Source organism: Amycolatopsis sp. NPDC003676 (assembly GCF_053587275.1).
Map to the genome: position 1 here is coordinate 167,484 of NZ_JBSFNS010000003.1, position 46,524 is coordinate 214,007.

Genomic DNA, 46,524 nt, shown 5'->3' on the forward strand with positions numbered 1-46,524 from the left:
GCGGGCAGACCTGGATCTCGCGGGATCTCCCCCGCCGGAGAACAGCAGCGAACCCCGGCCTCCCGTGCTGGAACTGCCCGAACTGAGCCTGGAGGTGACGGGGAGGACCGCGGAGTGAGCGCACGGGATCCGGCGCGAGAGGACGGGCGGCGCCGGGTTCGCCAGGCGCCGCCCGTCCTCTCGCGCGACGAATCGCTACCTGCCGGTCCTCTCCGGCACCTGGTCCTCGAGCAGGCTGTCGCGCAGTCGGCGCAACCGCAGGGACGGTTCGAGGCCGAGCTCGGTGCGCAGAACCTCTTGCAGCGAGCGAAAAGCGTCGAGTGCCTCGCTGCGTCTGCCGCTGTCGTGCAGTGCCGTGATGAGCTCGCCGTGGAAGGTTTCGTTGAGCGGATAGATCGTGACGAGCCGCCGCAGCTCCGGAAGCAGGTCCAGTGTCCGGCCGAGCTTGCGGTCGGCTTCGATGCGCAGGCTGAGCGCTCTGATGCGCAGTTCTTCGAGACCGCTGACGCCCGCTTCGAGGCGGCGGCCGCCGACCACGTCCGCGAGCGCCGGGCCCCGCCACAGGCTGAGCGCGCTGCGGATTTTGGCCGACGATTCCTCGAGACGTCCCGAACCGAGGAGTTCCTGCCCCTGCCGCACGAGGGATTCGAACACGCTGGCGTCGAGCAGCTCTTCGTTCATCCGCAACCGGTAGCCGTTGGCTCCGGTGACGATGTAGTGCTCGCCGGCCCCCGGCCCGGCGAGGCTGTCGAAATTCTTGCGCAGTTGGTAGACGTAGGTCTGCAGGGTGGTGAGCGCGGTCTTCGGCGGGTTGTCGCCCCACAGCTCGTCGAAGAACGCCCCGGTGTCGATTACTTGATTGGGTCGTATGACGAACAACGCCAGCGTCGACCTTACTTTTGCCGCGGTCGGCGTCCAGCAGTAGCCGTTGTATATCACCTCGAGCGACCCCAGGATATTGAATCTCATAGGTTCCCCAACCCGACGAATTCAGCGAGCGCAGCCACTAGGCGTTCGATCATGTCTCAGCGATCACGGGTTGTAAAGAAAACAGGCGGACATGCCGATATGGCCGTAGGGAAGCGGCATCCGGCGGAGACGCATTCGTCCGATCCGCTGAACGACCGACGGCGAGGCTGAAACCGGGATCGACACTTCAGCGTTTCTGCTGGATTAGATAGCATTTCCTAATGAGATTTCCGGCCGGGAGCCGGAAATCGGATTCGCCCGACCGGCCGGGGTGTCCGGGCCGGTGAACCCGCTGTCGCCTCGACGTTCCGGCCGAACGGGAGCTATCGTCGGGCATATCTGTGCCCGACGGCGAATAAACCAGAATCAGGCCCGGCGGTCCACGATTGGTCGAGGCGATCCCTTCCCGGCATTGCGCGAATATCGCCTCTATCACGGCTTGAAGACGCGATGCGAGGATGCGCTCCGTTCAGGCCGCTGACCGGATGGGGACCGGGATGGCAATGCGAGGCAGACGCACTGCGGTGACCGGCATCGGCGTCGTGGCGCCTGGCGGGATCGGAACAAAGCCGTTCTGGGAACTGCTGATGGCCGGGCGCACCGCGACCAGGCCGATCTCGCAGTTCGACGCGGCGCAATTTCGTTCCCGGGTCGCCGCCGAAGCCGACTTCGACCCGATCGTCGCCGGGCTGACCCGACGGCAGATCCGGAGATGGGACCGGACCACGCAATTCGCCGTCGTCGCGGCCCGCGAAGCGATCGCGGACAGCGGCGTCGACCCGCTCGGCCCGGATTTCGATCCGCTGCGCTGTGGCGTGATGGTCGGCACCGCGTGCGGCATGACGCAGAGCCTCGACCGCGAGTACGCGGTGGCCAGCGACGAAGGAGCCAGCTGGCACGTCGACGACGCGCACGGCTCGCCGTATCTCTACGACTATTTCCTGCCGTCGTCGATGGCGGCGGAACTGGCCTGGCTGGCCGGCGCGGAAGGCCCGGCGGGAATCGTCTCGACCGGGTGCACATCCGGCGTCGACGTGGTCACGCACGCCAGCGACATCATCCGCCACGGGCAGGCGGACATCATGCTCGCCGGGGCCTCCGACGCCGCGATCTCACCCATCACCGCCGCGTGTTTCGACGCGATCAAAGCGACCACTCCCCGCAACGACGAACCGGAATCGGCGTCGCGCCCGTTCGACGCGACCCGCAACGGATTCGCGCTCGGGGAAGGCGCGGCTCTGTTCGTGCTGGAGGAGCTGGACCACGCGCGACGGCGCGGCGCGCACGTCTACGCGGAGATCCTCGGCACCGCTTCGCGGTGCAACGCCTTCAGCATGACCGGGCTGCGTTCCGACGGTGAGGAATTGGCGGCCGCGATCACCGCGGCGCTGGACAGGGCCAGGATCAGTCCGTCCGAACTGGACTACGTCAACGCGCACGGTTCGGCGACCAAGCAGAACGACCGGCACGAAACCGCCGCGTACAAGGCGAGTCTCGGCGCGCACGCCTACCGGGTGCCGATCAGTTCGATCAAGTCGATGATCGGGCATTCGCTCGGCGCGGTCTGCGCGCTGGAGGTCGCGGCGTGCGTGCTCGCGATCGAGCATTCGGCGGTCCCGCCGACCGCCAACCTGCGCACGCCGGATCCGGAATGCGATCTCGACTACGTGCCGCTGGTCGCCAGGGAGCAGCGGACGGACACGGCGCTCACCGTGGCGAGCGGGTTCGGCGGCTTCCAGACCGCGATCGTGCTCGGCGCGCCGGACCGGAGGCGGCGGTGAGCACGGCGGTCGCTCCCGCTGTGACGGGGCTGGGCGTCGTGGCCCCGAACGGGGTGGGCGTCGAGGAGTACTGGGCGGCGACGCTCGCCGGCCGCAGCGCGATCGGCCGGATCACCCGGTTCGATCCGGCCGGCTACGGCGCCGAGCTCGCCGGCGAGGTCAACCTCGACGCCAAGAAGCTCCTGCCGGGCCGGTTGCTTCCGCAGACCGATCACATGACGAGGCTCGCGCTGATCGCGGCCGCCGAGGCGTTCGCGGACGCGGGAGTCGACCCGGCGGCGCTGCCGCCCTATGCGGCGGGCGTGGTCACGGCGGCTTCCGGCGGCGGATTCGAGTTCGGGCAACGCGAGCTGGAGGCGTTGTGGAGCAAGGGCAGCAGCCACGTCAGCGCGTATCAGTCCTTTGCCTGGTTCTATCCGGTGAACTCGGGCCAGATCTCGATCCGGCACGGCCTGCGCGGGCCGAGCGGCGCGTTGGTGAGCGAGCAGGCAGGAGGTCTGGACGCGGTCGCCAAGGCCCGGCAGAGCGTGCGGGACGGCACGGCGGTGATGCTCGCGGGCGGCGTGGACGGTTCGCTGTGCCCGTGGGGCTGGTTGTGCCAGACCAGGTCGGGCCGGCTGAGCCCGTCCGCCGACCGGCGCCGCGGGTACGCGCCGTTCCAGGCGGACGCTTCGGGATACGTGCCGGGAGAAGGCGGTGCGCTGCTGGTGCTCGAGGAGCCCGCCGGCGCGCGGGACCGGGCCGCGCCACAGGTCTACGGCGAGATCGCCGGCTACGGCGCCACCTTCGACCCGCGGCCTGGTTCCGGCCGCCCGCCCGGGCTGCGCAGGGCCGTCGAACTCGCGCTGGCCGAAGCCGGCCTTGTCCCGGCGGACGTGGACGTGGTTTTCGCCGACGCCAGCGGGGTGCCCGGACTGGACGAGATCGAGGCCGGGGTGCTGGCGTCGCTGTTCGGTCCGCGCGGAGTGCCGGTGACCGCGCCGAAGACCATGACCGGGCGGCTGCTGGGCGGCGGCGCCGCGCTCGACCTCGCCGCCGCGCTGCTCGCCATCCGGGACCAGGTGATTCCGCCGACCGTCCACGTCGAGCGCCCCCGGTACACCGACGTCCTCGACCTGGTCGCGACCTCGCCGCGGCCCGCGGGGATCGCCACCGCACTGGTGGTGGCGAGGGGATACGGCGGATTCAACTCAGCGATGGTGGTGCGCGAGGAAACCACCTGGCGGAGAGGGGATGACAGGCATGGCCCGGTTCACCATCGATGATCTCACCCGGCTGCTGCGCGAATGCGCGGGCGAGGACGAGGAGGCCGTCCTCGACGGCGACATCATGGACGCCGCCTTCGACGAACTCGGCTACGACTCGCTGGCCCTGTTCAACACCGTGGGCCGGATCGAACGCGAGTACGGAGCAGTCCTTCCCGACGACGTGGTCAGCGACGCGAAGACTCCGCGAGAGCTGCTGCGGGCGATCAACGGCGGCATGGGCCAGACCGCGTGAAAGGCGGGACTGATGTGCGGCATCACCGGATGGGTTGACTTCGGCCGCGATCTCTCCGGCGCGTCGGCCGCTGTGTCCGCGATGACGGAAACCCTCGCCTGCCGCGGCCCCGACGACGCCGGCCTGTGGACCAGCCGGCACGCGGTGCTGGGGCACCGCCGGCTGTCGGTGATCGATGTCGAGGGCGGACGCCAGCCGATGACCGCTGCCGTCGACGGCGCCGCTCCGGCCGTTCTCTCGTTCTGCGGCGAGATCTACAACTTCCGCGAGCTCCGTGCGGAGCTGACGGGACACGGCCATCGATTCCGCACCAGGAGCGACACCGAGGTCGTGGTGCGCGCGTTCCTGCAGTGGGGCAACGGGTTCGCCGAGCGCCTCAACGGCATGTACGCGCTGGCTCTGTGGAACGAGCAGGCGCGCGAACTCCTGCTGGTGCGCGACCGGATGGGCGTCAAACCGCTCTACTACTACCCGCTTCCCGACGGAGTCCTGTTCGGTTCCGAGCCCAAGGCGATCCTGGCGAATCCGCTGGTGCCGCGCAGAGTCGACCTGGACGGCATGGCGGAACTGCTCGACATGGTCAAGACCCCGGAGGCCGCGGTCTACGCCGGGATGTCCGAGGTGGCTCCCGGCCAGCTGGTCCGGGTCAGCGGGGCCGGGCTGGCCAAACGCACCTACTGGCGGCTGGAAGCGCTCGAACACGAGGACGACCTCGAGACCACCGTCGACACCGTCCGCGGCCTGCTCTCGGACACGGTCAGCAGGCAGCTCTTCGCGGACGTGCCGGTGTGCACGTTGCTCTCCGGCGGGTTGGATTCGTCCGCTGTCACCGCGTTGGCCGCCGCGGCGCTCGCCGCGGACGGACGCGGGCCCGTGCGGTCGTTCTCGGTGGACTTGGCGGCCTCGGACGAGCGTTTCGAACCCGACGCCGTGCGAGGATCTCAGGATCGGCCGTTCGCCCGCGCCCTTGCCGCGCACGTGGGGGCCGAGCACACCGAGATCCTGTTGGACAGCAACGAACTCAGCGACGAGAGCGTCCGCGCCGAGGTGCTGCGGGCCGTCGACTTCCCGCCCGCGTACTGGGGCGACATGTGGACCTCGCTGCTCTTGCTGCTCAGGGCCGTCCGCCGCGAAGCCACAGTCGCCCTGTCCGGCGAGGCCGCGGACGAACTGTTCGGCGGCTACCGCTGGTTCCGCAACCCGAGTGCGGTGCACTCCGCCACCTTCCCGTGGCTGACCTCCGGCTCGGCGCGCTACTTCGGCGGCCTGTCCCTGCTCGACCGGGATCTCGTCCGGCGACTGGATCTGCCGGGGCGGCGCGCGGCCCAGTATCGCGACGTTGTCGCGGGCATCGATGTCCTGCCCGGCGAGTCCGAGCTCGACCAGCAGATGCGCAGGATGACTTACCTGAACCTGACCCGCTTCGTCCGGACGCTCCTGGACCGCAAGGACCGGATGAGCATGGCGGTCGGGCTGGAGGTGCGCGTGCCGTTCTGCGACCACAGGCTGGTCGGATACGTCTACAACGTGCCGTGGCGGCTGAAGTCGGCGGACGGCAGGGAGAAAAGCCTGCTGCGGGCCGCCGTCGCCGATCTGCTGCCGCGTTCGGTCGCGGAGCGGGTCAAGACGCCTTACCCCGCCACCCAGGACCCGAACTACGAGAAGGCGCTGCGCGAGGAACTCGCCCAGCTCGCGGCCGACGGCACCGCACCGGTCCTGCCGCTGCTCGACCCCGCCCGGGTCCGCAAGGCAGTCGACCGGCCGATCGGCTCGGTCAGCAAGTCCTACGACCGGGGCGGGCTGGAAATGGCCTTGTGGCTCAACAAATGGCTCGAGACCTACCGGGTCACGATCGACGTCTGAGCGTCGGCGCGGCCAGGATTTTTCGCGACCAGGCTCCCCACGTCCAGCCAAGGAGGATTCCGGTGCCGACACAGCCCGATCTTGCCGAAGAGCCGCCGTTGTCCGAGGAAGAGGTGTACGCCGGCATCGGCGACTACACGCCGGGCTTCCTGGCTAGCGCCGACTTCCTGATCCTCGGCATCTTCTTCCCCGTCGTCTGGCGTTGCCCCGAGCGGATTTTCGTGCGGTTGTACGACCGCAACATCGGCGCGCGCCACCTCGACATCGGCCCGGGCACCGGATATCCGCTGAACCGCTGCTGGCGGGTCGAACCGCCGGCCCGGCTGGCGTTGGTCGACTACAGCGAGAACGTGCTGCGCCGGTGCGCGAAAAAGCTCGCCCGTTACGAACCGACGCTGCACCTGCAGAACGCCATGGAGCCGTTGGAGATCGAGCCGGAAACGTTCGACTCGGCGGCGGTCAACCTGGTGCTGCACTGCATGCCGGGAAGCGTTCGCCGCAAGGCGCGGGTCTTCGACCACGTGCTGCCGTATCTGGCTCCGGGCGGCAGGCTGTTCGGGGCCACCGTGCTCGGGCACGGACCAGGGGTCAAGCACAGCTGGCTGGCGCGGAAAGCGTTGACCGCGCTGAACGAAGACCATTCGATGCACAACCTCGACGACACCCTGCCTCGATGGGAACAGGAACTGGCGGCGCGCTTCGGCGCCTACCGGATCGCGGTGCACGGGTCGGTCGCCCTGTTCGAAGCCGTCGCTCCCGACCGGAAGCCCGGCGACCATGGAGCCTGACGTGGTCGTGGTCGGCGGCGGCCCGGCGGGACTGATGCTGGCAAGCGAACTGCGGCTGGCGGGCGTCGGGACCGCCGTGCTGGAGCACCTTCCCGAACCGGCGGGCCCTGGTGGCGCGGGCGGACTCCACCCCCGGTCGATCGAGCTCTTCGACCAGCGGGGCATGCTGCAACCGTTGCTGGCCGCCGCCACCGCCAAGCTGCCCGGCAGTCATTTCGCCGCGCTCGCTTCGCTTGACTACGGCGTCCTGGCCACCCGGCATGCCTACTTCCTGACGATTCCACCGGCTCAGGTCGTGCGGATACTGGAAAACCGGGCAGTCGAGTCGGGCGCGGAGGTGCGACACGGGCACCGCCTCGTCGGCCTCGCACAGGACGCCGACGGCGTCAGCCTCGACGTCGCCGGTCCGGCGGGCCGATACGTGCAGCGCGCGGCCTACGTGGTCGGTTGCGACCGCAGCGGCAGCGCGGTGCGCGAGCTGGCCGGCGCCGAGTTTCCCGGCGCTGAGCCCACGGCAGGCCTGTTGATGGGCGAGGTCGAGCTCGGCTGCCCGCCCGAGACGGTCGCATCCGGGCTTCCGACGCCGATCCCGGCGGGCGAGGACCGGACGGTCGGCGTGCGCGCGCTGCCGTGGCTGGAGCACGGCGTCTACCGGGTGACGATCGCGGATTTCAGCCGCCCGTTCGCCGACCGTACGGCTCCGGTCGACCTCGAAGAGTTCCGGGCGGCGTTGGCGGCCGCGGCCGGTCAGGACTACGGCGTCCGCTCGGCGCGCTGGCTGGCCCGCTTCGACAACGCGCGCCGCCAGGCTTCCGAGTACCGCCTGGGCCGGGTCTTTCTGGCAGGCGACGCCGCGCACGTGCACTGGCCCGCCGGAGAGCAGGCGCTCGGACTCGGACTCGGCGACGCGGTCAATCTCGGCTGGAAACTGGCCGCCCAGGTCAACGGCTGGGCGCCGAGCCGCCTGCTGGACAGCTACCACGACGAGCGGCATCCCGTCGGTGCGCAAGTGCTCGCCGATGCCGAAGCCCAGGCCGCGCTGATGCATCCGCGGCGGAGCCACGCGCCGCTGCGAGCGCTCGTCGCCAGGCTGGCGGCGCTGCCCGACGCGAACGCCAGCCTCGCCGAAACTGCGTCCGGACTCGGCATTCGCTACGAGGTCGGCGGTCCCGCCCATCCGTGGACCGGGCTGCGCGCACCCGACTTCGAACTGGCCTCCACCGGCAGCGGGGCGACGATCGGAGAACTGCTGCGGACCGGCCGCGGACTTCTGCTGGACTTCACCGGCCGGCAGGCGGCGGCCGAGGTGGGCGATCGATGGCGCGCGCGGATCGAAGTGGTCTCGGCGCCGCCGAGCCCCCGGCGCCCGGTCGTCGCCGTCGCCGTCCGGCCGGACGGGCACGTGGTCTGGGCGGCCGACGGTTCCGTGGGCGAGCCTGCCGCCGGGCTCGCCCACGCGCTGACGACCTGGTTCGGCACGACTGGAGACTGACGAGGACAGCATGACAACTCAGCTTGCCTTCGACCTTTCCCGGCTGCACCCCGGTGTCGGCGACGCCGAGATCGGGGCCATGCGCACCGTCGTGGAGATCGCGCGGCGGCATCCGGACGCAATCTCCTTCGCCTCCGGCAATCCCGGCGAAGATCGGTTCGCCGTCGCGGATCTGCACCGTTACCTCGACCTCTACCTGGACCACCTGCGGGCGCGCGGAGTTCCGGAAAACCGGATCACGCGCATGCTGTTCCAGTACGGTCCGATCCACGGGCTGATCAGGGGCGACATCGCCCGCATGCTCGCGGTGGACGAGAACATCGCGGTCGACGAGAACGCGATCCTGGTCACCAACGGCGGGCAGGAAGCGCTCGCGGTCGTGCTGCGCGGGCTGTTCCGCGACGCACAGGACACCTTGCTGACCCCGGTTCCGGGTTATCTCGGCGCGGGCGGAGCCGCGACGGTGCTCGGCATCGCGTCCCGTCCCGTTCCGGTAGGCGATGCCGGGCTGACCGGCGAAGACCTGATCGCTGCCGCGCATGAAGTCCGGGCATCCGGAGGGCGGCCGGTCGCTTGCTTCCTGACGCCCGATTTCGCGAACCCTTCCGGCTCCTCGATGTCCGTGGGCACTCGGCGCGAACTGCTCGCCGTCGCCGTGCGGGAGGACTTGGTGCTGCTGGAGGACAACACCTACGGCGTTTTCCGTGCGGCAGGCGCGGAACTGCCGACGCTGAAATCGCTGGACACCGGACGCAGGGTGATCTACCTCAGTTCGTTCGCCAAGTCCGTGTTCCCCGGTGCGCGCGTGGGGTTCCTGGTGGCCGACCAGGACGTGGTGGGCCACGAGGGCCGGAGGCGCTCGTTCGCGGAGGAACTGGCGAAACTCAAGAGCATGTTCACCGTCAACACCGGCGCGGTAGCCCAGGCGCTGGTCGGCGGGGCGCTCATCGCGTCAGGGCACAGCCTGCGCGCGGCCAACCGCGAAGCTGCCCAGGTCTACCGCGAAAAACTCGACACGATCACGGCCTCTCTCGCCGAGCACTTCCCCCCGGATCGGATCCGCGACCACGGCGTGCGCTGGACCAGGCCGGACGGCGGGTTCTTCGTCCTGCTGCGGGTGCCTTTCCCGACCGACCTCGCCGCCGCGGAGCGATCCGCTCGCGACTACGGCGTGTGCTGGGCGCCGGTGAACCCCCGGCACACCCGCACCGCCGACGGCGGCCTGATCAAACTGGGTTTCGCGTCGCTCGCGGTCGAGAACATCCGCGAAGGCATCGGCAGGCTGAGCCGATTCGCCCGCGAAACCCCGCCGCAGCGGGAAGAACCTGTCGATCGCGATTACGCCGCCTCCTGAGATCGGCGGCGGATGCGGCCGGGCAGCCGACGTAAGCCCGAATCGATTTACGCACAGCGGGGCAGGACGTCGCGGAGACTCACCCGCGAGTCCACGGCTTTGCAGACCGTGCCACGACCGTCGTGAAGCGGGCCGGAGTCGCGCGCCGTGGCACCGATCCACGTTGGCAGGCTCCGCTGGTTGCCGAACCGTGCCCGGGGCTCTGTCCGATGAGGACGGACATCAGCGGGCGATGAGTGCCGCGACGGCGTCACCTGCGGATACGGTCCGTCCGGTCGTGTGCTGGTAGCGCCGCACGATGTCGCGATGGCGGACCCGTTGCCCGAGCCGTCGTTCGGCCCGCAGCACCGGATTGCGCCGCGGGATCGGAAACGCCGCTGCGAGACCGGCGAGCAGCGCCCGCTGATCGATGCCTGCGATGTCGAAGACCCACGACGTGCCGGGATCGAGCGCGACCAGCGCGAAGGCGAGATGTCCGGCCCGGTGTTCCCGCTCCCGGCGAGCGAGGGCGAGCCGCAGGGACGCCTCGTACGCCGCCTGCGCGTCCAGCCCGAGCGGCGGTTCTTGCCGGGCGCATCGTCGCCGCGCTTCCGCAATTCCGAGCGGCAGCAACGGTTCTCGTGCGGGCGGGCGGTCCAGTGCTGTCCCGGCCAGACGCTGGAACTCAATCCCGAGCGGCGCCAGCGCCGCTCGGTCCGCCGCTGCGCCAGCACCTGCGGGAGCAGCTAGCAGGACGGCTTGGCGAATCGCTTCTTCGGTTGCACCGTGGCCGGCCAGTACTGCGGCGACAGAACTGTCGGCGGCGAGCGCCAGCAGGAGATGTTCGCTGCCCGTGCGCGGATGTTCGAGCCCGCGCGCCAGCGTGATCGACTGGCCTATGACCTGGCTCAACTCAGGGTGATCTCCTCTGAACATCAGGCCCCCTCGACGCGGTGGTACTTGCGGTGCACGGTCTGTTTGGCGACGCCTAGCCGGAGAGCGATGTCCCGCCAGGACCATCCGTTCTTCCGCGCCGTCGCCACCTGCTCGGCCTCCAGTTGCTCGACCAGCGTGCGAAGCCGGGCCACCGCCCGCAATCCCGCGTCGGGGTCGGTGCCGCGAACGGCCTGGTCGAGATCGGCAATCATCGACATGGCCGTCAGCATATGCTGACGGCCGCTCGCGTGGCAATCGTGCCCCGGCAGGAGTCGAACCCGCGTTCCCGGCTTCGGACGCCGGAGTGTGCCGTGAGGGCGGTTTGGTCCCTACCGCCATGTCGGGACCGGGGACCACAGTCAGCACCGCGAGAATCCCAGCCGCCGCGAGAAACCGGAAGAACACGAGTCCCGCTCTCGCATTATCGAACGGCGGTGCCTGCCTTGTTCGCGCCAAATCCGGTCGCGGCCTGAGCACCTCGTCAGGCATCCTGCTCCGCGTGCCTCCAGCGCATATCCCCGGTGCGGAACTGTCGGGCCGCCTCTATCACGAGGCGGTGCATCCCCTGCTGTCCCGCCGCTTTCCTGGCCTGACCCACACCGCGGCGTTGATCGGTCCCGGCTCCGAAGTGCTCGGATTCGACACCGTCCGCTCCACCGACCACGACTGGGGACCGCGCCTGCAGCTCTTCCTGCGCCCCGGCGATCTCGCCGAATACGGCACCGGGATTTCCGAAATGTTCGCCCAGCGACTGCCCGCCACGATCGCCGGTTACTCGACCAACTTGGTCCCGGCCGGAGACCACGGGACGCGGCACATGCGGCCCGCGGTCGGACGCATCCAGCATGGGATCGTGGTTGCCGAACTCGGCGCCTGGCTGACGGGCTGCCTCGGCTTCGATCCCCGATCCGGGATCACCACGCTCGACTGGCTGGCCACTCCCACCCAAATTCTGGCCGGGGCCACCGCCGGCGCCGTTTTCCACGACGGCCTGGCCCAGCTTCACCCCGTCCGGCGCCAGCTGGCCTGGTATCCCGACGACGTGTGGCGCTACCTGCTGGCCTGCCAATGGCAACGCCTCAGCCAGGAAGAACCCTTCGTCGGACGCTGCGGCGACGTCGGCGACGAACTCGGATCGGCGATCATCGCAGCGCGCCTCGCCCGCGACCTGATCCGCCTGTGCCTGCTCCTCAACCGGGTCTACCCGCCCTACAGCAAGTGGCTCGGCAGCGCATTCGCCCGCTTGCCCTGCGCGACGCGGCTCGGACCGATACTCACTGCTGCCGTGGCAGCGACCAATTGGCACGAGCGTGAGCACCACTTGGCCGCGGCCTACGAAGCCGTCGCCGCCCTGCACAACGAGGCCGGGCTCACCGAACCGGTCGACCCTCGTACGCGCTCGTTCCACGACCGGCCCTACCGGGTGCTGCACGCCGAGCGCTTCACCGCGGCCCTGATCGCGACCATCCGCGACCCCGCGCTGCGCGACTTGCCGCCGACCGGTGCCATCGACCAATTCGTCGACAGCACCGATGCCCTCGGATCCCGCACGCTCACTCGGCGCCTTGCCCAAGCAGTCTTTTCCGACGGAACCGAAGCGCTTTGATATCCCGCTCCAGGTCAATCAATCGGCGTGCCCGCGGTTTTCGACAACGTCTCCGCCATTCGTTCGGCGAGGCGCAGCGCCCGCCGATCGTCGAACCGTCCTCCTTGGACGGTCAGCCCAACCGGAAGACCGGCCCCGGGAACTGCCAGCGGAAACGTGACCATGGGCGCCCCGAGCATCGCGCCCGGCGTCGTGTTCTGGGTGTAGACCTTGAAAGCGTCGGCGCGGCTTCCCAGATGCTCCACAGTCCCGTCGCAGTCGGCTGGCGGAGCCGGTGCGGGCGTGGTGGGAAACGCGAGCGCGTCGAGTGCGTGCTTGCGCAGCAGTTCCGCGTAGCACGCCCTTGCTTGCTCGGTTTGCTGCTGGGCGATCGCGTACGCGTCGGGCGACACCGGGGATACTAGCTCGGCTTCCAGGATCTGCCGGACGTCAGGACTGCGCACGTCAGCGGCCAGCCGGGCGAATGCTTGCTCGGGATTCATGCCCAGGACACGGGCAGCGACGTCGCCGAGCAGACGGCGGGCTTCCCAGCAGACGATCGGCATCGCCGCCGCACGGGTCAGCTCCCAGATGTCCACGAGCTTCACCGGCACCAGCTCGACGGTGTCCGCGAGCGCGGCCAAGGCCGGTTCGACCGCCGCTCGCGTACTGGGGTGCAGCTCGCGGAACAGCTCGTCGGGCACTCCGATCCGCGGGCGCGAAAGGTCCTGGCAGCTTGCTCCGCCGAGCATCGCCAGGTCGATCTCGGCGAGGCGCCGCACCGAGCGCGCGAAGATCCCGGGGGCGTCCCGCGTCCACGACAAGCCGACGATTCCCGCGGTCGGCCAGCGTCCGGTGCTGGGGCGGAATCCCGCGACCCCGCACAGGCTGGCCGGGATCGAGATCGAGCCCCCGGTGTCCGTGCCCAGCGCGACCTCGGCATGGCCGCGCGCGACGACCGCGGCGCTGCCGCCCGACGATCCCCCGGCCAGATAGCCCGGGCGGCCGGGCAAACGCACCGCGCCGTAGGAGGCGTTTTGCGACGTGATCCCGAAGGCGAGTTCGTGCATGTTCGCCATGCCGACGACCACCGCGCCGGTGCGGCGCAGCAGCGCGACGACCGGGGCGTCGGCCTCCTCCGGCGCGACGTCCAGAAGCTCGCATCCCGCGGATCGGCGCAGCCCGCGCACCGCGATGTTGGCTTTCACCGCGAGCGGATACGGCTTCGCGCCCGCCGACGGCACTTGAGCCGCAATCTCGTCAGCAGTGCAGGTTTGCGTCCAGTCTCCTGGTTCCGGTCGTTCGACCGCAGCCAGCGGGATAAGCGGCATCCGGGGCTCCTTTGCAGCGAATGAGGCTTATCCGGGAGTCTCGGCCTGCCGCGCGGTCCCCGCTATCGTCATTTCTGACGATGGCGCAGATGGTGCGCCGCCAGGGCCGCGCGGTTCGCGGCACCGGTCTTGGCGAACGCGTTGCTCAGGTGGGTCCGCAAGGTCGGCGGCGCGATGCCGAGGGCCGTGGCGATCTGCTTGTCGCTGTAGCCGTCCGCGACCAGTTCAGCCACCTGGGCTTCGCGCCGCGACAGCGCCTTGCCGCCGACCGGGGTCTCCCGCGGCCAGGTCCGGGCGACCAGATCCCCGAAAGACCGGAAAACCCGCGCGTCGGCCTCGGTGAACGCACGGCCGCCGCGCCCCCGCCACAGCCGCAGGTCCACGGAACCGGGACCGGCATTGGCCGGGAAGTAGTTCATGCCGTGGTACATGCCGCCGCGGTGCAGGAAGTCCTCGACGAACTCGGCGGAAACGCCGACAGCCGGAGTGACCCGCGAAGCGCTCCCCCGCGCGAAAAGTTTCGGAGTCAGGTCGTCAACGTGCCGGAAATACCGGTGGTAGGCGCGAAGCGCGTCGTCGCCGAGATCAAGCTGAACCGGATCAGCGTAGGGCCCGGACGGATCGCAGACGAAGGAAGCGAAGACGTCCGCCCCGAGGATGCGACGCAGGACATCTCCCAGCAGAAGGCGCTTCTCCTTCGGCGGCGAATCCGAGAGGACGATGTCGATCGCTTCGCACGTCAGTGCGTACTCCTGGCCCATGCTGCCTCGCTTCGGTGCGAAGTAGGGAGCGCGACGCTGGCTCAGTTCCGTCGGCTCACTGCTCGCGCGAAAGTGTAAGGGGCCATTCCGCGTGGCTCCGATGTCCGGTCAGGCGGGCGGGGTTTCCAGACGTTCGGCGGTGTCGACGAGCAGGCGGACGATCCAGCGCCAGTCGTCCGGGTCAGTGGTGACAAACGGTTTCCGGGCGAAGAGGTAAAGGCGGTTCTGGACGATTTCGATGTGGACCGGGCGGGCGGTGTACCAGTCCAGGAGGTCCGGGGAGAAGAGGGTGCGGTCCAGGATGGCCTGAATCTCGCGGGCGCGGCCGAACGGACCGGAGACGGAGAAGACAGTCGTGCCGGGGCCGGTGAGGTCGGGGTGACCGAGTGCGTCGTTCGTGCCGCTGGTCAGCACGCCGGTGCGTTTCGCCCGCGAGTTCAGGAGAAGATGGGGCAGCTTGGCGTCGAGCGGAGTGGTCGCGTAGTGCCAGCGTTCGGCCGCCACCTCGCGGGTCCCGGTGACATGCTGGTACCACCCGAACTCCATCGGACGCGGCTGGTCGAACGCGACGACGTCGCCCGCCGCCCGGCGGGTGCCGACGGCGAAGATCCCGGCCGCCTGCTCCGGATTTTCGACAGCCCAGTGATAACTCAGCCCGTTGCGCGCCGCGAACTGCATGATGCGGTAGCGGCTGATCCGCCCCTGAGCGCCGTCCTTGCGCATCAGCCGGACCACCGGAACGACCAGCACCAGCCCGACGAGCAACGGCGACAGCCCGAGGATCCGGATGCCGAACCCCGCCGTCCGGATGAGCGTGAGCGAGGTACATGCTCAGCGGCACGCTGATCAACCCGAAGAAGACAACCGCGAGGAAAACCAGCCAGAGAGCACAGCAGGCGACGTCACGACCCGGGCGGTCGCCGTTCCGCTCCGCATGGGCCAGCGCCGCGGCCGGATCGACCGGGGCGGAAAAGGGGGAAAAGTCCAGATCCTCGGGCACGGCGTAGGTTATCTCGACGAGCAGGCAGGTGTTGGCGGACGGGGCGGGTTCGTCGGCCGGACGACAGCAGCAGACCGGATGTGCCGAATCGCGGTGTCTGTCACCGGTAACGGGTCTAGGCCCCGCGGAAGTCGTCGGTGCGTCGTATACCCGCCAGATCACTGAGGACGTTCATGCGTATTTTGTTCTTCTCGATGCCAGCAGTCGGCCACTTCTTCCCGCTGGTGCCGTTGGCTCGCGCAGCGCGGGCCGCTGGGAACGAAGTGCTGATGGGGTCGTGCGGAGAAGCGGAACTGCTGGCCGAGGCGGCCCTGCCGATCGCCGACATCGCACCCGGGGCCACGTTGAAAAGCCTCTTCGCCGACTTCCACCGGCGGTACCCGGAAGTCAACGAGCGCATCATGGCCGGTGTCATGTCCGAAGACCTGGAGGGCGTGCACTTCGGAACCTTCTCCGACTGGCTGGCAGACGGGGCGGTCGCCACCGCGCAGAGGTGGCGACCTGATCTTGTGGTCTACGAGCGGATGGCACCGTTCGGATTGCTGGCCGCGAAGGTGCAGGGTGTGCCGGCGGTTCGGCACGAACTCGGGATTTCGCAGGGAGAACGAGCGGGGCAGTTGCGGCACATGGCCGCAGCGCTGCGGCGCCATGGGACGCAGGGACTGGTTGACGACGGCCCGTGGCTCGACATCGCGCCGCCGAGCATGACCGGCGCTCGGCGCGGTGGCTGGCTGATGCGCCCGATGCCGCACAATGGAAACGGAGAGCTTCCGAGCTGGCTACGCCGGAAGCCGCGGCGAGCGCTCATCGCGGTGACTCTGGGAACGATCGTGCCGCGGATGCAGGGCGTTGGCGTGGTGCAGCGGATCCTAGCGCTCGCACCGGAGGTAGACGCGGACTTCGTGCTCGCGCTGGAGCCGCGCGACCGTCAGAAGCTCGGCGCATTGCCAGCCAATGTGCGCGACGGTGGCTGGTTGCCGATGGGAGCGCTGCTCGCTGCCTGCACAGCCGTGGTGCACCACGGAGGCTCGGGAACGATGTACGCGGCGCTGGATTCCGGTGTGCCGCAATTGATGGTTCCGGACGGAGCGAGCGACCGAGGAGTCAACGCCGACGCCGTCGTCGCGCGCGGCGCAGGCATGGCGTGCGCGCCGGACAAGCTGGATGCGGGCTTGCTGCGGAGACTCGTCACAGACGAAGGGCTGCGTATCGCCGCGCAGGAGGTTCGCGCAGAACTGGCCGACATGCCCGAGCCTTCTCAAGTGGTAAAACGCTTCGGGGAGCTGGCCGTCTGAAATGACCGGCGAACACACCGACTTGATGCTTCCGTTCAGGATCGGGCGCTCAGCATGCACTCAGACGACGTCCTCGTGGTCGTGGCACTCGACTGGTCGCGGCGGTTTTGCAGGTTCATCTGAGCCCCGTTCGGACTCGAACCAAGAACCCTCCGGTTAACAGCTATAAACACTTTCCATTCTCTGTCATTCGATTGTCGCGGCGTCCCTCTACGACCGCTCGAGGGCCTGAAGTGCTTGTCGTCGCCCGTCGAACCCAGCATCGCCGGCACGCGATGGTGCACTGAGAGCGGTCTGCGAGGGCCGCGGTTCGAAATCGCTGTTGCGTGCGCGGACGGGTTGTGTCATTTCCGCCGGGTGAAGCCGCGTTCGCCAAGGTATTCGTCTGGTGGTTTGTCCGGCTGGAACATGGTGCCGGGTGCGGCGATGTCCGGGCCGTTGACGATGACGATGAGGCCGGTTTTCCGATCGATCACGGCCTCTGCTTCTTGCCCCGGCGCCAGCCGGTCGTACCAGTCTTTTGAACCGGCCCTCGCCATGATCTCCCCGATCAGCTGGGTGGCTTCGCGCACGGAGCGGACCCCGGCGCGGGTGAGATCCTCGCGGTGTCCGGAGTGTTCCCACGAGTGCTTGGCGATCTTGCGGTAGAGGCGCTCTTGCGCGTCGATGTCGCTGGTGTCGGCCGGGGCGGGCTCAGCGCGCGGACCGTGCTGGTAGTCCTCGATTTCCAGCCGTCCGAGTTCGTCCGCCGCGGCCCGGCTCACGGCCGGGTCGGCGTCGCGCAGCCGCTGCTCCAACCCGTCCCAGTCTTGGGAGAGTCCCGTGTTGCGGCCTTTCAGTGCGCGCATCCGCTGGACCAGCGCCTCGTTCTCCCGGCTGGTGTGCCCGGCGAGCCGAACCGGGCGTGGCGTCCGCGGGGGCGGGGCGACGGCGGGCGGATGGCGGACCGGATCAACGACCGGTCCACGGCCTGCTTTTCCGGGTGCCGCCGCCGGGGTGACTGGTCCCGGGTCGGTCACCGGGGCACCGTTGTCCTGCCCGGGCGCCTCCGCCGGGGGCGCTGATTCCTCGGGCGCGGTATTGACCACGAGATACACAGTGCCGGCCACGATCAGGACGGCGCCGATCAGAACCAGTGCGGGCAGCGCGAGCGCGGCCAGCCCCGCCCCGCCCACCGCCGCGGTGCCGCCGATGACGGCCGTCTCACCCGCCGCCGCGGCGACGACGGTGCCCCCGGTAACCACCGTGCCTTCGGCCACCACGGCACCGCCGACGACGACCGCTCCGTCCGCGACGATCGCACCGCCCTCGACCACAACGGCCGAGGTGCTCGCTCCGGCCAGCAGCGAGCCCTCGCCCAGTGCCGTGCCGCCGGCCGACACAACCCCTTCCGCCAGCGGGGCGGCCGTGCTTCTGGCGGCGGCCGCGCCGAGGCTGGAGAACGTGAGCGGCGTTTCGCCCACGATGGGGGTCCAGGTGATCGGCGCGGCGGGAGTGAACGGCGGCGGTCCGGGCGGCAGCGGCAATCCGCTTACCTGACGCTGCACCACAGGTCCGGTCGTGGTCAGGGCACCCGGGGCGGCGGTGCCGTCGGCCACCGCGTCCGCCTCGCGTTCGCAGCCATGGCCCGCGGCGCCAACGCCCAACTCCGCCCCCGGGGCAGCTCCGCGCTGCTGCACGACGTGGGCCAGTTCATGCAGAAGGAGCCTGTTGCCGTCCGCGGTGCCGGGCCGGTAGTTCTCCGCAGGGCACACCACGTGGTCGCCGACGGTGTAAGCCCGGGCGCCGAGCTGCCGCGCGGATTCCGCCGCGCGCGCGTCGCTGTGCACCCGCACGCGGCTGAAGTCCCAACCAAGAAGGTCTTGTGCATATGCACGCACCCCGGAATCCAGCGGATGCCCCGCCGAACTCACCGCCTCGTGCACCAGTTGCGGTGCTCGCCGCCGCTCGGGGCCGGATTCGGGCACGGCGTTCGTCTGCCGGGCGAATGCTCGCATCCCCCTTGTCTAGCGACCGGCCGTCACCGCCACGTCACGTCATTCCCCATGGACAGCGATACGGGCCGCCGACGATGCGACCAACCGCTGTCCGGTGGCCCTCGCGGCGGAACCGGTCACGAGCCCGACGGAGGCCGGAGTGAACGCACATGTTGATCACATGTCTGGATCAAATTCCGACGAGATCAGCCATACACGTCGGCCAGGGAAGCCCCTCTTTCAAAGAGTTGCGGCGCAACGCTTTGAAAGCTGCCGCACCATCGGCACCCGACACGGCAATCGTCTTCCTTGGCTGAGGTTGGCGTCGACGAGGTCGTGGGCGTGTCCGCCACGCCCGTCGAAGATGCCGCGGCGCAGGTGCATGAGCAGCTTGCGGGTGAGGCGGAAGTCGAGCGCCGAATGTTGTCGGCGGGGCTCAGCATCGGCCGAGAATGCGCCAGAGTTGTCTCGGCAAGCTCCTCGCCAGGTTTCGCTGGTGAGGGCGCTGTGTCCGGTGGATGCTCGCGTCTGCTCAGGGCTTGGCTTCGCCGCGGGGAGGACTCTGGTCACAAGGATGGGCTGGCGGTGACCGCTTCTGGAGCGTCCTCGGTCAGTGGGGTCGTGGTGATCGTCCGCATGCGGTCGCGGTATGGGGCGACGAGGTCGTGCCGCACACCGGAGGGGTCCGGCAGGAGCGCTCTGCACCGCGATCTGGGCGCGGGTCCAGTTCAGTACCCAGGCGCCGAGGGGATGCCGCTCGGCGGTGTAGGTGTCCAGCAGCCCGTCCGGCGCCGTCCCCCGCACCGTGGCGGCGAGCTTCCAGCCGAGGTTCGTCGCGTCGCCCACACTCAGGTTGAGCCAAGCAGCGACGCTCATGCTGGCCGCCGGAGTGGACACGAAGGTGATCCAGCACCTCCTTCGCCACTCGTTGATCAAGGTCACCATGGACCTCTATACCAACGTTGCCCAGGAAGTCGCCGCCGACGCCGCCCGGAAACTCGCGTCGGTGATCCCCCTGGCAGGCCGCATTGCACCGTGCCCGCGCCCTCGGGCTCGCAGGAGACCACAATGGACGGTCGGCCACCGGACAACCCTCGCGCGAACAGCACAAAACCCCAGGTCACCAGCACCAGTGACCTGGGGCCGAAAAGTGGGCCGCCAGGGATTCGAACCCTGAACCCGCCGGGTAAAAGCCGGCTGCTCTGCGCGATTGAGCTAACGGCCCGCGGCGAAGGCGGGAAAAGGAGCTGCCCGTCGAGGGTTCGAACCTCGGTTTCCGCGTCCAGAGCGCGGCGTCCTGCCAGTTGGACGAACGGGCACGGGCTCCCGGTCCAGGATTCGAACCTGGGCCCGCGGATCCAAAATCCGCGATGCTGCCGGTTACACCAACCGGGAACGAGTCGGATGCCCGCGGGTCGAACGCGGTGTCTCCTGGTCCCGAACCAGGCGGGGTCGCCGATGCCCCTCGCATCCGGGAATGTGCGCAGGCGCCGGCGCCCCCTCGGCGCCGGGCCCGTACCCCTGCCAGGACTCGAACCTGGTGCCTCCGCATTCGTAGTGCGGCGCTCTTTCCCGATGAGCTACAAGGGTGTGTCCGGCAGGAACCGGACGACGAACGGCCGGAGGGCATCGAACCCTCTTCTTCGGTTTGGAAGACCGACGTGTCCGCCGAGTTCACCACGACCGCAGGACGCGCCCTGGCCTGGGCGCAGTGGTGAAGGAGGGAGTCGAACCCTCACTGCCCGCACAGGGGCGCCCGGGTTACAGCCGGGTGGGGCCGCCACCGCCCCGTCTTCACCGTGCGGGTCCGGCGGCGCGTGGCTGCCGGACCCGGCGCTCGTCCTGGCCGCGGGTGAGGCGACGGGGACGAGTCTCGGAAATGTCTTGCTCCGCTGTGCAGTTGTCAAAGGACCGGAAAATGGACAGCAGGGAAATGCCGTCGCGAAAATAGCAGGCGCAATTAATCGCGTTTGGAGGCCATGACGAAAGAAGCCGCCCGGGTCGGTTTCCCAACGGGGCGGCTCCCTGTGTGCGACGACTGTCGCGTCAGGTCAGGGAGCGGATACCGCCGAAGAGGCCGCCTTTTTGGCAGGTGCGGCGCTGATAGACAGAACGCTGGGCAGCGTGGACCGCGGCCGGATATTGGCCTCGCGTCTCCCGCTTCCGCGTGTTCGTCATGTCCGCTCCTTCATCCGCTGTGGTGCATTCATCTTCACCTACGCCGAAGCGGTGCGTCAATCTTATTTTCCGGAGAAGCATTTCCCTGGGGAGGCGGATCGTGTTGTAATGGTCGAGTGCACTTCAATCCTTACGGCGGCGCGGGCGCGCAAGTAGCCGCCGACCTGGCCACCCTTGCCCAGCGCGACGGCGTCACGGCCGCTGAGGTGCGGGCCGCGGGGCAGGCGCGCGACATGGTGCTGCCGCGCATCACCGCGGACGAAGCCGAGCGGATCCTCGCGTGGGGACGGCGGCTGCACGAGGTGTTCGTCGCGGAGACAACGGCCGAGCGGATCGATCTCCTGAACGAGCTGCTCGCCGTCGCCGCGTGTCGGCCGAACATCGCCAGTCACGACGGGAAAGCGCCGCATCTGCACTACTCCAGCGAAGGCGCGGGCGTGGTCGAGCGGTTCTACGCCTACACCGCGGGCGGGCTCGCGCATCTCGTGTGCGAGGAGCCGCACCGCCTCGGCGTCTGTGCGCGCGAGGGGTGCGGCATCGCGTTCGTGGACACGTCGCGTAACGGGTGCCGGCGGTTCTGTTCCACTCGCTGCGGCACGCGGGTCAACGTCGCCGACCATCGTGCGCGGCAGCTGGCGGGCTGAGCAGCAGGTCAGTCGGCCGCTTCGAACGACTGCAGTTCCGGGTATTTCGGGGCGATCGTGTCGCCGGAGGACTCGCCGCGCAGGCGGCGGCCGATCCACGGCAGCGCGTGTTCCCGGCCCCAGCGGAGGTTCGCCGCGCGCTGTTCCCGCGTCGACAGGCGCGGCCGCGGACCCAGCGCGGCGTGCGTGAGGCTGTGCTGCACGCCCAGCGCGTCGAGGACGGCGATGGCGATTTCGGTGTGCCCGGCCGCGTTGAGGTGCAGGCGATCCGGGGACCACATGCGACGGTCGCGCAGCTGGCGCATGGACCACATGTCCACCAGCAGCGTCTCGTGCCGGGCCGCGATGCCGCGTACGTGCTCGTTGTAGATCGCGACCCGTCCGCGGATCTGGCGGAACAGCGCGTCTTCCACGCCGTCGACGCCGGTGAACAGCAGCACCTGCGCGCCGGCCGCGCGGAATCGGGCCACCGCGCGCTCGTACGAGTCGGCGAGGCTGTCGACGTCGACCCGCGGCCGCATCAGGTCGTTGCCGCCCGCGTAGGCGGTGACGAGGTCCGGCTTCATCGCCAGCGCCGGTTCGACCTGCTCGTTCAGCACCTGCGGCAGGAGCTTCCCGCGCACCGCCAGATTCGCGTACCGGAACCCGGGCTCCCCGGCGGCCAGCACCTCGGCGACCCGGTCGGCCCAGCCGCGCACCCCGTTGCGCGCGGACGGATCGTCGTCCCCGACGCCTTCGGTGAACGAGTCGCCAATACAGACTAAGCGGTTGGTCATCAGCTCAGTTTAGGCCCGGCTCCCCCACCCCTCGCGACGGCGCCCGCGGACACCAGAGTAGCTCCGGCGAGGCCGCCCCAGAGCGCGCCGGGGCCGAGCGGCGCGAGCGCGGTGAGCACCGCCGGGGAGACCGCCAGCCCGACGCCGGTCGACAGTTCGAAGCGGGCCACCGCCCGGCCGAGCAGGCGTGCGGGTGCCAGGGCCATGACGAACGCCGTGGCGCTGCCCGCGTAGATGATCTCGCCGATGGTGCAGACCACCGAGACCGCGGCGATCGCGGGCGCCGCCCAGCCGGTTCCGAGCAGGGTCGCCGCGAGAAAGCCGAGGTACGACAACGTGAGCACGACTCCGCCGCCTGCCAGCGCGGTCCGCCGGGAAACTCGCGCGAGCAGGACTGTGACCGGCACTTGCAGGGCGACGACGAGCACGGTGTTGGCCACGAAGATCGCCGCCGACCACACCGGGGACGCGTGCAGATACGCGGTCAGCACCAACGGCAACGCGATCTCCGGGACGTTCAGGCAGAACGCGTAGATGACGTTCGCGGCCAGCAGCGAACCCATCCGCGGCGCGCTCTCCACAGAGGGTTCCGCCACAGCGGCCGGAGCTCGCAAGTGGACTGACCACGCCAGGACTGCGGCGAGCAGGTACGCGATCCCGGTGCCGATTGCCATGGCGCGCAACGCGTTCGAGCCACCGGCGAGGCACGCGGTCGCCAGCAGAGCGCCGATGCCGAGCGCTGCGTTGCGGAGCGAACGACCGGCCGCGAGGGCGGCATCGCGTTGCCTGCCTTCGGCGAGCGTCGCGACGAGTGCCGCGTGCGCTGCTGGCCACGCTTGGTTTCCCGCCGAGAGAAGAACAGCGGCACCGACGAACAGCCACAGCTCCCCCGGCGGCGCGGCGAGCAGCAGCACGACACCGACCGCACGCACCAGCATCGAAGCGGCCACCACCGTGGTGCGCGCGCCTCGCTCGAGCCACCGTCCCACGAACGGCATGCAGCCGAGCCCGGCCACGACGCCCGCGGTCATGGCGGCACCGGTCGCGGGCGCGGACAGGCCGAGCACGGTCACACCGTAGATCAGGAGAAACGGGCGCAACAGCCCGGTGCCGAGGGCGTCGACGGCCATGGCGGCGGCGTAGCGCGGGCCGCCGGAGACGCGGATCAGCGCGCTCGGCCGGATCTTGGTGGTCATGGCGCTCGACACTGCTGCGCAGGCCTGGGCCGGAGCACGCCGATTCGCAGTTTTCGTCAACCGGCGAACGTCCGGGCCGGTCGATCGGCGATGCTGGTGCGGTGCCGTTGAGGATCGACATCGCCGGGCTGCCGGCCGAGCAGGTGCGGTTCGCCGCGTCGCCGCTCGCGGAGCTGACCGCGATGCTGCACGTGCTCGCCGAGCCGGGCCATCATCCGCGGTTCGCCGCGTGGGCGGGCGAAGTCTGGGCCGGGATGCGCCCCGAACTGGCCGAACGCGTGCGAGAGGCCGATTCCCTATGGCGGTCTTCGCAAGCCGACTTCCTGCTGCCCGGACGTCCGCGCCCGACTCTCGCCGAGGAACTGGCCGACGTCGATGCGATCGACCACGGAACGTACGCGACCGCGGCGCTCGTCTCGACCTGCGGCAGCACCCGGATCGCGACCCGTTCCCCGCTCGCCGACCCGGACTCGCGCGAACGCGCCCTCGACCTCGCCCAGGCACGCGGCCCCCGTCAGGAAGCATTCGCCGAATCCCTGCTGACGGACCCCGCAGCCACGCGAGCCCGTGTCCGCGACACCCTCGAACAGTGCGCCGAAGCGTTCTTCGACAGCGCTTGGACCGGGCTTGAACCCCAGCTCGCCGCGGACCTGCGACACAAACAAGACCTGTTGCGGCACAAGGGAATCCGTACAGCGCTGGACGCGGTTTCCAGCGCGGTCACGCTATCCGAGGACGGCTCTCGGATCGTGGTGGACAAGCTGCAGGACAAGGCGACGTCCGCACAGAACGGCGTCACATTCATCCCCAGCGTCTTCGGCAGCCCGCACTTGGTCGTGGTGCACGCGTCAGGCTGGCCGCCAGTGGTGCAATACCCCGTCGCCGACGCAACCGCGCCCGTGCCACTGGAAACCGTCGAACTCCGGCTTGACGCGCTGGCTCATCCGGTACGGCTGCGCCTGGTCCGCACGCTGGCGCGGAGCCCGCACACCACCAGCGAACTCGCGCACAACTGGGACTTGTCGGCGCCGGAGGTGTCCCGGCATCTCGCGGTCCTGCGCCGGGCGGGTCTGCTCACCACCAAGCGGCAAGGCCGGTACGTCCGCTACTCACTCGCCTTGCCGCAGCTGTCCTCGCTGGGCACCGACCTGCTGGCTGCTGTCCTGCGCTGACTCAGGTGCGGAGGCCGTCGAAGAGGATCGCGATGGTGCGGTCGCGCAGTTCGCGGTCGGCCCCGACGTGCTCGGCCGCCTTCGCGGTGCCGATGATCACCGGGATCAGCTCGGTTGTCGTTACGTCGCGTCGCACCGCGCCGCTCTCCTGAGCGCGTCGCAGCAGCACGCCGAGCGATTCGCGCAGCCGCTCCCCGATCACCGAACCCGTGCTAGGGACGCACACGCCGGCCGAGGTGAGCGCTTCGAAGTAGGCGTTTTTGGCGCTGGACATCTCGATCCAGCTGGTGAGGAAGGTGAAGAACGCGGCCCCGGCGTCCTCGGCGTTCTGCGCGACGACCGCGTCCGCCTCGTCGACGAACCGGTGCAGCCGCGCGTAGAGCACGGCTTCCAGGAGCGCTTCTTTCGTGGGGAAGTGCCGGAACACCGTGCCGATGCCGACGCCGGCCTCGCGCGCGACCTCCTCGGTCGGCGCACCGGTGCCCTTCGCCGCGAACACGGTCTCGGCGGCTTCGAGCACCTTGGCGCGGTTTCGCCGCGCGTCGGCGCGCAGCGGTTTGTCCTCCGTCACGGCTGTGATGGTAGTCGCGCGTCCTGTCCGCGCGGCGCCCGATCCAGGTGGGTTCGGCGTGCCGGAGGGTCGGAAACAACCCGTCCGGAGCAGACGTCAGGAATCGTCAAACCTCTGCCGGTCGTTCACACTGTAGTGTGACGACCGTCACGAGAGGTGCACGACCATGACTCTAGGCGACAACGAGGTCACCCAGTCAGTCCAAGCTTCCTCCGGCGACCGCCGGGTGCAGGTACGCCGGGCGGCCCTGGCCGGTTCGATCGGCACCACCATCGAGTGGTACGACTTCTTCCTCTACAACACCGCCGCCGCGTTGGTCTTTCCCCATCTGTTCTTCCCCGCGTCGTCCTCGTACGCGGGGGTCATGCAGTCGTTCGCCACCTACGCGGTCGGGTTCGCGGCCCGCCCGATCGGCGCGGCGATCTTCGGCCATTGGGGCGATCGGCTGGGCCGCAAGGCGACGCTCATCGTGACGCTCCTGCTGATGGGCCTGTCCTCGGCGGTGGTCGGCCTCTTGCCCGGTGCCGCGACCATCGGCATCGCGGCCCCGCTGATCCTGGTCCTGCTGCGTCTCGTGCAAGGCATCGCGATCGGCGGCGAGTGGAGCGGATCGGTATTGCTGGCGATGGAATGGGGCGACCAGCGCCGGCGTGGACTGCTGGCAAGTTTCGCTCAGGTCGGCGTCCCGGTCGGACTTGTACTGGGGACCGGCGGAATGACCTTGCTGTCCGCGACGCTGTCTCCGGACGCCTTCTCCTCGTGGGGCTGGCGGATCCCGTTCCTGCTGAGCCTGGTGCTGGTGGCGATCGGCCTGGTCATCCGGCTGCGCATTCTCGAAACGCCGATGTTCGCTGCCGCGGTCGCAGCCAAACGCACCTCGAAAGCGCCAGTGAAGGACGTTGTCCGCCACCACTGGCGCGAGATCCTGCTGTCAGCCGGTTTGCGGTTCAGCGAGCAGATGCCGTTCTACCTGTTCACCAGCTACGTCCTGGTCTACGTGGTGCAGCGGCCGGAGTTCAGCAAAACGTTCGTGCTCAATGCGGTCCTAGTCGGCGCGGCGGCGGAATTGCTGCTGATCCCGCTGTTCTCGCAGCTCTCCGACCGGATCGGCCGCAAACAGGTCTACCTGACCGGCGCGGTGCTGACCGGAGTGATCGCGTTCCCGTACTTCACCGTGCTGACCCACAGCGGCCACGCGATGATCTTCCTGGCGATCATCGTGTCCCTGGTGGCGCACTCGATGCAGTACGGCCCGCAGGCGGCCTTGATCGGCGAGAGCTTCCCGACGCATCTGCGCTACGGCGGCGCGGGGCTGGGATATCAGCTGGCGTCGGTGTTCGCGGGCGGCCCCGCTCCTCTGCTGGCGGTTTGGCTGCTGCACACCACCGGCACGCCGTATTCGATTTCGATCTACATCGTCGCTTCTGTTGTGGTGACTGTGTTGTGCGTGATCGCGCTGCCTGACCGTTCGAAGGCCGACATCGACGACGTCGGCGTCTACGCCCGCTGAGCGCACGAAAAGGGGGCTGCCACCCCGAATTCCGGAGTGGCAGCCCCCTTTGCACGACGAGATCAGCGCTGCGGCGGCGGCCCGCCCTGCGGTCCGCCGAACGGGCCCTGTTGCGGGAACGGCCCGCTGCCCGGTCCGGGTCCCTGCGGTCCGCCGAACTGCTGCGGCGGAGGTCCCTGGTACGGCCCGCCCTGCGGTCCCGGTCCTGCCGGAGGCTGCGGCTGCGGCAACGACTGCTGCTGCTGGGCAGGCGGCGGAGTGCTGGGCTGCCGCGGCCGCTCCGGCGGCGCGGGCGGCACCTCTTCCTGGACCGGTGCGGGAGCTTCGGGCTTGGCGGCCGGAGCCCCGCCGATCGCCCGGCGTTCCGTCGCCGCGCCCAGCGGCCCGTCGACCTCCTTGCGCGCCACCGCTTCCGCGGCGGCGACGGCCTCGGCGACCTTCGGGTCGCTGCTGGTGTCGAACCATCCGGCGACCTCGTCGTCGTCGAGGTCCGGGCGGGCCGGGGTGTCGTCCTTCGGCGGCTCGTAGCGGAACACGCCGTCGTCGCCGGGAGCGCCGAGGGCGCGGGCGAAGCCTTCGAGGGCCTTGCCGTAGTCGCTCGGGATCATCCAGACCTTGTTCGCGTCGCCCTGCGCCATCTGCGGGAGCGTCTGCAGGTACTGGTAGGCGAGGACTTCCGGCGTCGGGCGGCCGGCCTTGATCGCCGCGAACACCTTTTCGATCGCCTTCGCCTGGCCCTGTGCCTGCAGGTAGCGGGCGGCTCGTTCACCCTGTGCGCGCAGGATCCGCGACTGCCGTTCCGCCTCCGCGGCGAGGATCGCGGCCTGCTTCTGGCCTTCCGCGGCGAGGATCTGGCTCTGCTTCTGGCCTTCGGCCGTCTTGATCGACGATTCCCGCTGGCCTTCGGCGGTGAGGATCATCGCGCGCTTCTCCCGGTCGGCGCGCATCTGCTTCTCCATCGAGTCCTGGATGGAGGCGGGCGGCTCGATCGCCTTCAGCTCGACGCGGGCGACGCGGATGCCCCAGCGGCCGGTGGCCTCGTCGAGCACGCCGCGCAGCTGGGTGTTGATCGAGTCGCGGGAGGTCAGCGTCTCTTCCAGGCTCATGCCGCCGACCACGTTGCGGAGCGTGGTGGTGGTGAGCTGCTCGACGCCGATGATGTAGTTCGAGATCTCGTAGACCGCGGCGCGCGAGTCGGTGACCTGGAAGTACACGACGGTGTCGATGTTCACCGTCAGGTTGTCCTCGGTGATCACCGGCTGCGGCGGGAACGAGACGACCTGCTCGCGCAGGTCGATCCGCGCGCGCACCTTGTCCAGGAACGGGACGAGGAAGGTCAGGCCGGGCGAAGCGACCGTGCGGAACCGGCCGAGCCGCTCGATCACCGCCGACTGGGCCTGTGGCACCACCATGATCGCCTTGACCACTGTGATGATGACGAACAGAGCCAGCAGTGCGACCACGACGATCGCTATTGTCGACAAGAGCGTTTCCCCTTACCTAGTACCGTTTTTCCTCGGACGGCGCCTCACGAGACGATGTCCACCACGGCCGTGGCGCCGGAGATCTCGACGACCGTGACGCTGGTGCCCGGCGCGATCGGCGGCTGCGATTCGTGCACGGCGCGCGCCGACCACACCTCGCCGCCGATTTTCACCTGGCCGGCATCGTAGTCCACAGTGGACACTACGACGGCGCGGGCTCCGACCAGCGCGTCGATGCCGGTGGGGATGCCCGACCCGGAGAGAAAGCGGCGCTTGAGCGCCGGGCGGACCAACGCGAGCAGCCCGACCGAGCTGACCGCGAACACGGCGACGTCGATGTAGATGTTGCCCGTGAGCGCTTCCGAGCCGGCTCCGAGCAACGCGCCGATGCCGAGCATGATCAGCACGAAGTCCCCGGAGATCACCTCCGCGATCATCAGGACGATGCCGATGATCAGCCAGATCAGAGCCGCTGCCATGCCCTCATGCTCTCAGATCGCGTCGTTTCGCACCGGGCAAACTACTCGACGTGACCGACGCGTGACCTTGGATTTTTCCGGCATAACGGGCATTACGGTGCGTCGTCGCCCGGTTCGGTCACGAAGTCGATGAGCCGTTCCACCGCGCCGATCAGCGGCGTTTCGAGATCGCGGAAGCTGCGCACCCCGGCGAGCACGCGCTGCCATCCCTCGTACGGTTCGCCCCAGCCGAGCGCGTCGCAGATGCCGGCTTTCCATTCGACGCCGCGCGGGATCTCCGGCCAGGCGCGGATGCCGACCGACGCGGGCTTCACCGCCTGCCAGACGTCGATGTACGGGTGCCCGGTGACGAGCACCTGCTCGTCGCGGATCTGCCCGACCAGCCGGGATTCCTTGCTGCCCGCAACGAGGTGGTCGACGAGGACGCCGAGCCTGCGCCCGGGTCCGGTGCCGAATTCGGCGATGCGGTCCGCGAGGACGTCGACGCCGTCGAGCGGTTCCACGACGACGCCTTCGACGCGCAGGTCGTGTCCCCAGACGCGTTCGACCAGTTCGGCGTCGTGCTTGCCCTCGACCCAGATCCGGGAGTCGCGCGCGACCCGTGCCTGCAGGCCCTGCACGCGGACCGAGCCGGACGCCGACACCTGCCGCGCCGGGGCGGCGGTCTTCTTGACCGGCACGAGCGTGACCGGTTTGCCTTCCAGCAGGAACCCGGCGGGCGCGAGCGGGAACACCCGGTGGCGGCCCTTGGCGTCCTCGAGGACGACGTTCCCGTACTCGATCTTCACCACCGCGCCGCAGTAGCCGCTGGCCGGATCCTCGACCACGAGGCCCGGCTCGGCGGGGACCTCCGGGATCTTCCGCTTGCGGGGCCCGGACAGCACGTCGTGATAGCGCACGGTCGGGCACGTTATCGCCCGCAGCGAGGGCACGTCCCGCCGCCACGCCGGAAGGAGCCGGTCCTCCGGCTTGACGTGGAGCGCGCTCCAGCTCCTAGCGTCGGCGGCGTCCGTCAGTTTTCGCAGTACCGCCCGGTCGGCCGGGCAGGAGGAGTATCCGCGCATGATCACCCGAACCACGCTCGGCTCGCCCGGTCTCGCTGTCAGCGCGATGGGCTTGGGGTGCATGGGGATGAGCGAGAGCTACGGCGCCGCCGACTGGGACGGCGGCATGGCCACCATCGACCGGGCCTTGGAACTGGGCGTCACGTTCCTGGACACCGCCGACGCCTACGGCTCCGGGCACAACGAGGTGCTCGTAGGCCGCGCCGTCCACGGTCGTCGGGACCAGGTGCAGCTGGCCACGAAGTTCGGCCTCGACCGCAGCGGCGGCGACGCGGCCCGCCGCATCCGCGGTGCGCGGGACTACGTGCTGCGCTCCTGCGACGCCTCGCTGCTGCGGCTGGGCGTCGACGTGATCGACCTCTACTACGCCCACCGCCCGCCCCAGGACGTGGAAATCGAAGAGACCGTCGGAGCGATGGCCGAACTCGTCCAGGCTGGCAAGGTCCGCCAGCTGGGCCTGTCCGAGGTCGACGGCGAGCTGCTGCGCCGGGCGCACGCGGTGCACCCGATCGCCGCGGTGCAGAGCGAGTACTCGCTGTGGACCCGGGACGTCGAGGCCGTCACTCCGGTGATGGCCGAGCTGGGGGTCGGGCTGGTGCCGTACTCGCCGCTGGGGCGAGGGTTCCTGACCGGTGCCCTGGACCGCTCCGCGTTGGGCGAAAAGGACTTCCGGCGCACCAATCCCCGGTTCGCCGGGGAGGCGGGCGAGGCCAACGAGAAGATCGCGCAGACCGTGCGCGAGGTGGCCGACCGGCTGGGCGCCAGCCCGGCCCAGGTGGCGCTGGCGTGGGTGTACGCCCAGGCTGACCGGCTCGGCGTTGCGGTGGCGGCCATTCCGGGCACCCGCAGCCCGGCCCGGCTGGAGCAGAACGCGGCCGCGCTGGAGGTCACGCTGGACGCCGAGGCGCTGGCCGCGCTGGATCCGCTGAGCGACCAGGTGACGGGCGAGCGCTACGTCCCCGCGCACACCGCTGAGATCGCTCGGGGTTAGGCACGCTACGACCCCGTTCCCCCGGTGCTGACCCGCTCAGCTGGCCATCCGCAGCACGGCGTCGGTGAACGGCGTCGGCCCGCCTCGGCGGAGCGGGCCCATCGCCACGAGCGGGGCGAGCGCGACGCACCACGCGTGCACCCGGTCGCCGTCGAGGTGCGGGAGTTTGGCGATCCCGTCTTCGACCGCGGCGCCGTCGGCCATCGGCAGCACTGCCCAGTCGACCGCGTCGAAGGCCGGGTCTCCGACGCACGGGCGCGGGTCGATCGCGACCGCGCCGCGCGCTGGTCCGGCGTCCAGGACGTTGCCGGGATGCAGGTCGCCGTGCACGAGCGCGATCGGGCCGCTGGCGGCGAGTTTCTCGGAGCGGGCCAGGCCGGTGCGGAGCGATGCCAGCGGGAGGTGCGCTTCGGCCGGAGACCCGGCCAGGCGCTGCTCGGCGAGGCCGAACATGAACCGGACGCGTTCGAGCTGGGTCGGGAACGGCCCGGCGACCGGGACGCCGTGGACGTCGGCGAGCAATTCGCCGATCTGGTCCCACGGGACGTCCGCGCCGCGTTCGGTGAACGTGTCGCCCGGTTCGAGCCCTTCGAGCAGCACGGCGCCGTGGTCGAGGTCGGCGTCGAGGATCTGCACGACCCGCGACAGCCCGGCCCACGAGCCCAGCGCCGTGGCCTCCGCGGTCGCGATCGCGCGGTCCGGGCAGAGTTTGAGCACCTTCAGCGCGTCCTCGCCGTCGCGGCAGAGCAGCGTGCGGCCGGTGTTGCCGGGCCGGGCTTCGGACACGGTGAGGCCCCACTGGCGGCAGAGGCGTTCGACCAGTGCGGGCAGCGCGTCGCACCACGCTTCGGCGGCCGGGCCGAAGCGGTTGACCAGGCGGGCGCGGGCGGCAGAGTCCATCAGAGCGGTGTCCATCGGTTCCGCCATTAGAACAGCGGCCAAGGGATCGCGCGCCAGTCGTCGCCGGGCTCGGGGAACACCGCCTCGGCGAGCAGATAGTCGGTGCGCTGCGAAAGCGCCCGGATCTCGAAGGCGGTGAGGTGTTCGCCGAGGTCCGCGCCGAGGCGGCCGTCGAGGTCCGCGCGGAGCTTCCGCAGTTTCTCGACCGCGTCCTCGGGCAGGTCCTCGCCGATCCAGCCCCACAGCACGGTGCGCAGCTTCGGGTCGGTGTGCAGGCAGATGCCGTGGTCCACGCCGTAGACGTGGCCGTCGGTCGCGGCGAGCAGGTGGCCGCCCTTGCGATCGGTGTTGTTGACGACGATGTCGAGGACCGCGAGTTCGCGCAGATCCGGATGGTCGGCGTGGACGAGGACCGCCGGTTCGCCGAGCCGGTCGTGCGCGTGCAGCACGGTGCGCCAGCCTTCGGGGACTTCTTCCGGCGCGCGGACGTCGACGACCTCGGCGTCCTCGTCGGTTTCGACCCACAGCTGCACCATGCCGGGCCCGAACGGGCCGTCGCGCAGCACGGTCGGCGGGATCGCGCCGAGGCCGCAGGCGTCGGAGATCATCGCGGTCGCGACCTCGCGGCCGGCGAGGGTGCCGTCCGGGAAGTCCCACAGCGGGCGCTCCCCCGACACCGGCTTGTACACGACGCGGCCGGTGACGCCGTCGAGTTCGATCGCGCAGAACAGCGTGACGTTGGAGGCGTCGACCAGCCTGCCCTCGACGTCGATGCGGCCGCGGGAGACGAAATCGCGGGCGGCGGGGTCGGCCGGCCCTGGCGCGGTGCTCGCCACGGGCGCCCTCAGTCCTCGGTCACGTCGACGTCGCGCCGGTACCCGTTCTGCCGCGGGCAGATGTGCCCGGCCGGGTCGAGCGGTTCGCCGCACAGCGGGCACGGCTTGCGACCGGCGTTGACGACGCGGTCGGCGCGTTCGGCGAAGGCGCGGGCGGCGACCGGCGTGAGGAAGACGCGCACCGCGTCCGGGCCCTCCTCGGTGTCGTCGAGCACGACCGTCTCGTCGATTTCGCCCTCGGTGATCGCGAGCAGTTCCACGACGACCGCGCCGGAGTCGGCGTCCCAGCCGAGCCCCATCGTGCCGACCCGGAACTCCTCCTCGACGGGCACCGCGAGCGGGTCCACGTCGACCTCGTCGTCGGGGGCCTGTGCGGGCACGTCGGCGCCGAACCGGCTGGCGACCTCCTCCAGGAGCGACCCGAGCCGCTCCGCGAGGACGACCACCTGCTGTTTTTCGATCGTGACGCTGATCGTCCGCACGTCCTCCGTCGCCTGGAGGTAGAAGGTGCGGTCGCCGGGCTCGCCGACCGTGCCGGCCACGAACCGGTCGGGCTTGCGGAAGACGTGGATTACGCGTGACATAGCATCTTCGACCCTAGGCCACGCCCGCATGATCGGCATCCGCCGCCCCGGGTTGAGGTGAGTTCGCGCGCGATTCCTGCGCGGTGCGTGCGGATCCGGACACGCAGCGGATCCTCGTTAGGCTTTCCGGGTGCCTCGCATCTCTCCTCATGGAACCTGGACCTCTCCCGTCACCGCGGCCGACGCGGCGGCCGCCGGCGGCGGCGCGCAATGGCTCGCCGCGGTCGACGGCGCGCTCTGGTGGGCGGAAGCGCGGCCTGCCGAGGGCGGTCGCGTCGCTCTCGTGCGCGCGCTTCCCGGCGGCGGCGTCGAGGACGTGCTGCCCGCGCCGTGGAACGTCCGCAACCGGGTGCACGAGTACGGCGGACGGCCGTGGCTCGCGGTCGGCGGCGTCGTGGTGTTCACGCATTGGGCCGACCAGCGGGTGTACGCGCTGAAGGACGGCGAAGTCGCCGCGCTGACGCCGGAACCGGCCACGCCGCAAGGTGTCCGCTACGGCGACCTCCGGCCCGGCCGCGCGGGCGAGGTGTGGGCGGTCCGCGAGCGCAGCACCGGGCCGCGGCGCACCGACATCTCCCGCGAGCTGGTCGCGATCCCGCTGGACGGCTCCGCCGAACGGGTGCTCGTCGAAGGGCACCGGTTCTTCACCGCGCCGCAGCTGTCGCCGGACGGCGCGCACGCCGCGTGGCTCGCGTGGGACCACCCGGCGATGCCGTGGGACGGGACCGAGCTGTTCGTCGCGCCGGTGGCGGCCGACGGTTCCTTCGGGGACGCGCGCGCGCTGGCGGGCGGGCCGGAGGTCGCGGTGTGCCAGGTGGCGTGGGAGACCGCGGATCAGCTGCTTGTGCTCGCCGACCCGGAGGGCTGGTGGAACCTGCACCGGGTCGGCCTCGACGGCGCGACGGTCAATCTCGCGCCGGTGGAGAGTGAGCTGGGCGGGCCGATGTGGAAGCTCGGCACCAGCTGGTTCGCCCCGCTGGGCGGCGGGAAGCACGCGGTCCTCGACTCCGGCAAACTGGCGATCCTGGACGAGAGCGACGGTTCGGTGACGCGCGTCGACACCGAACTGACCGTGTGGTCGTCGGTCGGGCTGGTCGCGACGGCGGACGGGATCGCCGGGATCGCGGGCGGGCCGCGGCACGAGAGCGCGGTCGTGGTGCTGGACCCGGACACCGGGAAGTGGCGGGCGCTCACGCCGCAGCCGGCCTCGCTGCCGCCCGCGGAGTACCTGCCGGTCCCGCAGGAGCGGGTGTTCACCGGGCCGGACGGCGCGGACATCCCGGCGTACGTGTTCCCGCCGACCAACCCGGACTTCGTCGCGCCGGAAGGCGAACTGCCGCCGTACGTGGTCCACGTGCACGGCGGGCCGACCGGGCACAGCGACGAATCGCTCGACCTGGACTTCGCGTACTTCACCAGCCGCGGCATCGGCGTCGTCGCGGTGAACTACGGCGGCTCCACCGGCTACGGGCGGGCGTTCCGCGAGCGGTTGCGGGAGCAGTGGGGCGTGGTGGACGTGCGCGACTGCGCGGCGGTCGCCGAAGCGCTGGTCGCGGAAGGGATCGCCGACCGGGCCCGGCTGGGCGTCCGCGGCGGCAGCGCGGGCGGGTTCACCTCGGCCGCGTCGATCACGATGACCCGCACCTACGCGGCGGCGACGGTGAAGTTCCCGATCCTCGACTTCGCCGGCTGGACCGGCGAGGGCGGCGAAACGCACGACTTCGAGTCGCAGTACCTGGTCAGCATGGTCGGCCCGTATCCGGAAACCGCCGACCGGTACCGGGAGCGCTCGCCGATGACGCACGTGGGCTCGCTGGCCGGGCCGGTGCTGTTCCTGCAGGGGCTGGAGGACGAGATCTGCCCGCCGGACCAGGCGGACCGGTTCGTTTCCGAAATCGACGGCAGCGGGATCCCGCACGCGTACCTGCGGTTCGAGGGCGAGCAGCACGGTTTCCGGAAGGCGGAGACGATCGTGGCCGCGCTGGAGGCGGAACTTTCCTTCTACGGCCAGGTTTTCGGCTTCGAGACCCCGGACGTGCCGCGGCTGGAGCTGACCCGATGAGGCCCGCCAGACTCTCCGCCGGGGACACCGTCGCGCTCGTCGCGCCGTCCGGACCGGTGCCGCAGGACCTGCTGGACGCCGCGCTGCCGGTGCTGCGCGAGTGGGGCGTGAAGGTGCGGATCGGCGCCGGAGTGCGCGCTTCCGGCCAGTCCTACCTTTCGGCACCAGACCAGGCACGCGCGGCGGAGTTCACCGAGGCGTGGCTGGATCCGGAAGTCCGGTGCGTGCTCGCGGCGCGCGGCGGCTACGGGACGCAGCGGATGATCGATCTGGTGGACTGGGCGGCGTTGCGGGCCGCGGGGCCGAAGGTGCTGGCCGGGTCGAGCGATGTAACCGCGCTGCACCGGGCCGTGCACACCCATCTGGACCTCGCGACGCTGCTTTCTCCGATGCCCGCGAGCGTCCTGTTCGACGAAGCCGCGTCGGAGCACCTGCGGCGGACGTTGTTCGAGCCGGACCACGCGCGGGTGCTGCGGGCGCGGGAACCGGACGTCGTCGTGCCCGGCCGCGCGCTGGGCGTGCTGGTGGGCGGGAACCTGTCGCTGCTGGCGTCCGGGGTCGGGACGGCCGAGCAGGGGTCCGCGCGCGGCGGGATCGTGCTGCTGGAGGACGTGACCGAGAGCCCGTACCGGATCGACCGGATGGTGACGCAGCTGCTGCGTTCCGGCTGGTTCGACGGGGCGCGCGGGGTCGTGCTGGGTTCGTGGGCCGCGTGCGGCGATCCGGCGGAGGTCCGGGAACTGCTGGCGGAACGGTTGTCGCCGCTCGGGGTTCCGGTGCTGAGCGGGTTCGGCTTCGGGCACGTGGCGGGGTCGCCGACGCTGCCGCTTGGCGTGTCCGCGTCGCTCGACACCGAACTGGGCACCGTCACCCTCGACTCCCCCGCGCTGGACTGAGCCCGCATGCGACTGTCCACTGTGGAGACCCGGGCGAGGTTCGCGGCGGCGCGGGTGGCCAGGCTCGCCACAGCGGACAGTCGCGGGGTCCCGCATCTGGTGCCGGTGACGTTCGCGGTGCGCGACGACACGGTCGTGTTCGCGGTCGACCACAAACCGAAGACCACGACGTCGTTGCGGCGGCTGGCGAACATCGCGGAGAACCCGGCGGTGTCGTTCCTGGTCGACGAGTACGACGAGGATTGGTCGCGGTTGTGGTGGGCCCGAGCGGACGGCGTGGCGCGGGTGGTCGCGGATGCTTCCCGGGAGTCGTATGCCGGTTGGTTGACGGAGAAGTATCCGCAGTACGCCGAGCGGCCGCCGGAGCACGCGGTGGTCGTGACCGAGGTTCAGACCTGGCGAGGTTGGGCGAGTTCGTAACGCCGGTTCGAGTGCTCGCGATCTTTCTCCCGAAATGGGGAGGATCATGCGTATCGCGCTTGTGGTGACCGGCCTTGTCCTGCTGGTCGCGGGCTGTTCGGCCGAGGCTCCGGCGGCTGCTCCGAAGCCGAGTCCCGCGCCGCCGTCGAGTTCCGCGCCGCCGCCGGCCGCGGGTGACCTCACGAAGTACCTGCCGAGCGGGGACGAGCTGACCAAGGCCGGGCTCACCGTGGGACGGGATCGGCTGCCGTACGTCGTCGGCGCGAACACGCCGCTGCGCATCGTGCGGGCGTGCGGTGCCGACCAGCCGTGGGACGCCGCCGTGCGGAACGGCGCGCAGGCGTACTCCACAAAGGACACGCTGTGGATCCGGCAGCGGCTCGCCGAGTACGAGGGCTACACCGGCTCGCAGGTCGTCTCGGGCCTGGACAAGGCGCTCGGCTGCGGGAAAACAGCGTCCGGGGACCACGATCTCGCGTTCGTGAGCCGGTTCTCCTCGCACGGCAAGGGGCTGTCGGAAGACGCCGAGCTCACAGTGAAGTCCCGTTTCTCGGTCCCCGGCATCGGTGATCCGCAACTCGGGTTCTGCGGGCAGTTCGCGGAGGCCCGGATGGCGAGCTGCGTCCTGGTGCTTGCGCACGGCAACCGCGTTCTCGCTGTCGCGGCCACCGACTACCAAATGAGCATGGCGGCGCAGCAGGCCGAACTGAAGCGGCTGGCTCCCACCTTCGTCGCGGCGTTCGACCAGGACTGAGGTAACGCCGGGTCCGAGTCTGGCGATCTTCCCCGCGTGCGGAGGGGGATCTTGGGGGCCGTAGCCGGGCTCGCGCTGCTCGCGGGTTGCGCGGGCGAGACTTCGACGCCCTCCGCCAAGGAGCTCAGCAAGTATTTGCCGAACGAGAAGCAGTTGGGCGATGCGGGGGCCGAGCAGCGACAGGCTCCTGCCTCCTTTGCCGCCGAGTGGATCAATCCGCTGCTCCTCGTGCCGCAGTGCGAGGGCGAACGACCTTGGGAGTCCGCTTTTCGAACCGATGCGCAGGCGACCGCCCGCACCGGAGACTTGCTCGTCTGGCAGCTGGTGGCAGCATACGACGGCTATTCCGGCGAGCAGGTCCTCTCGACCGTAGACAAGGCGCTGAACTGCGGTGATACGGCTGCCCACGATCCTCTCCCCGCCGGATCGCCGCAGTTTTCGGTCTCCGCCGTCGCGGACCCGCAGATCGGGTTCTGCCGTCGGTTCCGGGCGGCCGGGATGTCCAGTTGCGCCATGGTTTTCGCCCGCGGCGACCGGGTGCTCGCGATCCGGACCGACAGCACGACCGCAGACGCGGCGGCGCAGCAGGCCGAACTGGAGCGGCTGGCTCCCACCTTCGTCGCGGCGTTCGACCAGGACTGACGATGGCGAAACGACGCTACGTGGCTCGCGGCGTGCCCGGCGGGTACCAGATCTGGGACAACCGCGCCCGCCGCTGGTGGGGCGATCACTACCAGCTCTGCCCGGACGACCTGGTCGCCGCGCTCAACAGCGGCGCGGACCACGCGACTCTCACCGCGCTGATCAACCGGTACCGCGCGGCGAGGCGCTGACCCGGTTTCAGGGCAGGGCTTCGATCCGCTCGAGATGTTCCTCGCCCCATTCGCCGACGAGATCGACGCGGCGACCGGTGCCGGGCATGTGGTGCACGCCGAAGGCGACGAACGGGATCGTGGGCTTCCTCGACCGCGACCTCCCCGATGAGTCAGCGGGTCTGCGCCAAATCCCCGAAATACCCGGTCCGCCACAAGATCCGCGTGCGGACTTCGGTGATCCGCCAGCCTTTCCCGGTCTCTCGCAGGTCGGCGGTAACCACCCCGCCGGCGGTGAACGCGCGGTCCTCCATCCGCACGGTGATCGGGCGGTCTTTCCACAGGTGGATCGCGACGAGGTTCGCCCGTACCTCCGCGGCGGGGCCGTCGAGTTCGACGTCGTGGCCGGTGAGCAGGTGCTGGCTCGCTTCGAAACGGGCGAAGCTGCGGGCGTGGCTTTCGGCGATGTCGGCGGGTCCGGCGATCTCGGTGCCGTTGGGGCGCACGATTTTCCCGTCCGGCGCGAAAATGCGCTGGAAACGCGGGGCGTCGAACTGGCGTTCGTCGACCGCGCGGTAGTAGCTGTTGAAGGTGCGGATGATGCGGGACGTGGCGAGCAAGGCGTCGAGTTCGGGCTGATCCGTTTCCTGCACCGGCTTCTCCCTCGGGGTTCCGCTGTCTCGGTTCATCGTTCCGCGCCGCGCGGACGTGACATGTGCGGTCGCGGACGGGTATCCCAGCCAGGGGCAGGCGGCGGGCTCGGCGGCGCGCCAGGATGGCCTGGTGAGCAAGGGAAGCAACGAACTCGGCGGTTTTCTCCGCAGCCGTCGCGAGCGGTTGACGCCGGAGGCCGCGGGCATCGCGCCCGGCGGGACCCGGCGCGCGGTTCCCGGGCTGCGCCGGGAGGAACTGGCCGAGCTGGCCGGGGTGAGCGTCAGCTACTACACCCGGCTCGAACAAGGGGCCAGCGGGAGTGCGTCGGACGCGGTGATCGACGCACTGGCGGCGGCGTTGCAGCTGGCTCCGGCCGAGCACGAGCACCTGAGGAATCTCGCCGCGCCTCGTCGCGCGGCTCGGCCGCGGGCCCGGAGGGCCAAACTGCGGCCCGCGGTGCGGGATTTGCTGGCGGCGATGTCCGCGCTGCCCGCGGTGGTGGTCGATCACCGGGCCGATGTCCTGGCGTGGAACCGGCTCGGGCACGCGCTGCTGGCCGGGCACGTCGCGTTCGGGGCGCCGGACGAGCGGGTCCGCCCGAACATCGCGCGGATGTTGTTCCTCGACCCGCATCATCGCGCGCTCTACCGGGATTGGGCGGACAAGGCGTCGGTCACCGTCGCGGCGCTGCATCAGGCGGTCGCGCGGCATGGGGACGATCCGGTGCTGGAGCAGCTCGTCGGGCGGCTGGCGCGGTGGAGAGCCCGGAGTTCGCACGGATGTGGGCGAAGCGGCCGGTCCGGACCTGCTCGTACTACGTGCGCGAACTCGACCATCCAGTGGTCGGACGTCTGACGCTCGCGAACGAGACCGTCACGCTGCCTGACGACGATCAGCAGCTCGGGCTGTTCTACGCGCTCCCCGGCACTCCCGACGCCGACGCGCTCGCGTTGCTGTCCCAAAGCTTCGCGGAACCCCTGAAGAAGGAGAAAGTGCGGTGAAGATCCTCGTTGTCGGCGGGGCCGGGACGATCGGACGGCGGCTGGTGCCGGAACTGCGCTCGCGCGGCCACGAGGTGGTCGTGACGGGGCGGACGTCCGGCGAGGTGCGCGTCGATCTGGCCGAACCGGAGACGATCGCGGCGATGTACCGCGCGGTCGGCGCGGTGGAGGCGGTCGTGAGCATCGCCGCGCACGGCGCGTTGGACGAGTTCGCGACCCTCACCTCGGCGGAGCTGCACGAGAACTTGCGCGCCAAGTTCTACGGGCAGGTCGAGCTGGTTCTGCAAGGACAGCACCACGCCGCCGATGGTGCGTCGTTCACGCTGACGTCCGGGATTTTCGCCGACCAGGCGTGGCCGCACGTGACCGGCGGCGGGGTGATCAGCGGCGCGCTGCACAGTTTCGTGCTGTCGGCGGCGATCGAGCTGCCGCGCGGGATGCGGGTCAACGCGGTCAGCCCGACGTTGATCGGCGATTCCGTCGACGCGTTCAGCGAGCATTTCCCCGGGATGCGGCCGGTGCCGATGGACGAAGTGGTGCGGCACTACCTGAACTGCGTCGAAAGCGACATCACCGGGACGGTCGTCCGAGCTTACGCTTGACCGCGTTCGGCAAGACTCTTACCTTTGAGCTGCCAGACATCGGATGTACGACGCCGCCGGCCGATGTGCCCCTTTCGTTCCTGTTCGGAAAGGTCACTCCGTGATGCCGGATTCCCCTGGTTTCCCGCGCCGTACGGCGCTGCGTGCGATAGCCGGGACGGTGCTCGCCGTACCCGCGTTGGCCGGGCCGTTGAGCCAGTTCGCCACGGCCGCGAGCCCGTTGTGGCATCCCGATCCGGTGAAGGACGGGTTGAAGGCGTTCGAGGGCGTCGAGGCTGACCGCGGCGGGCTGCATCCGGACCGGAAGTACGTGGTGGTCGAGGGAAATCACTACCGCTTCACCATCTGGCGCGACGACCGCGACACCACCGGCGGCGGCGATCGGCAGCGGACCGAGACGAAGGGCATGGTGCAGAACGGCTCGGCGCTGAAGATGCACAACGGCGAGACCTGGACCCTGTCCTACGAGATGTTCATCCCGGCGAGCCTGCACGGCACGAGCCGGTTCACGCACATCTTCCAGACCAAGACCCCGGCGACCAACGAGGGCCCGTGGGTGACGCTTGATCTGGTCCGGGACGGCGGCGTGGAGATGATTTCCGCGCGGGCGTACGCGAATCCGGGGTCGCCGTCGATCGCGGCGGCGAAGCTGGCTTCGTTGCGGGACAAGTGGATCACGATCGAGTGGACGTTCACTCCGGGCGACGCGGGCGCGGCGGCGTGCGTGATCCGCAGCGGCGCCGGTGCGGGTGCGCCGATCGCCGCGCAGGGCAGCAAGACCGGGGTGAAGCTGCCGGATCAGGGCGACTACGTGCGGCCGAAGTGGGGCATCTACCGCTCCGTCGAGAGCGACCCGGCGGACATTCTCGACACCTATCTGCTGTTCCGGAATTACCGCGCGAACCGCAAGTAGCCGACAGCGGTGGTCCCGGCACCATACCGGGACCACCGTCTCACAGCTTCTTGGCAGGAGTTTCCGGGAGGAATTCCTCGTCCTTGGGCTTCTTCCGCCACGCGGCGACGAGCCCGAGCGGGTCGGGGCGCAGCAGGGACGCGGCAGCGTAGAGGCTGACCGCGACGACGATCGCGATGAACCACCAGTCGTAGAGCGCCTGCTCCCCCGTCGGGTAGTACACGAGGGTCACGAACACCGAGATCGCCACGATCGCCGAGAGGTTCCGCCGTTCCCACGGGAACGCCGAGATCAGCACGAAGCCCCAGGTGAGGTACCACGGCAGGGTCGGCGGCATGAGGATCGCGACGGCCAGCAGGGTGATCGCGGCGCGGTAGACGGCTTCCTTGCCGCCGCCGCGGGCGAGCCACCATTGGCGGACGCCGAACACGACGAGGCCGACCATCGCGATGGCGCGGGCGACGGTGACGAACGGCGAGGGCTGGACGTTGGCGATGATGTGGACGAGGTTGTAGACCGCCTCGCCGATGCCGCTGGGGAAGTTCAGCCAGTTGGTGATGAGCTGCGGGGCCTTGAGGCCGGACCACCAGCCGAGGTTGAGCGAGCCGAGCGAGACCCAGGTGCCGACGACGAACACCGGCAGGAACAGCCCGACCGCGGCGGCTCCGGCCTTGAAGAAGTTCTTCGTCTTCGACGGGCCGGCCATGTCCGCGGCCCACATCCAGACCATGAACGGCAGCGCGACGGCGGCGGTCGGCTTGATCAGCATGCCGATGGTGACCAGCACGACCGCGATGACGTGCTTGCGCTCGAGCGCGGCGAGCATCCCGATGGTGAGGAAGCCGAGCATCATCAGGTCGTTGTGCGGGCCGCCGAAGAGGTGGATGACCATCATCGGGCTGGCGACCGCGACCCAGAGCGCGACCGGGAGCTTCCCGCCGAGGTGCTTGACGAGCCGGGGCAGCGCCCACAGCGTCATGCCGAGCCCGACGAGCAGGACGAGCCGGGTGAGGATGACGCCCGCGATCATGTGGTCCTGGGTGATCGCGACGATGCCCTTGGAGATGAGCAGGAACAGCGGGCCGTACGGGGCGGGCGTGGTCTGCCACAGCGGGTGCACGTTCTGCACGACGTTCGGCAGCACGGGCAGCTCGGCGGGGCCGTTGGCGTACGGGTCGAGCCCGTAGAGCAGCTGCGCGCCCTGGCCGAGGTAGGAGAAGACGTCGCGGGTGAACAGCGGCGGCGACACGATCAGCGGCGCCATCCAGCACAGCGCGGCGATCAGGATCGGCTTGCTGCCGATGCGCCCGGCGAGCGCGTAGCGGCCGAGCCGGACCCACGCCCACACGACGAGGCCGAAGCCGCTGTAGAGCAGCGCGTTGGCGAGCGCGCGGCCGTGGCCGTAGCGGATCCACGAGAGCGGGCCGTGGCCGATGACGGGGTCTCGGATGAGGATGCCGCCGGCGCCGAGCGCGGCGAGCATGAGGAGGGCGCTTCCGACCGTGCCCATGGCGATGGTGCGGTAGGGGAAGCGCGAGGGCGTCAGGAACTGCCGGTCGAGACCTCCGGCGTTCGGCTGCGCGTCGTCGATAGTAGTGGCCATTTCGATCCAGAAGATTACCGGGTGCAGTCGGCCCGCCCCGCACTGGCTCCGGGCGCGCGGGGCTTCGGCGCGCGCCCGGAGCGGACCGCGGTCAGGCCTCGGCCGCGGTCCGCTGCGCGGTGCCCCCGGGGAGCGCCGCGAGCAGCGACTTCGTGTACTCGTGCTGCGGGTCGAGCAGGACTTGTTCGACGGTACCGGTCTCGACGAGTTCGCCGCGGTACATCACCGCGACCCGGTCGGCGATGTTCCAGGCCAGGCCCAGGTCGTGGGTGATGACGAGGGCGGAGAGGCCGAGCTGGCGGCGGAGCCGGAGCAGCAGCGCGAGGATCTCGCCGCGCACCGACGCGTCGAGCGAGGCCACCGGTTCGTCGGCGAGCAGCAGCGACGGTTCGAGCGCGAGGGCTCCGGCGATGACGACGCGCTGTCGCTGGCCGCCGGACAGCTCGTGCGGGAGCCGGTCGAGGAATTTCTCCGGCGGGCGCAGTTCGGCGGATTCGAGCGCTGTGAGCACGACGTCGCGTTCGTTCGCCAGGCCGTGGATGCGCGGGCCTTCGGCGACCGCCTCGTACACCGTGTGGGCCGGGTTCAGCGCGCTCGTCGGGTCCTGGAGCACGAGCTGGACTTCCCGCCGGTACGCGCGCAGCCCGGCCCCGCCCGCGGGCACCGGCTTGCCCGCGTAGCGGACCGCGCCGGAGTCGGGTTTCTGCAGGCCGAGCAGCGTGCGGGCGAGGGTGGTCTTGCCGGAGCCGGACTGGCCGACCAACGCGACGATCTCGTCCCGGCGGACTTCCAGGTTGACGCCGTTGACCGCGTGGATCCGCTTGCCCTTGCGGTCGCGGAACGTGACGTGCAGGTCCTCGGCGGCGAGCAGCGGCGCTTCGTCCGTTCCGCCGCGTTCCGCCGGTTCCGGGGGCAGCGGGGTCGCGGTGGCCGGGGCGTAGCGCGAGACCGGGTCGCCGACCGTCGGGAACGCGGCGGCGAGGGCGCGGCTGTGTTCGTGCCGCGGCGAGGACATCAGCTCGGCGCTGGGACGTTCCTCGACGACTTCGCCGTCGTACATCACGGCGATGCGGTCGCAGGTGGCGGCGAGCACGGACAGGTCGTGGCTGATCATGATCAGCCCGATGCCGCGTTCGGCGACCAGTTTCGACAGCACGGACAGGACCTGGGCCTGGACGATGACGTCGAGCGCGGTGGTCGGTTCGTCGGCGATCACCAGCCGCGGTTCGCAGGCCAGCGCCATCGCGATCATCACGCGCTGTTTCTGGCCGCCGGACAGTTCGTGCGGGTACGCGCCCGCCCGCGAGCGCGGCAGGTCGACCTGTTCGAGCAGTTCGGCGACGCGCGCCTGCACCTGGGCTTCGGACTGCGCCTTGCCCTCGGGCGCGTGCAGCCGGATCGGTTCGGCGATCTGCTCGCCGACGCGACGGACCGGGTTGAGCGCGTGCATCGCGCCCTGGAACACGACCGACGCCTCGGCCCAGCGGACCGCGCGCAGCCGTCCCCAGCGCATCTCGCTGACGTCCTCGCCGTCGAGGAGGATCTCGCCGGTGATCTTCGCGCTGCGCGGCAGGAGCCGGAGCACGCTCATCGCGACGGTGGACTTGCCGGAGCCGGACTCCCCCGCGACGCCGAGCGTGCCGCCCGCGTCGAGTTTCAGGTCGACGCCGCGGACCGCGGGGACGTCGCCGCCGCCGGTGCGGTAGGTGACGCCGAGGTTTTTCAGTTCGAGCAGCGCGGTCACGAGTGCCGTCCTTTGAGCCGCGGGTTCAGCACGGTTTCGAGACCGCGGCCGACGAGGGTGAACATCAGCACGACGAGCACGATCGCGATGCCCGGCGGGAGCAGGTTCCACCAGGCGCCGCGGGTGACCGCGCCGTTGTTGAGCGCGGTTTCCAGCATGGCGCCCCAGGAGATCGAGGTGGGGTCGCCGACGCCGAGGAACGAGAGGGTGGCGTCGGCGATGACCGCGTTGCCGACCACGAGGGTGGTGTTGGCGAGCACGAGCGGGGCGACGCCGGGCAGCACGTGTTTCGCGACCACGTGCAGGTGGCCGCCGCCGAGCGCGCGGGCGCGTTCGATGTAGGGGCGGCTTTCGATGGTGAGCGTCTGCGCGCGGACGAGGCGGGCGGTGCTCGGCCAGGCGGTGACGCCGATGGCGAGCACGATGGTCCAGATCCCTTGCGGCAGCACGGCCGCGAGCGCGATCGCCAGCACGAGCGAGGGCAGCACGAGGAAGAAATCGGTGAACCGCAACAGGATCGCCGACACCCAGCCGCCGAAGTGCGCGGCGGTGATGCCGATCAGGGTGCCGATGAACACGCTCAGCGCGGTCGCGCAGAACCCGACGAGCAGCGAGATCCTGGTGCCCCACACCGTCATCAGCAGCACCGAGCGGCCGTCGATGTCGGTGCCGAGCCAGAACTGGCCGTCCGGCGGGCTGAGCGGTTTGCCGGTGACGCGGGTGACGTCGAGGCCGCTCTGGTCGCTGATCAGCGGCAGCAGCAGCGCGAGCAGCACGGTGAGCACGAGCAGGAAAAGCCCGGCGAGCGCGGCTTTCTGCGTGGCGAATTCGTGCCAGGTGCGGGCCATTCCGGCGCGGCGGCGGCGCCACGCGATCGCGCCGGCGCTTTCGGTTTTCACGGGGATTGAGGTCATGCGGTACGCACCCTCGGGTCGAGCACGCGGTAGAGCAGCTCCGCGAACAGGTTCATCAGGACGACGGCGCTGGCGAGGACGATGAAAACCCCTTGCAGCACCGGCAGGTCCGGGCCGTGCAGCGCGTCGTAGGTGAGCTGGCCGAGCCCCGGCCAGCTGAACACCGCTTCGACGGTGACCGCGCCGGCGACGACCGTGCCGAACTGCATGAACACCAGCGTCACGGTGGGCAGCAGCGCGTTCGGGACCGCGTGCCGTCGCCGGACGAGGTCATCGCGCAGGCCTTTCGCGCGGGCGGTGGTGAGGTAGTCGGCGTTCATTTCGCCGAGCAGGGACGAGCGCATCACCAGCATGTACTGCGCGTAGAACACCACGAGCAGCGTCAGGCACGGCAGGATCAGGTGGTGCAGCACGTCGAGGCTCTGGGCGAAGAATCCGGGCCCGGCGTCGGGCGAGTGCATGCCGCGGCTGGGGAACAGCCCGTTGGTGGCCACGAGCAGCAGCAGGCCGAGCCAGAACTGCGGGACCGACCAGAAGGTCAGCGCGATGCCGGTCTGCGCGCGGTCGAAGAAGCTGTCGCGCTTCCACGCCGCGCGGATGCCGAGCCACAGCCCGAGCGCGACGGCGAGGACGGTCGCGCTGCCCACGAGCAGTACGGTCGGCCAGAGCCGTTCGCCGATCATGTCCAGCACCGGGCGGCGTTCGATGTAGGACTCGCCGAAGTCGCCTTGGAAGAGGCCGGCGAAGTAGTTCCCGAACTGGGCGAGAATGGGCTTGTCGATGCCGAGCCGTTCGCGCAGTTCGGCGATCTGGCCGGGGTCGGTGGGGCGTTCGCGGGCCATGAACGCGACCGGGTCGCCGGGCAGCAGCCGGAAGAGGAAGAACCCGAGGACGATCACCAGGAACACGCTGGCGACCGCCTCGGCGATCTTCTTGAGGACGAACCGGAGGGTCCCGGTCCCGCCGCGGCGCTCGTCGGGATCGGCGAGCACCGAGGCCTGGTCGGGCGCTATCGCTTGGCTCACCCGCGGCTCCCCTTCTGCTGGACGGCGCGGCTGTCCGTGAGGGGAACCCTGAGGGAATCAGATTCCCTCAGGGTTCCCCGCACGGACGCGACGGCCCGGGGGCGTCGATCGACGAACGGCCACACACCA

46 protein-coding genes, 6 tRNA genes and 1 pseudogene (1 of these 53 cut by a window edge) are annotated in these 46,524 nt (G+C 70.1%); 24 read left to right on the forward strand and 29 right to left on the reverse strand.

What is annotated here, in order from left to right; translation table 11 throughout:
• Nucleotides 1-118, forward strand: the 3' end of a protein-coding gene (locus ACWDNU_RS03055) for a KedN5 family methylcobalamin-dependent radical SAM C-methyltransferase (protein ID WP_449667524.1). It extends 1,859 nt beyond the left edge of the window; the window shows 118 of its 1,977 coding nt (coding positions 1,860-1,977); its start codon lies beyond the left edge, outside the window; it ends in the stop codon at nucleotides 116-118.
• Nucleotides 119-195: 77 nt separating this feature from the next.
• On the opposite strand, the gene ACWDNU_RS03060 is transcribed toward ACWDNU_RS03055, so the two are convergent.
• Nucleotides 196-969, reverse strand: coding sequence for an AfsR/SARP family transcriptional regulator (locus ACWDNU_RS03060; RefSeq protein ID WP_449667525.1), 774 nt, complete (start codon nucleotides 967-969; stop codon nucleotides 196-198).
• 503 nt (nucleotides 970-1,472) lie between these two features.
• Here ACWDNU_RS03060 and ACWDNU_RS03065 point away from each other — a divergent pair.
• From ACWDNU_RS03065 to ACWDNU_RS03095, 7 genes are all read left to right on the forward strand, one after another.
• Nucleotides 1,473-2,750 carry a beta-ketoacyl-[acyl-carrier-protein] synthase family protein gene (locus tag ACWDNU_RS03065; RefSeq protein WP_449667526.1) on the forward strand — a complete coding sequence of 426 codons (1,278 nt, stop codon included), beginning with the start codon at nucleotides 1,473-1,475 and terminating at the stop codon, nucleotides 2,748-2,750.
• On the forward strand, nucleotides 2,747-4,015 hold the full coding sequence (locus ACWDNU_RS03070) for a ketosynthase chain-length factor (protein ID WP_449667527.1): 1,269 nt from the start codon (nucleotides 2,747-2,749) through the stop codon (nucleotides 4,013-4,015). The genes ACWDNU_RS03065 and ACWDNU_RS03070 overlap by 4 nt, the downstream gene beginning before the upstream one ends.
• Nucleotides 3,984-4,250 carry an acyl carrier protein gene (locus ACWDNU_RS03075; RefSeq protein ID WP_449667528.1) on the forward strand — a complete coding sequence of 89 codons (267 nt, stop codon included), beginning with the start codon at nucleotides 3,984-3,986 and terminating at the stop codon, nucleotides 4,248-4,250. Before ACWDNU_RS03070 ends, ACWDNU_RS03075 begins: the two co-directional genes overlap by 32 nt.
• A gap of 12 nt (nucleotides 4,251-4,262) precedes the next feature.
• Nucleotides 4,263-6,113, forward strand: a complete 1,851-nt coding sequence (gene asnB, locus ACWDNU_RS03080; protein WP_449667529.1) for an asparagine synthase (glutamine-hydrolyzing) — start codon at nucleotides 4,263-4,265, stop codon at nucleotides 6,111-6,113.
• 62 nt (nucleotides 6,114-6,175) lie between these two features.
• Nucleotides 6,176-6,901, forward strand: a complete 726-nt coding sequence (locus ACWDNU_RS03085; RefSeq protein WP_449667530.1) for a class I SAM-dependent methyltransferase — start codon at nucleotides 6,176-6,178, stop codon at nucleotides 6,899-6,901.
• Nucleotides 6,891-8,393, forward strand: coding sequence for an FAD-dependent monooxygenase (locus ACWDNU_RS03090; RefSeq protein WP_449667531.1), 1,503 nt, complete (start codon nucleotides 6,891-6,893; stop codon nucleotides 8,391-8,393). Before ACWDNU_RS03085 ends, ACWDNU_RS03090 begins: the two co-directional genes overlap by 11 nt.
• Nucleotides 8,394-8,403: 10 nt before the next feature.
• Nucleotides 8,404-9,747: an aminotransferase-like domain-containing protein gene (locus ACWDNU_RS03095; RefSeq protein WP_449667532.1), complete on the forward strand. Its 1,344-nt coding sequence runs from the start codon at nucleotides 8,404-8,406 to the stop codon at nucleotides 9,745-9,747.
• Nucleotides 9,748-9,969: 222 nt separating this feature from the next.
• Here ACWDNU_RS03095 and ACWDNU_RS03100 read toward each other — a convergent pair whose 3' ends face one another.
• The 3 genes from ACWDNU_RS03100 to ACWDNU_RS03110 all read right to left on the reverse strand — a co-directional run bounded on the left by ACWDNU_RS03100 (nucleotide 9,970) and on the right by ACWDNU_RS03110 (nucleotide 10,981).
• A complete protein-coding gene (locus ACWDNU_RS03100; RefSeq protein ID WP_449667533.1) occupies nucleotides 9,970-10,638 on the reverse strand; it encodes a Clp protease N-terminal domain-containing protein in 669 nt (222 codons plus the stop codon).
• 23 nt (nucleotides 10,639-10,661) lie between these two features.
• Nucleotides 10,662-10,880 (reverse strand): RNA polymerase subunit sigma-70, encoded by a 219-nt coding sequence (locus ACWDNU_RS03105; RefSeq protein WP_449667534.1) that lies wholly within the window; start codon nucleotides 10,878-10,880, stop codon nucleotides 10,662-10,664.
• A 40-nt stretch (nucleotides 10,881-10,920) separates the two neighbouring features.
• Nucleotides 10,921-10,981: transfer RNA gene (locus ACWDNU_RS03110), tRNA-Ser, on the reverse strand.
• A 180-nt stretch (nucleotides 10,982-11,161) separates the two neighbouring features.
• On the opposite strand from ACWDNU_RS03110, the gene ACWDNU_RS03115 reads away from it, so the two are divergent.
• Entirely contained in the window at nucleotides 11,162-12,268 is a 1,107-nt protein-coding gene (locus ACWDNU_RS03115; RefSeq protein ID WP_449667535.1) for a DUF4037 domain-containing protein, read from the forward strand.
• A gap of 14 nt (nucleotides 12,269-12,282) precedes the next feature.
• Here the strand turns inward: ACWDNU_RS03115 and ACWDNU_RS03120 are convergent, their stop codons facing one another.
• The 3 genes from ACWDNU_RS03120 to ACWDNU_RS03130 all read right to left on the reverse strand — a co-directional run bounded on the left by ACWDNU_RS03120 (nucleotide 12,283) and on the right by ACWDNU_RS03130 (nucleotide 15,104).
• Nucleotides 12,283-13,578 carry an amidase family protein gene (locus tag ACWDNU_RS03120; RefSeq protein ID WP_449667536.1) on the reverse strand — a complete coding sequence of 432 codons (1,296 nt, stop codon included), beginning with the start codon at nucleotides 13,576-13,578 and terminating at the stop codon, nucleotides 12,283-12,285.
• Nucleotides 13,579-13,646: 68 nt separating this feature from the next.
• Entirely contained in the window at nucleotides 13,647-14,339 is a 693-nt protein-coding gene (locus ACWDNU_RS03125; protein WP_449667537.1) for a LuxR C-terminal-related transcriptional regulator, read from the reverse strand.
• 108 nt (nucleotides 14,340-14,447) lie between these two features.
• Nucleotides 14,448-15,104: a hypothetical protein gene (locus tag ACWDNU_RS03130; RefSeq protein WP_449667538.1), complete on the reverse strand. Its 657-nt coding sequence runs from the start codon at nucleotides 15,102-15,104 to the stop codon at nucleotides 14,448-14,450.
• A gap of 408 nt (nucleotides 15,105-15,512) precedes the next feature.
• Here ACWDNU_RS03130 and ACWDNU_RS03135 point away from each other — a divergent pair, with 408 nt between their 5' ends.
• Entirely contained in the window at nucleotides 15,513-16,634 is a 1,122-nt protein-coding gene (locus ACWDNU_RS03135; RefSeq protein ID WP_449667539.1) for a glycosyltransferase, read from the forward strand.
• A gap of 344 nt (nucleotides 16,635-16,978) precedes the next feature.
• On the opposite strand, the gene ACWDNU_RS03140 is transcribed toward ACWDNU_RS03135, so the two are convergent.
• The 8 genes and pseudogenes from ACWDNU_RS03140 to ACWDNU_RS03175 form a co-directional block, all read right to left on the reverse strand.
• Nucleotides 16,979-18,631, reverse strand: a complete 1,653-nt coding sequence (locus ACWDNU_RS03140; protein WP_449667540.1) for an eCIS core domain-containing protein — start codon at nucleotides 18,629-18,631, stop codon at nucleotides 16,979-16,981.
• Between the two features lie 681 nt (nucleotides 18,632-19,312).
• A pseudogene (locus ACWDNU_RS03145) lies at nucleotides 19,313-19,468 on the reverse strand (FAD-dependent monooxygenase); the annotation flags it as partial.
• Nucleotides 19,469-19,761: 293 nt separating this feature from the next.
• Nucleotides 19,762-19,835 (reverse strand) — tRNA-Lys (locus ACWDNU_RS03150).
• Between the two features lie 22 nt (nucleotides 19,836-19,857).
• Nucleotides 19,858-19,929 (reverse strand) — tRNA-Gln (locus tag ACWDNU_RS03155).
• Between the two features lie 4 nt (nucleotides 19,930-19,933).
• Nucleotides 19,934-20,005 (reverse strand) — tRNA-Gln (locus tag ACWDNU_RS03160).
• 121 nt (nucleotides 20,006-20,126) lie between these two features.
• A tRNA-Arg gene (locus ACWDNU_RS03165) sits at nucleotides 20,127-20,200 on the reverse strand.
• Between the two features lie 24 nt (nucleotides 20,201-20,224).
• Nucleotides 20,225-20,297, reverse strand: a tRNA-Gly gene (locus tag ACWDNU_RS03170).
• Nucleotides 20,298-20,656: 359 nt separating this feature from the next.
• Complete coding sequence (locus ACWDNU_RS03175; RefSeq protein WP_449667541.1) at nucleotides 20,657-20,788, reverse strand: hypothetical protein; 132 nt, start codon at nucleotides 20,786-20,788, stop codon at nucleotides 20,657-20,659.
• Nucleotides 20,789-20,904: 116 nt separating this feature from the next.
• Between ACWDNU_RS03175 and ACWDNU_RS03180 the strand changes: the two genes are divergently transcribed.
• Entirely contained in the window at nucleotides 20,905-21,432 is a 528-nt protein-coding gene (locus ACWDNU_RS03180; RefSeq protein WP_449667542.1) for a CGNR zinc finger domain-containing protein, read from the forward strand.
• Nucleotides 21,433-21,440: 8 nt separating this feature from the next.
• On the opposite strand, the gene ACWDNU_RS03185 is transcribed toward ACWDNU_RS03180, so the two are convergent.
• Together ACWDNU_RS03185 and ACWDNU_RS03190 are read right to left on the reverse strand one after the other, a co-directional pair.
• The gene (locus tag ACWDNU_RS03185) at nucleotides 21,441-22,208 is read right to left on the reverse strand and encodes an SGNH/GDSL hydrolase family protein (RefSeq protein ID WP_370936991.1); all 768 of its coding nucleotides are present in this window, start codon (nucleotides 22,206-22,208) and stop codon (nucleotides 21,441-21,443) included.
• Entirely contained in the window at nucleotides 22,208-23,404 is a 1,197-nt protein-coding gene (locus ACWDNU_RS03190) for an MFS transporter (RefSeq protein WP_449667543.1), read from the reverse strand. The genes ACWDNU_RS03185 and ACWDNU_RS03190 overlap by 1 nt, the downstream gene beginning before the upstream one ends.
• A gap of 101 nt (nucleotides 23,405-23,505) precedes the next feature.
• Between ACWDNU_RS03190 and ACWDNU_RS03195 the strand changes: the two genes are divergently transcribed.
• Nucleotides 23,506-24,576: a DUF5937 family protein gene (locus ACWDNU_RS03195; protein WP_449667544.1), complete on the forward strand. Its 1,071-nt coding sequence runs from the start codon at nucleotides 23,506-23,508 to the stop codon at nucleotides 24,574-24,576.
• A 1-nt stretch (nucleotide 24,577) separates the two neighbouring features.
• On the opposite strand, the gene ACWDNU_RS03200 is transcribed toward ACWDNU_RS03195, so the two are convergent.
• A complete protein-coding gene (locus ACWDNU_RS03200; RefSeq protein WP_370936988.1) occupies nucleotides 24,578-25,147 on the reverse strand; it encodes a TetR/AcrR family transcriptional regulator in 570 nt (189 codons plus the stop codon).
• 166 nt (nucleotides 25,148-25,313) lie between these two features.
• Here ACWDNU_RS03200 and ACWDNU_RS03205 point away from each other — a divergent pair, with 166 nt between their 5' ends.
• A complete protein-coding gene (locus ACWDNU_RS03205) occupies nucleotides 25,314-26,657 on the forward strand; it encodes an MFS transporter (RefSeq protein ID WP_370936987.1) in 1,344 nt (447 codons plus the stop codon).
• Between the two features lie 62 nt (nucleotides 26,658-26,719).
• Here the strand turns inward: ACWDNU_RS03205 and ACWDNU_RS03210 are convergent, their stop codons facing one another.
• From ACWDNU_RS03210 to ACWDNU_RS03220, 3 genes are all read right to left on the reverse strand, one after another.
• A complete protein-coding gene (locus ACWDNU_RS03210; RefSeq protein WP_449667567.1) occupies nucleotides 26,720-28,069 on the reverse strand; it encodes an SPFH domain-containing protein in 1,350 nt (449 codons plus the stop codon).
• A gap of 116 nt (nucleotides 28,070-28,185) precedes the next feature.
• Complete coding sequence (locus ACWDNU_RS03215; RefSeq protein ID WP_370936986.1) at nucleotides 28,186-28,620, reverse strand: NfeD family protein; 435 nt, start codon at nucleotides 28,618-28,620, stop codon at nucleotides 28,186-28,188.
• Between the two features lie 92 nt (nucleotides 28,621-28,712).
• A complete protein-coding gene (locus ACWDNU_RS03220; RefSeq protein WP_449667545.1) occupies nucleotides 28,713-29,690 on the reverse strand; it encodes a DUF3097 domain-containing protein in 978 nt (325 codons plus the stop codon).
• Here ACWDNU_RS03220 and ACWDNU_RS03225 point away from each other — a divergent pair.
• A complete protein-coding gene (locus ACWDNU_RS03225; RefSeq protein ID WP_449667546.1) occupies nucleotides 29,683-30,675 on the forward strand; it encodes an aldo/keto reductase in 993 nt (330 codons plus the stop codon). The genes ACWDNU_RS03220 and ACWDNU_RS03225 overlap by 8 nt on opposite strands.
• Nucleotides 30,676-30,711: 36 nt before the next feature.
• Here the strand turns inward: ACWDNU_RS03225 and ACWDNU_RS03230 are convergent, their stop codons facing one another.
• From ACWDNU_RS03230 to ACWDNU_RS03240, 3 genes are read right to left on the reverse strand one after another with little or no spacing between them, the layout of a single operon-like run.
• Nucleotides 30,712-31,590 carry a phosphotransferase gene (locus tag ACWDNU_RS03230; RefSeq protein ID WP_449667547.1) on the reverse strand — a complete coding sequence of 293 codons (879 nt, stop codon included), beginning with the start codon at nucleotides 31,588-31,590 and terminating at the stop codon, nucleotides 30,712-30,714.
• 11 nt (nucleotides 31,591-31,601) lie between these two features.
• On the reverse strand, nucleotides 31,602-32,411 hold the full coding sequence (locus tag ACWDNU_RS03235) for an SCO1664 family protein (protein WP_449667548.1): 810 nt from the start codon (nucleotides 32,409-32,411) through the stop codon (nucleotides 31,602-31,604).
• An 8-nt stretch (nucleotides 32,412-32,419) separates the two neighbouring features.
• Entirely contained in the window at nucleotides 32,420-32,995 is a 576-nt protein-coding gene (locus ACWDNU_RS03240; RefSeq protein WP_354751019.1) for a DUF3090 domain-containing protein, read from the reverse strand.
• A 130-nt stretch (nucleotides 32,996-33,125) separates the two neighbouring features.
• Between ACWDNU_RS03240 and ACWDNU_RS03245 the strand changes: the two genes are divergently transcribed.
• The 6 genes from ACWDNU_RS03245 to ACWDNU_RS03270 are packed head-to-tail and all read left to right on the forward strand — an operon-like array spanning nucleotide 33,126 to nucleotide 37,960.
• Nucleotides 33,126-35,057 carry a prolyl oligopeptidase family serine peptidase gene (locus ACWDNU_RS03245; RefSeq protein WP_449667549.1) on the forward strand — a complete coding sequence of 644 codons (1,932 nt, stop codon included), beginning with the start codon at nucleotides 33,126-33,128 and terminating at the stop codon, nucleotides 35,055-35,057.
• A complete protein-coding gene (locus tag ACWDNU_RS03250; RefSeq protein WP_449667550.1) occupies nucleotides 35,054-35,953 on the forward strand; it encodes a S66 peptidase family protein in 900 nt (299 codons plus the stop codon). Before ACWDNU_RS03245 ends, ACWDNU_RS03250 begins: the two co-directional genes overlap by 4 nt.
• A gap of 6 nt (nucleotides 35,954-35,959) precedes the next feature.
• A complete protein-coding gene (locus ACWDNU_RS03255; protein WP_449667551.1) occupies nucleotides 35,960-36,373 on the forward strand; it encodes a TIGR03668 family PPOX class F420-dependent oxidoreductase in 414 nt (137 codons plus the stop codon).
• Nucleotides 36,374-36,419: 46 nt separating this feature from the next.
• A complete protein-coding gene (locus tag ACWDNU_RS03260) occupies nucleotides 36,420-37,127 on the forward strand; it encodes a hypothetical protein (protein WP_449667552.1) in 708 nt (235 codons plus the stop codon).
• A 51-nt stretch (nucleotides 37,128-37,178) separates the two neighbouring features.
• Nucleotides 37,179-37,769 carry a hypothetical protein gene (locus tag ACWDNU_RS03265; RefSeq protein ID WP_449667553.1) on the forward strand — a complete coding sequence of 197 codons (591 nt, stop codon included), beginning with the start codon at nucleotides 37,179-37,181 and terminating at the stop codon, nucleotides 37,767-37,769.
• Nucleotides 37,770-37,771: 2 nt separating this feature from the next.
• Entirely contained in the window at nucleotides 37,772-37,960 is a 189-nt protein-coding gene (locus tag ACWDNU_RS03270) for a hypothetical protein (protein ID WP_449667554.1), read from the forward strand.
• 152 nt (nucleotides 37,961-38,112) lie between these two features.
• Here the strand turns inward: ACWDNU_RS03270 and ACWDNU_RS03275 are convergent, their stop codons facing one another.
• On the reverse strand, nucleotides 38,113-38,592 hold the full coding sequence (locus ACWDNU_RS03275) for a nuclear transport factor 2 family protein (RefSeq protein ID WP_449667555.1): 480 nt from the start codon (nucleotides 38,590-38,592) through the stop codon (nucleotides 38,113-38,115).
• 130 nt (nucleotides 38,593-38,722) lie between these two features.
• Here ACWDNU_RS03275 and ACWDNU_RS03280 point away from each other — a divergent pair, with 130 nt between their 5' ends.
• The 4 genes from ACWDNU_RS03280 (at nucleotide 38,723) to ACWDNU_RS03295 (ending at nucleotide 41,109) form a co-directional block, all read left to right on the forward strand.
• Nucleotides 38,723-39,448: a helix-turn-helix domain-containing protein gene (locus ACWDNU_RS03280; protein WP_449667556.1), complete on the forward strand. Its 726-nt coding sequence runs from the start codon at nucleotides 38,723-38,725 to the stop codon at nucleotides 39,446-39,448.
• Entirely contained in the window at nucleotides 39,349-39,594 is a 246-nt protein-coding gene (locus ACWDNU_RS03285; protein WP_449667557.1) for an MmyB family transcriptional regulator, read from the forward strand. The genes ACWDNU_RS03280 and ACWDNU_RS03285 overlap by 100 nt, the downstream gene beginning before the upstream one ends.
• Nucleotides 39,591-40,196, forward strand: a complete 606-nt coding sequence (locus tag ACWDNU_RS03290; RefSeq protein ID WP_449667558.1) for a short chain dehydrogenase — start codon at nucleotides 39,591-39,593, stop codon at nucleotides 40,194-40,196. Before ACWDNU_RS03285 ends, ACWDNU_RS03290 begins: the two co-directional genes overlap by 4 nt.
• 103 nt (nucleotides 40,197-40,299) lie before the next feature.
• The gene (locus ACWDNU_RS03295) at nucleotides 40,300-41,109 is read left to right on the forward strand and encodes a hypothetical protein (protein WP_449667559.1); all 810 of its coding nucleotides are present in this window, start codon (nucleotides 40,300-40,302) and stop codon (nucleotides 41,107-41,109) included.
• Between the two features lie 40 nt (nucleotides 41,110-41,149).
• Here the strand turns inward: ACWDNU_RS03295 and mptB are convergent, their stop codons facing one another.
• From mptB to ACWDNU_RS03315, 4 genes are all read right to left on the reverse strand, one after another.
• On the reverse strand, nucleotides 41,150-42,712 hold the full coding sequence (gene mptB, locus ACWDNU_RS03300) for a polyprenol phosphomannose-dependent alpha 1,6 mannosyltransferase MptB (RefSeq protein WP_370936971.1): 1,563 nt from the start codon (nucleotides 42,710-42,712) through the stop codon (nucleotides 41,150-41,152).
• Nucleotides 42,713-42,803: 91 nt separating this feature from the next.
• Nucleotides 42,804-44,456 (reverse strand): nickel ABC transporter ATP-binding protein NikE, encoded by a 1,653-nt coding sequence (gene nikE / locus ACWDNU_RS03305; RefSeq protein ID WP_449667560.1) that lies wholly within the window; start codon nucleotides 44,454-44,456, stop codon nucleotides 42,804-42,806.
• Nucleotides 44,453-45,370: an ABC transporter permease gene (locus tag ACWDNU_RS03310; RefSeq protein WP_449667561.1), complete on the reverse strand. Its 918-nt coding sequence runs from the start codon at nucleotides 45,368-45,370 to the stop codon at nucleotides 44,453-44,455. Before ACWDNU_RS03310 ends, nikE begins: the two co-directional genes overlap by 4 nt.
• Nucleotides 45,367-46,395: an ABC transporter permease gene (locus tag ACWDNU_RS03315; protein WP_449667562.1), complete on the reverse strand. Its 1,029-nt coding sequence runs from the start codon at nucleotides 46,393-46,395 to the stop codon at nucleotides 45,367-45,369. The genes ACWDNU_RS03310 and ACWDNU_RS03315 overlap by 4 nt, the downstream gene beginning before the upstream one ends.
• Between the last annotated feature and the right edge of the window lie 129 nt (nucleotides 46,396-46,524).

Bases quoted from the DNA above. Each gene is read 5' to 3' on its own strand.
- ACWDNU_RS03060 (WP_449667525.1), bottom strand. From the start codon at position 969: ATGAGATTCAATATCCTGGGGTCGCTCGAGGTGATATACAACGGCTAC.
- ACWDNU_RS03065 (WP_449667526.1), top strand. From the start codon at position 1,473: ATGCGAGGCAGACGCACTGCGGTGACCGGCATCGGCGTCGTGGCGCCT.
- ACWDNU_RS03075 (WP_449667528.1), top strand. From the start codon at position 3,984: ATGACAGGCATGGCCCGGTTCACCATCGATGATCTCACCCGGCTGCTG.
- asnB (WP_449667529.1), top strand. From the start codon at position 4,263: ATGTGCGGCATCACCGGATGGGTTGACTTCGGCCGCGATCTCTCCGGC.
- ACWDNU_RS03090 (WP_449667531.1), top strand. From the start codon at position 6,891: ATGGAGCCTGACGTGGTCGTGGTCGGCGGCGGCCCGGCGGGACTGATG.
- ACWDNU_RS03095 (WP_449667532.1), top strand. From the start codon at position 8,404: ATGACAACTCAGCTTGCCTTCGACCTTTCCCGGCTGCACCCCGGTGTC.
- ACWDNU_RS03105 (WP_449667534.1), bottom strand. From the start codon at position 10,880: ATGTCGATGATTGCCGATCTCGACCAGGCCGTTCGCGGCACCGACCCC.
- ACWDNU_RS03120 (WP_449667536.1), bottom strand. From the start codon at position 13,578: ATGCCGCTTATCCCGCTGGCTGCGGTCGAACGACCGGAACCAGGAGAC.
- ACWDNU_RS03125 (WP_449667537.1), bottom strand. From the start codon at position 14,339: ATGGGCCAGGAGTACGCACTGACGTGCGAAGCGATCGACATCGTCCTC.
- ACWDNU_RS03135 (WP_449667539.1), top strand. From the start codon at position 15,513: ATGCGTATTTTGTTCTTCTCGATGCCAGCAGTCGGCCACTTCTTCCCG.
- ACWDNU_RS03140 (WP_449667540.1), bottom strand. From the start codon at position 18,631: ATGCGAGCATTCGCCCGGCAGACGAACGCCGTGCCCGAATCCGGCCCC.
- ACWDNU_RS03175 (WP_449667541.1), bottom strand. From the start codon at position 20,788: ATGACGAACACGCGGAAGCGGGAGACGCGAGGCCAATATCCGGCCGCG.
- ACWDNU_RS03185 (WP_370936991.1), bottom strand. From the start codon at position 22,208: ATGACCAACCGCTTAGTCTGTATTGGCGACTCGTTCACCGAAGGCGTC.
- ACWDNU_RS03190 (WP_449667543.1), bottom strand. From the start codon at position 23,404: ATGACCACCAAGATCCGGCCGAGCGCGCTGATCCGCGTCTCCGGCGGC.
- ACWDNU_RS03205 (WP_370936987.1), top strand. From the start codon at position 25,314: ATGACTCTAGGCGACAACGAGGTCACCCAGTCAGTCCAAGCTTCCTCC.
- ACWDNU_RS03210 (WP_449667567.1), bottom strand. From the start codon at position 28,069: ATGGTGGTGCCACAGGCCCAGTCGGCGGTGATCGAGCGGCTCGGCCGG.
- ACWDNU_RS03215 (WP_370936986.1), bottom strand. From the start codon at position 28,620: ATGGCAGCGGCTCTGATCTGGCTGATCATCGGCATCGTCCTGATGATC.
- ACWDNU_RS03225 (WP_449667546.1), top strand. From the start codon at position 29,683: ATGATCACCCGAACCACGCTCGGCTCGCCCGGTCTCGCTGTCAGCGCG.
- ACWDNU_RS03230 (WP_449667547.1), bottom strand. From the start codon at position 31,590: ATGGACACCGCTCTGATGGACTCTGCCGCCCGCGCCCGCCTGGTCAAC.
- ACWDNU_RS03240 (WP_354751019.1), bottom strand. From the start codon at position 32,995: ATGTCACGCGTAATCCACGTCTTCCGCAAGCCCGACCGGTTCGTGGCC.
- ACWDNU_RS03250 (WP_449667550.1), top strand. From the start codon at position 35,054: ATGAGGCCCGCCAGACTCTCCGCCGGGGACACCGTCGCGCTCGTCGCG.
- ACWDNU_RS03255 (WP_449667551.1), top strand. From the start codon at position 35,960: ATGCGACTGTCCACTGTGGAGACCCGGGCGAGGTTCGCGGCGGCGCGG.
- ACWDNU_RS03260 (WP_449667552.1), top strand. From the start codon at position 36,420: ATGCGTATCGCGCTTGTGGTGACCGGCCTTGTCCTGCTGGTCGCGGGC.
- ACWDNU_RS03270 (WP_449667554.1), top strand. From the start codon at position 37,772: ATGGCGAAACGACGCTACGTGGCTCGCGGCGTGCCCGGCGGGTACCAG.
- ACWDNU_RS03295 (WP_449667559.1), top strand. From the start codon at position 40,300: ATGCCGGATTCCCCTGGTTTCCCGCGCCGTACGGCGCTGCGTGCGATA.
- mptB (WP_370936971.1), bottom strand. From the start codon at position 42,712: ATGGCCACTACTATCGACGACGCGCAGCCGAACGCCGGAGGTCTCGAC.
- ACWDNU_RS03310 (WP_449667561.1), bottom strand. From the start codon at position 45,370: ATGACCTCAATCCCCGTGAAAACCGAAAGCGCCGGCGCGATCGCGTGG.